Origin of the sequence: Streptomyces sp. MNU89, assembly GCF_020982505.1 — a bacterium.
Lineage (GTDB): Bacteria > Actinomycetota > Actinomycetes > Streptomycetales > Streptomycetaceae > Streptomyces > Streptomyces xinghaiensis.
The window spans coordinates 333676-391346 of record NZ_JAJKLL010000001.1 but is presented as its reverse complement, the minus strand read 5'-3'; the positions used below and the strand labels follow the sequence as shown (position 1 = coordinate 391346).

At 75.2% G+C, this 57671-nt stretch carries 37 protein-coding genes and 5 pseudogenes (2 of these 42 only partly in view); 22 read left to right on the top strand and 20 right to left on the bottom strand.

Annotation, left to right across the window (positions count from 1 at the left end; genetic code table 11):
• Positions 1-1870 carry the 3' portion of a glycoside hydrolase N-terminal domain-containing protein gene (locus tag E4N63_RS01760; RefSeq protein ID WP_230242300.1) on the top strand. 584 nt of this gene lie to the left of the window's left edge, so only the last 1870 of its 2454 coding nucleotides appear in the window; its start codon lies beyond the left edge, outside the window; its stop codon occupies positions 1868-1870.
• A 132-nt stretch (positions 1871-2002) separates the two neighbouring features.
• Here E4N63_RS01760 and E4N63_RS01755 read toward each other — a convergent pair whose 3' ends face one another.
• The gene (locus E4N63_RS01755) at positions 2003-3139 is read right to left on the bottom strand and encodes an aminoglycoside phosphotransferase family protein (protein WP_230239708.1); all 1137 of its coding nucleotides are present in this window, start codon (positions 3137-3139) and stop codon (positions 2003-2005) included.
• Between the two features lie 236 nt (positions 3140-3375).
• Between E4N63_RS01755 and E4N63_RS01750 the strand changes: the two genes are divergently transcribed.
• Positions 3376-4875, top strand: a complete 1500-nt coding sequence (locus E4N63_RS01750) for a hypothetical protein (protein ID WP_125623443.1) — start codon at positions 3376-3378, stop codon at positions 4873-4875.
• Positions 4876-4987: 112 nt separating this feature from the next.
• On the opposite strand, the gene E4N63_RS01745 is transcribed toward E4N63_RS01750, so the two are convergent.
• The gene (locus tag E4N63_RS01745; protein WP_125623442.1) at positions 4988-6502 is read right to left on the bottom strand and encodes a PP2C family protein-serine/threonine phosphatase; all 1515 of its coding nucleotides are present in this window, start codon (positions 6500-6502) and stop codon (positions 4988-4990) included.
• A gap of 317 nt (positions 6503-6819) precedes the next feature.
• Here E4N63_RS01745 and E4N63_RS01740 point away from each other — a divergent pair, with 317 nt between their 5' ends.
• On the top strand, positions 6820-8277 hold the full coding sequence (locus E4N63_RS01740; RefSeq protein WP_125623441.1) for a HEAT repeat domain-containing protein: 1458 nt from the start codon (positions 6820-6822) through the stop codon (positions 8275-8277).
• Between the two features lie 117 nt (positions 8278-8394).
• Here E4N63_RS01740 and E4N63_RS01735 read toward each other — a convergent pair whose 3' ends face one another.
• From E4N63_RS01735 to E4N63_RS01705, 7 genes and pseudogenes are all read right to left on the bottom strand, one after another.
• Positions 8395-9288, bottom strand: coding sequence for a biotin-dependent carboxyltransferase family protein (locus tag E4N63_RS01735; RefSeq protein WP_374112661.1), 894 nt, complete (start codon positions 9286-9288; stop codon positions 8395-8397).
• Positions 9285-9953 carry an allophanate hydrolase subunit 1 gene (locus E4N63_RS01730; protein ID WP_230239707.1) on the bottom strand — a complete coding sequence of 223 codons (669 nt, stop codon included), beginning with the start codon at positions 9951-9953 and terminating at the stop codon, positions 9285-9287. Before E4N63_RS01730 ends, E4N63_RS01735 begins: the two co-directional genes overlap by 4 nt.
• On the bottom strand, positions 9950-10738 hold the full coding sequence (locus tag E4N63_RS01725) for a LamB/YcsF family protein (RefSeq protein ID WP_230239706.1): 789 nt from the start codon (positions 10736-10738) through the stop codon (positions 9950-9952). Before E4N63_RS01725 ends, E4N63_RS01730 begins: the two co-directional genes overlap by 4 nt.
• Entirely contained in the window at positions 10735-11454 is a 720-nt protein-coding gene (locus E4N63_RS01720) for a GntR family transcriptional regulator (RefSeq protein WP_230239705.1), read from the bottom strand. Before E4N63_RS01720 ends, E4N63_RS01725 begins: the two co-directional genes overlap by 4 nt.
• 226 nt (positions 11455-11680) lie before the next feature.
• Positions 11681-12427: pseudogene (locus tag E4N63_RS01715) on the bottom strand (SDR family NAD(P)-dependent oxidoreductase); the annotation flags it as partial.
• Between the two features lie 108 nt (positions 12428-12535).
• Positions 12536-13477, bottom strand: a pseudogene (locus E4N63_RS01710) (alpha/beta hydrolase); the annotation flags it as partial.
• Positions 13478-13610: 133 nt separating this feature from the next.
• Positions 13611-13928 carry a putative quinol monooxygenase gene (locus E4N63_RS01705; protein WP_230239704.1) on the bottom strand — a complete coding sequence of 106 codons (318 nt, stop codon included), beginning with the start codon at positions 13926-13928 and terminating at the stop codon, positions 13611-13613.
• 144 nt (positions 13929-14072) lie between these two features.
• On the opposite strand from E4N63_RS01705, the gene E4N63_RS01700 reads away from it, so the two are divergent.
• The 4 genes and pseudogenes from E4N63_RS01700 to E4N63_RS01685 all read left to right on the top strand — a co-directional run bounded on the left by E4N63_RS01700 (position 14073) and on the right by E4N63_RS01685 (position 22753).
• Positions 14073-14978, top strand: coding sequence for an AraC family transcriptional regulator (locus tag E4N63_RS01700; RefSeq protein ID WP_230239703.1), 906 nt, complete (start codon positions 14073-14075; stop codon positions 14976-14978).
• A gap of 87 nt (positions 14979-15065) precedes the next feature.
• Positions 15066-16586: a hypothetical protein gene (locus tag E4N63_RS01695; RefSeq protein ID WP_230242299.1), complete on the top strand. Its 1521-nt coding sequence runs from the start codon at positions 15066-15068 to the stop codon at positions 16584-16586.
• A gap of 73 nt (positions 16587-16659) precedes the next feature.
• Entirely contained in the window at positions 16660-17547 is an 888-nt protein-coding gene (locus E4N63_RS01690; RefSeq protein ID WP_125623454.1) for a hypothetical protein, read from the top strand.
• A 106-nt stretch (positions 17548-17653) separates the two neighbouring features.
• Positions 17654-22753, top strand: a pseudogene (locus tag E4N63_RS01685) (hypothetical protein).
• A 135-nt stretch (positions 22754-22888) separates the two neighbouring features.
• Here the strand turns inward: E4N63_RS01685 and E4N63_RS01680 are convergent.
• A complete protein-coding gene (locus E4N63_RS01680; RefSeq protein WP_230239702.1) occupies positions 22889-23413 on the bottom strand; it encodes a hypothetical protein in 525 nt (174 codons plus the stop codon).
• A gap of 409 nt (positions 23414-23822) precedes the next feature.
• Between E4N63_RS01680 and E4N63_RS01675 the strand changes: the two genes are divergently transcribed.
• The 3 genes from E4N63_RS01675 to E4N63_RS01665 are packed head-to-tail and all read left to right on the top strand — an operon-like array spanning position 23823 to position 27312.
• Positions 23823-26450: a nitrate- and nitrite sensing domain-containing protein gene (locus E4N63_RS01675; RefSeq protein ID WP_230239701.1), complete on the top strand. Its 2628-nt coding sequence runs from the start codon at positions 23823-23825 to the stop codon at positions 26448-26450.
• Positions 26447-26887, top strand: coding sequence for a roadblock/LC7 domain-containing protein (locus E4N63_RS01670; RefSeq protein ID WP_125623429.1), 441 nt, complete (start codon positions 26447-26449; stop codon positions 26885-26887). The genes E4N63_RS01675 and E4N63_RS01670 overlap by 4 nt, the downstream gene beginning before the upstream one ends.
• Positions 26888-26898: 11 nt before the next feature.
• Complete coding sequence (locus E4N63_RS01665) at positions 26899-27312, top strand: DUF742 domain-containing protein (RefSeq protein WP_125623428.1); 414 nt, start codon at positions 26899-26901, stop codon at positions 27310-27312.
• A 112-nt stretch (positions 27313-27424) separates the two neighbouring features.
• On the opposite strand, the gene E4N63_RS01660 is transcribed toward E4N63_RS01665, so the two are convergent.
• Positions 27425-28321 (bottom strand): universal stress protein, encoded by an 897-nt coding sequence (locus E4N63_RS01660; protein ID WP_125623427.1) that lies wholly within the window; start codon positions 28319-28321, stop codon positions 27425-27427.
• 506 nt (positions 28322-28827) lie between these two features.
• On the opposite strand from E4N63_RS01660, the gene E4N63_RS30890 reads away from it, so the two are divergent.
• The 5 genes from E4N63_RS30890 (at position 28828) to E4N63_RS01640 (ending at position 32798) form a co-directional block, all read left to right on the top strand.
• Entirely contained in the window at positions 28828-29355 is a 528-nt protein-coding gene (locus E4N63_RS30890; protein WP_308188625.1) for a universal stress protein, read from the top strand.
• A complete protein-coding gene (locus tag E4N63_RS30885; RefSeq protein ID WP_308188624.1) occupies positions 29313-29762 on the top strand; it encodes a universal stress protein in 450 nt (149 codons plus the stop codon). The genes E4N63_RS30890 and E4N63_RS30885 overlap by 43 nt, the downstream gene beginning before the upstream one ends.
• 191 nt (positions 29763-29953) lie before the next feature.
• A complete protein-coding gene (locus E4N63_RS01650) occupies positions 29954-30994 on the top strand; it encodes a zinc-dependent alcohol dehydrogenase family protein (protein ID WP_125623425.1) in 1041 nt (346 codons plus the stop codon).
• Positions 30995-31043: 49 nt separating this feature from the next.
• On the top strand, positions 31044-31709 hold the full coding sequence (locus tag E4N63_RS01645; protein ID WP_125623424.1) for a CBS domain-containing protein: 666 nt from the start codon (positions 31044-31046) through the stop codon (positions 31707-31709).
• 231 nt (positions 31710-31940) lie between these two features.
• Complete coding sequence (locus E4N63_RS01640; protein WP_228430368.1) at positions 31941-32798, top strand: universal stress protein; 858 nt, start codon at positions 31941-31943, stop codon at positions 32796-32798.
• Positions 32799-33068: 270 nt separating this feature from the next.
• Here E4N63_RS01640 and E4N63_RS01635 read toward each other — a convergent pair whose 3' ends face one another.
• Together E4N63_RS01635 and E4N63_RS01630 are read right to left on the bottom strand one after the other, a co-directional pair.
• Positions 33069-35444 (bottom strand): phosphoketolase, encoded by a 2376-nt coding sequence (locus E4N63_RS01635; protein WP_230239700.1) that lies wholly within the window; start codon positions 35442-35444, stop codon positions 33069-33071.
• A gap of 204 nt (positions 35445-35648) precedes the next feature.
• Positions 35649-36359, bottom strand: coding sequence for a response regulator transcription factor (locus E4N63_RS01630; protein ID WP_230239699.1), 711 nt, complete (start codon positions 36357-36359; stop codon positions 35649-35651).
• A gap of 448 nt (positions 36360-36807) precedes the next feature.
• Here E4N63_RS01630 and E4N63_RS01625 point away from each other — a divergent pair, with 448 nt between their 5' ends.
• Positions 36808-37284: a pyridoxamine 5'-phosphate oxidase family protein gene (locus E4N63_RS01625; RefSeq protein WP_125624577.1), complete on the top strand. Its 477-nt coding sequence runs from the start codon at positions 36808-36810 to the stop codon at positions 37282-37284.
• A gap of 221 nt (positions 37285-37505) precedes the next feature.
• Positions 37506-38705, top strand: coding sequence for a globin domain-containing protein (locus E4N63_RS01620; protein WP_230239698.1), 1200 nt, complete (start codon positions 37506-37508; stop codon positions 38703-38705).
• A gap of 170 nt (positions 38706-38875) precedes the next feature.
• Here the strand turns inward: E4N63_RS01620 and E4N63_RS01615 are convergent, their stop codons facing one another.
• From E4N63_RS01615 to E4N63_RS01595, 5 genes and pseudogenes are all read right to left on the bottom strand, one after another.
• The gene (locus E4N63_RS01615) at positions 38876-39430 is read right to left on the bottom strand and encodes a vitamin K epoxide reductase family protein (protein WP_230239697.1); all 555 of its coding nucleotides are present in this window, start codon (positions 39428-39430) and stop codon (positions 38876-38878) included.
• A gap of 166 nt (positions 39431-39596) precedes the next feature.
• A pseudogene (narI, locus tag E4N63_RS01610) lies at positions 39597-40331 on the bottom strand (respiratory nitrate reductase subunit gamma); the annotation flags it as partial.
• A complete protein-coding gene (gene narJ / locus E4N63_RS01605) occupies positions 40328-41128 on the bottom strand; it encodes a nitrate reductase molybdenum cofactor assembly chaperone (protein WP_374112660.1) in 801 nt (266 codons plus the stop codon). The gene narJ and the pseudogene narI, both read right to left, overlap by 4 nt.
• Positions 41125-42678 carry a nitrate reductase subunit beta gene (gene narH, locus E4N63_RS01600; protein ID WP_125624575.1) on the bottom strand — a complete coding sequence of 518 codons (1554 nt, stop codon included), beginning with the start codon at positions 42676-42678 and terminating at the stop codon, positions 41125-41127. Before narH ends, narJ begins: the two co-directional genes overlap by 4 nt.
• 73 nt (positions 42679-42751) lie before the next feature.
• Complete coding sequence (locus E4N63_RS01595) at positions 42752-46447, bottom strand: nitrate reductase subunit alpha (protein WP_125624574.1); 3696 nt, start codon at positions 46445-46447, stop codon at positions 42752-42754.
• Positions 46448-46659: 212 nt separating this feature from the next.
• Between E4N63_RS01595 and E4N63_RS01590 the strand changes: the two genes are divergently transcribed.
• Positions 46660-47952: a TIGR04053 family radical SAM/SPASM domain-containing protein gene (locus E4N63_RS01590; protein ID WP_230239696.1), complete on the top strand. Its 1293-nt coding sequence runs from the start codon at positions 46660-46662 to the stop codon at positions 47950-47952.
• A 254-nt stretch (positions 47953-48206) separates the two neighbouring features.
• Here E4N63_RS01590 and E4N63_RS30880 read toward each other — a convergent pair whose 3' ends face one another.
• A complete protein-coding gene (locus E4N63_RS30880) occupies positions 48207-52346 on the bottom strand; it encodes a multicopper oxidase domain-containing protein (RefSeq protein WP_230239695.1) in 4140 nt (1379 codons plus the stop codon).
• A complete protein-coding gene (locus E4N63_RS01580) occupies positions 52343-53098 on the bottom strand; it encodes a metalloregulator ArsR/SmtB family transcription factor (protein ID WP_125624572.1) in 756 nt (251 codons plus the stop codon). The genes E4N63_RS30880 and E4N63_RS01580 overlap by 4 nt, the downstream gene beginning before the upstream one ends.
• Before the next feature lie 68 nt (positions 53099-53166).
• Between E4N63_RS01580 and E4N63_RS01575 the strand changes: the two genes are divergently transcribed.
• The 4 genes and pseudogenes from E4N63_RS01575 to E4N63_RS01560 all read left to right on the top strand — a co-directional run.
• On the top strand, positions 53167-53952 hold the full coding sequence (locus E4N63_RS01575) for a DUF2249 domain-containing protein (RefSeq protein ID WP_125624571.1): 786 nt from the start codon (positions 53167-53169) through the stop codon (positions 53950-53952).
• 621 nt (positions 53953-54573) lie between these two features.
• Entirely contained in the window at positions 54574-55812 is a 1239-nt protein-coding gene (locus E4N63_RS01570) for an MFS transporter (protein ID WP_125625421.1), read from the top strand.
• Between the two features lie 75 nt (positions 55813-55887).
• Positions 55888-56391, top strand: coding sequence for a hemerythrin domain-containing protein (locus tag E4N63_RS01565; protein WP_230239694.1), 504 nt, complete (start codon positions 55888-55890; stop codon positions 56389-56391).
• 185 nt (positions 56392-56576) lie between these two features.
• Positions 56577-57671, top strand: a pseudogene (locus tag E4N63_RS01560) (nitrate reductase subunit alpha); it runs 2648 nt beyond the window's last position.

Here is a 57671-nt window from a genome sequence, read left to right as displayed (position 1 = left end):
CGTCATCGTCACGGCCGTCGGCGGACGGATCACCGTACGCGGCACCCTCCATGACAACGGCCTGCTGTTCGAGGCACAGCTGCAGGTGATCGCGCACGGCGGCACCCGCCGTGACGGCGACGGCGGGCGGGTCTCCCTGGAAGGCGCCGACAGCGCCTGGTTCGTCCTCGCCGCCGGCACCGACTACGCGGACACCCACCCGCACTACCGGGGTGACGATCCGCACCCGCGGGTGACCACCGCCGTCGACCGGGCGGTGCGCCGCGGCCCGCGCGACCTGCTCGCCGAACACACCGCCGACCACCGGCGGTTGTTCGACCGGGTACGGCTCGACCTCGGCGGCCGGCTGCCGGGGGACGTACCGACGGACCGTCTGCTCCGGGACTACGCGGGCGGGACGGCGGCGAACGGGACCGGCCCGGGCCCCGACGCGGACGGGACCGCAGACGCGGAGGGGAGCACCGGCGCGGAGGGGAGCACCGGCGAGGACGGAGCCGTCCGCAGCGACGCCACGGCCGCCGACCGCGCGCTGGAGGCGCTCGCCTTCCAGTACGGCCGCTATCTGCTCATCGCCTCCTCCCGCCCCGGCTCCCTGCCCGCCAACCTCCAGGGGGTCTGGAACGACAGCACGGCACCGCCCTGGGCGGCCGACTACCACACCAACATCAATCTCCAGATGGCCTACTGGCCCGCCCACTCCACCAACCTGTCCGAGACCGCCGAGCCGTACGACCGCTTCGTGACGGCCCTGCTCGCCCCCGGCCGGATCACGGCCCGGGAGATGTTCGGCTCACCGGGCTGGGTGGTGCACAACGAGACCAATCCGTACGGCTTCACGGGCGTCCACGACTGGCCCACCGCCTTCTGGTTCCCCGAGGCCGCCGCCTGGCTCACCCAGCTCCTCCACGACCGGTACCGCTACTCCCTCGACACCGGTTACCTCCGTGACACCGCCTACCCTCCGCTCAAGGAGGCCGCCGTCTTCTGGCTGCACCAGCTCCGCACGGACCCCTCCGACGGCACGCTCGTCGTCTCCCCCGCGTACTCGCCGGAGCACGGCCGGTTCACCGCGGGCACCGCGATGGCCCAGCAGATCGTCCACGATCTGCTGTCCAGCACCCTTGAGGCCGCCCGCGTCCTCGGCGACGACCCGGGCTTCCGGGACGGCGTGCGGCGGGCCCTCGACCGCCTCGACCCCGGCCTGCGCATCGGCTCCTGGGGCCAGCTCCAGGAGTGGAAGGAGGACCTGGACGACCCGGAGGACCGCCACCGGCACGTCTCCCACCTCCTCGCCCTCCACCCCGGGCGGCAGATCAGCCCGGGCGGCCGGTGGGCGGCGGCGGCCGGGACATCGCTCGGGGCGCGCGGCGACGGCGGCACCGGCTGGAGCAGGGCCTGGAAGATCAACTTCTGGGCCCGGCTCCACGACGGCGACCGGGCCCGCACCCTGCTCGCCGGGCAACTCCGGGAATCGACCCTCCCCAACCTCCTCGACACCCACCCGCCGTTCCAGCTCGACGGCAACCTCGGGGCCACCGCCGGAATCGCCGAGATGCTGCTGCAGAGCCACCACGGTGAGATCGAACTCCTGCCCGCGCTCCCCGCCGCCTGGCCGGAGGGCTCGGTCCACGGCCTCCGCGCCCGCGGTGACGTCACGGTGGACCTGGCCTGGTCCGGCGGCCGAGCGCACACGGCCGTCCTCGCCACCGGGCACACCGGGGAGCTCCGGCTCCGCGGCGGCCTGCTCGAAGGGCCGTACGCCGTCGAGGAGTTGACGGAGGGAGGGGCCATGGGAACACACAGGCGGGAGGACGGTGCCACCGTCCTGAGGGCCCGCGCCGGGCACCGCTACGTCATCACCGCGCGGTGACCCACCCGGCGTGGTGACGACACCGCCCCGGACCCGGGCCGGCGGCACCGCCACCGCCCACCGCGTCGCGGCAGGCGCCGGCCCCACCGTACGGGCGCGCCCCACCCCAGGGGCACGCCCGTACGGCGCCCCTCAGCGGGTGCCCACCGCTGCCCGTACCGCCCGCCGGGCTATTCCGCAGTCGTCGTGGAGACGCCGCAGCAGCAGCCGCTGCGCCTCACCGGGGGAGCCCGTGGCCCCGGGCAGGACCGGGGCGGGCTCGCGCATCATGCGCTGCACGGCGGTTTCGCAAGTGCGGATCTCCCGGGTGAGCACCAGCATCAGATTGACGAGGAAGGCGTCCCGCGCGGCCGGGCCGGCCGCCTGCGCCAGCCGGCTGATCCGGCGGCGGGCGGCGGGCGCCTCACCGAGGACCGCCCACAGTGTCGCCAGGTCGTAGCCGGGGAGGTACCAGCCGGCATGGTCCCAGTCGAGCAGCACCGGGCCGGCCGGGGAGAGCAGGATGTTGGAGAGCAGCGCGTCGCCGTGGCAGAACTGCCCCTGCCCCTGGCCTTGCCGGCTGCCCGACTGCGCCAGGCCGTGCAGCAGCTTCTGCAGGTCGCTGGTGTCCCGGTCGGTGAGCAGGCCCAGTTCGTGGTACCGGTTCAGCCGGCCCGCGTAGTCCAGGGGCACGCCGAACAGCCCGGCCGGCGGCCGCCACTGGTTGACCCGGCAGACCGCCTGGAGCACCGTCTTGATGTCGGCGCGGGGCGGGCCCTCCACCGGGTGCCGCTGCAGGGCCGCCGGCCGCCCCGCCATCCGCTCCACGACCAGCGTGCCGTTGTCCGGGTCCGCCGCGACCAGCCGGGGCACCCGCACGGGCGGGCGGTGCCGGACGAACGCCCGGTACGCCGCTATCTCCTGCCGGGCCCGCTCCGACCGGTCGGGCGAGTGGTCCAGCAGGCACTTCGCCACCGCCGTGGCACGGCCCGTGGTGCCGACGATCAGCACCGAGCGCCCGCTGCGGCGGAGCACCTGCACCGGATGGAACTCCGGGCAGACGCGGTGCACCGCCGCGATGGCGGTGCGCAGCTGGGTGCCCTGAGGGCCGGACAAGTCGATCCTTCCGCTGAGGGTCTGGCCGCCCCGGCCCACCGCGCGCTGCGGCCGCCCGACGGTCGGCAGGGCCGGCCCTGCCGGTACGGCACCGGCGGCGTACGGCCTGCCACCACCTGCCTGCGGACGGTACGGCGGAGGCGGGGCGGACACGGAGGACGGCGCTGCGTACATGGGCGGAACGGATCCCTTCGTGGGCCGACGGCATGCCTGCGCCGCCCGCCCGGGGGCCGGGCTCCGCACCCTGGGGAAATGCGGTCCGGTCACCGGGACGGGTGGCGCGGTTCCTACCCGACACCCGGGCGCGGGTGGCACACCACCTGGCGGACCCTGGCGAAGCCTGGCGAATACTCCGCACTCCCCTGACAGGCCGTTAATGTCGAGGCAGCCGAGGAACCTGGGGGCTTGACGTGACCAAGGAACCCAACACCCGACTCGCGGACCTGTTCGGCCTCACCGGCTGGTCCAAGGGCGAGCTCGCGAGGCTGGTCAACCGGCAGGCGGCGGCCATGGGCCACCCCCAGCTGGCGACCGACACCTCGCGGGTGCGGCGCTGGATCGACACCGGCGAGGTGCCGCGCGATCCCGTGCCGAAGGTGCTGGCGACCCTGTTCACCGAGCGTCTCGGCCGTGTCGTGACCATCGAGGACCTCGGACTCGGCCGGCGCGGGCGTGCGGGGAGGACGCGGCAGTCCGACGACGGACTCCCCTGGGCGCCCGAGCGGACCGCCGAGGTTCTCACCGAATTCACGGGAATGGACCTCATGCTCAACCGACGCGGCTTGGTGGGCGCGGGCGCCGCGCTCACCACAGGATCAGCACTCGCCGTCGCCATGCGCGACTGGCTGCACACCGACCCCGCGGGCGCCCTCCCCGGGCCCCGCACCGGCAGCCCGGCGACCGCCGGGATGGCCGACTTCGACCGGTTCGACGCGGCCCCCGTCGGGACACAGGAGGTCGAGGCGCTGGAGCGCTCGGTCGAGGTGTTCCGCGCCTGGGACGCGGCCCGTGGCGGCGGGCTGCAACGCAAGGCCGTGGTCGGCCAGCTCAACGAGGTGGGCGGCATACTCGCCTACCGCCACCCGGAGCACCTCCAGCGCCGGCTGTGGGGCGTCGCGGCCAATCTCGCGGTGCTCGCCGGCTGGATGTCCCACGACGTCGGCCTGGAGCCGACCGCGCAGAAGTACTTCGTCATCGCGGCGCACGCGGCGCGCGAGGGCGGTGACCGGCCGCGGGCCGGGGAGGCGCTGTCCCGCGCCGCCCGGCAGATGGTCCACCTCGGCCGCCCCGACGAGGCACTGGACCTGATGAAACTCGCCGCCTCCGGTTCCGGGGAGGAGACCCTGCCGCGCACCCGCGCCATGCTCTGCACGATCGAGGCGTGGGCCCAGGCCTCACTGGGCCGCGGGCAGGCGATGCGCCGCACCCTCGGCCGGGCAGAGGACCTGTTCGCCTCCGACCGTGGCGACGTACCGCCGCCCAGCTGGATGCAGATGTTCGACGAGGCCGATCTGCACGGCATGCAGGCCCTGGCGTTCCGCACCCTCGCCGAACACGACCCGTCGGCCGCCGTCATCGCCAAACGCCACGCCAAGGAGGCGCTGCGGCTGCGCGGCAAGGGCCACCAGCGCTCGCAGATCTTCGACTACATCTCGCTCGCCTCGGCGTGCTTCATCGCCGACGACCCCGAACAGGCCGACCGCTACGCCCGGTTGGCGCTGGTCAGCATCGGGGAGACCTCTTCGCACCGGACGTGGGACCGGCTCCGGGAGATGTACCGGCTGACGGGGCAGTACGCCGGGCACTCCACGGTCGACGACCTGCGCGCGGAGATCCAGGCGGCCCTGCCCAAGGCGCCGTCGTCCCGCGCCTCCGCGCGGGGGGCCGGGGGCCGGATGACGGGCGTGTAGCCGGCCTCTCCCGTACGGCGTCCGACGCGCGCGGCACCGGCCCGGTGTCACGCCGGTGGCCCGCGTGCCGGCCCGCCGGGGAACCCGCCGCCGGCCGCCCGGAGTTCCGGCGTTACGGCACGTCCCTGGACGGCTCCCGCCGCTCCGCTTCCGCGCCGCCGATCCTGGCGACCAGGACGCAGGCGTCGTCCTCACGCTCCGTGCCGCCGAACTCCTCGACCACGAAGCGTACGCACTCCCGTGCGCTGCGCGCCGCGCAGAACCGGGGCGCCAGCTCCAGCAGGCGCCGGGCGCCGCCCGGTTCGCCGTCGGGCGAGTCGGACAGGCCGGCGGCCCGCCGGGCGAGTCCGTCGGTGTGGAGGACGACCACATCGCCGGGCTCCAGGGGCTCCCGCGCCTGCCCGTAGACGGCTCCGCTCGTGGCACCGAGGAGCACGCCCTCCGGCCGGGGGAGGGCGCGCCCGGTGCCGCCGCGGAAGAGCAGCGGAGCCGGATGGCCGGCCTGCGCCCACTCCAGGGCGCGGCCGGCCGGGTCGTACCGGCAGCACAGAGCGCTGCCGAGGGCCGGCTGGGCGGCGGTGTCCAGCAGCTGGTTGAGCCGCTCCATCAGCGCGCCCGGCTCCGCCCCGGCGAGCGCCATCCCGCGCAGGGCGCCGAGCAGCATGGCCATGCCGGAGGTGGCGGCGACGCCGTGGCCCGTGAGGTCTCCGACGCTCAACAGCACGCCGCCGTCCTGGAGTTGCAGGGCGTCGTACCAGTCGCCGCCGATCAGGGCGCTGGTGGCCGAGGGGAGGTAGTGGGCGGCGAGATCCGGCGCGCCGCCCGCGGCCGGCGGGAACCGCAGGGTCTCGCGCCACGGCGGCAGCACGGCCTCCTGCAGCTCCACCGCGATCCGGTGCTCGGTGCGCGCGATCTGCCGCCGGCGCAGCAGCGCCTCATGGCTGTCGCGGACCGCCCGCTCGCTGCGGCGCAGTTCGGTGACGTCGCGGAGGACGGCCCACATGGAGGCGGTGCGGCCGTCGGTGGCGAGGACGGGCTGTCCCGTCATGTGGACCGTGCGCACGACGCCGTCGGCGCGGACGATGCGGAACTCGCCGTCGATCGGGCGGCCGTCCACCAGGCAGTCCGTGACGATCGCCGTCAGCACCGGCTGGTCCTCCTCGACCAGCCAGGAGGGCAGCTCGTCCAGGGAGAGCGGGCCCTCCTGCGGGGAGCGGGCGAAGAGCTCGTACAGCTCGCCGGACCAGTCGGCCTCGTCGGTGAGGAGGTTCCACTCCGCGCTGCCCGCCCGGCCGGCCGGGCGGCGGGCCGGCGCCTCGGGCGGCGCGGCCGGCAGCGCCACACGGCCGGCCGCCGCCCCGGCGGAGACGGCCGCGCCGGCGGGTTCGGGAGCCGGGCCGTCGCGCAGCTGTCCCAGCCGCCGGCCCAGATCGTCCAGGTGGTGGACGGCGAGTTCGCAGAGCGCGCGCTGCCAGCGCAGCCGCGCGTCCTCCGGTTCGGCGGTCGTGGTGCGCCGTACGGCGTCGACTTCTCCGCGCAGGCGCATGGCCTGAGAGATCAGGGATTCGACCGTGCCCGGCTCGGGCGGCTGGGCGGCCGGGTGCTCCGCGGACACATGGGACGGCATGACGGACTCCGATACAGGCGCGGCACGGACAGGTCGGGGATCTGCCGGGAGGGCCGGTTACGACTGTTGCACAGGGAGCGACGGTCCGTAAGAGATTCGGCGATACCCGACCCGGTGGTGCGGACGGCATATGACGCCGGTTCGCGGCGGTGTTCCCGGCCCGGCTCGGCGGAACGGCCGCGTCCGGGTAGGGTGCGGCGTTCGGGACCCGGAATACCCTCTTCCCGCCGGGCATGGGGGCCGCGGTCACCGGCAAGAATGCCGGTCAGCGGAAATATCCCGTTGCCAGCGACCCTCCCGCACCGGATGCTGACCTCATGTTCGATCCAGACATAGCGCCCAGCGGCACCCTGCTCGGCCTCCTGCAGCGAGGCCGCGGCGACGGGACCCTGCACGCCCTCGCGGCCCCCCGGGGCGAGGCGCTCGCCGCACTGCACCACTGCGTGGTGCGTGACCCCCGTCACGACTGGCAGCTGGAGAACCGCTCCCTCTATTACGCGCGCCTCCACCTCGCGCTCGACGGCGGCCTCGACGAGATCGAACAGCACCTCTTCGACGCCGACGACGTGATGGACACCGCCGAGGAACGCACCGGCCTCGCCCTCTCCTTCCTCGGCCACCTCGCCGGCTACGGCCGCACCGACGCCGTGGACCTCCTGCGCCGCTACACCGCCGCCGGCACCAACTGGCCGTGGGCGCTGGACGAACTCGCCCTGCGCGCCGACGACTCCGTGCTCCGCTCCCTGGGCGCGCCCGTCCTCGCCCGCTTCCCGGCCGGCCCGGAGGGCGACGCCGCCCTCACCGCCGCCGTGCGCGACGCCTGGGAACCCCGGGCCTGGCGGCTGTGGGCGGACGGCGCCGCCGGCCCGGACGTCGCCGCCCGCGTCCGCGCCGCACGGGAACAGGGCTCCTTCGACCGCTGGCAGCGCCAGCTCAGGCCGGCCGGACCCAGCCCCGGCTGGAGCGTCCCGGAGATCCTGGAGTGGGCCCAGCGCTCCTACGAGGAGGAGCCGGAGCAGCCGCGGCACGAGGCCGCCGCCCGCTGTCTCGCCGCCGTGGCCGGCCCCGAGGACCGCCCGCTGCTCCTCGAAGCCGCCCGCAACGGCCCCGAGGCCGCCCGCAGCGCCGCGCTCCGCCATCTCGCCGACCGTCAGGACCCCGGCGTCCTCGATCTGCTGGACCTCGCCGCCTCGGGCACCACCGTCTCCTCCGGCCCGCCCGGCCTCGTCGCCGAGACCGCCCTCGCCTCCTTCGAGCGGATGCGGAGCATCGCCGCCCTCGAACGCGCCCGTACCTGGGCGCACCGCGACGACGCCGTCGGCAACGCCGCGGCCGGGATGCTCGCCTGCCGCGGCGGCGTGCGGGACGCCGGCCTCGTCCTGGCCGCGCTCCGCCGCACGGTGCGGAGCGGGGGAGCCGACGCCCGCGATCTGTGGACCCTCGTGGACGGCACCGGCCGGCTGCGGATCGACAGCGCCGCCCCCGTCCTCCGGCACATCTACCGCGAGACCTCCTCCTCCCAGCTCCGCGGCCGGGCCGCCCGCGCCCTCGCCGCCACCGATCCCTCCTTCGCGGCGGGCTTCGCCGTCGAATGCCTCTGGGACTGCGAGGAGTCCACCCGCGAACTGGCCGCCCGGCACGCCGCCATCGGAGACACCCGGGTCATCGAACAACTGCGCCGGCTGGCCACCGATCCCGCCGAGGAGGCCGAGGTCCAGACGGCCGTCCGCAGCCGCATCGGCCCCGACGCGGGATTCGCCCCCGGCGGGGTGTGAGCGGGGCGGCGCGGCCTGCCGGCGGGGCCGGCCGCTCCGGCCGTGCGCCGGCCGGGCGTGGCGCGCGTGAGCCCCGCACCGCGGCCCCCAACCCCGCACTGGGCTCCGGCCCGGCGGTCAGCGGCTGACCGGGACGAAGCGCAGCGGCGTGCCCGGGGGAGCCTGCGCTGCTGCCCAGAGGCGGTCCTCCGGGACGACACCGATCACCGGGTAGCCGCCGGTCACGGGATGGTCGGCGAGGAAGACGACCGGACGGCCGTCCGGCGGCACCTGCACCGCGCCGAGCACCATGCCCTCACTGGGGAGTTCACCCGCGCGGGAGCGCCGCAGCGGCGGCCCGTCGGTGCGCAGCCCGATCCGGTTGCTCGCGGGCGACACCGCGTACCGGGCGCGCGCCAGGGAGCGGAGCGCGTCCGGCGCGAACCAGTCGTGGCGCGGGCCCGGCAGCACCGGCAGTACCAGCTCGGCGGGCGGACCCGGGCAGGGCACCGCGTCCACCGGGGCCGGCGGCCCGTGCGGCGTTCCGAGCGGGAGTTCGTCACCGGCGGCCAGCGGGGGAGGGCCCAGTCCGGAGAGCAGATCGGCGGAGCGGCTGCCCAGCACGGGTTCGGCCGCGACCCCGCCCGCGAAGGCGATGTACGAGCGGAGGCCGCCGGCCGCCGGACCGACGTCCAGGACCGCGCCCGCCGGCAGCCGCACCGGCGCCCCCCAGGGAGCGGGCCGGCCGTCGACCCTCACCGCGCAGGGCGCGCCCGTGACGGCGGCGGTGACCGGCGTCCGTACGCGCAGCGCGGCGCCGCTCACGGTGGTCTCCAGCGTCGCGGCCTCCGGGGGGTTGCCGACGAGGCGGTTGGCCAGCCGGTGCGCGGGGAGGTCCAGCGCGCCGGACCGGGGCACCCCCAGATGGGCGTGGCCGGTGCGCCCCAGGTCCTGGACGGTCGTCAGCGCGCCCGGCCGCTCGGCCCGGACCACCGGTCCGGGCACGCCCGTTGACGCTTGGGCGGCGCTCACCGGAGGCCGTCCCGCACGGCCGCCGGGGCGCCGTCCCGCACGGCCGCCGGGGCGTCGGCGGCGACGAAACGGACCTCCGTGCCCGGGGCGAGCAGCGCGGCCGGTTCGCGGGCCGGGTCCCACAGCACCTCGCCGGTGCTGCCGATCAGCTGCCAGCCGCCCGGCGAGGAGCGCGGATACACCCCGGCGTACTCCCCGGCGAGAGCCAGCGACCCCGCCGGTACGGACGTCCGGGGCGTCGGCCGGCGCGGCAGCCGGTAGCGCTCCGGCAGCCCGGTCAGATAGCCGAACCCCGGGGCGAAACCGCAGAACGCCACCCGGAAGCGCACCCCGCCGACGATCTCCGGGACCTCCTCGGGGCGGACGCCCCAGCGCTCCGCCACCTCCGCCAGGTCCGGGCCGTCGTACCGGACCGGGAGGCGGACCGTACGCCCCGCCCCGGCGGACTGCGGGGGCAGCTCCCAGCCGGCCAGGTCGGAGGCGAGGGCCCGCGGGTCGTCCAGGCCGTCGATGAGCACGGTGTGCGCGGCCGGCACGATCTCGCGCACCGGGGGCAGCTCTCCCGTCTCGCGGCGCCGCACGAGTTCGGCGTGGAGCGCGCTCGCCGCCTCGGGGCCGCCGGGCTCCACCAGCAGGGCGTGCCGCCCCACCCGCAGGACCCTCATGCGAAGGGCTCCAGGGCCACCCCGTCGGCGACCAGCGCCTCCCGGACCAGCAGGGCGAGCGCGGCGGCTCCGGGGGTGTCGCCGTGCAGGCACAGGGAGCGGGCCCGCACGGTGATCTTCTCGCCCTCGGCGGTCGCCACCCGGTGGTCCACGGCCATCAGCAGGGAGCGCGCCACGACCTCCTCCGGGTCCTCGACGACGGCACCCGGCCGGCCCCGCGGCACCAGCGTGCCGTCCGTGGAGTAGGCGCGGTCGGCGAACGCCTCCGCGACCGCGGGCAGCCCCGCGCCCTCCGCCGCCTCCAGCAGCCGCGAACCGGGCAGCCCGAGGACGGGCAGCGGACGGCCTCCCGCCGCGAGCACGGTTCCCTCGACGACCGCGGCGGCCTGCTCCTCGTCGTTCACCGTCCGGTTGAACAGCGCGCCGTGCGGCTTGACATAGGCGACGCGCGAACCGGCGGCGCGCGCGAAGACGTCCAGCGCCCCGATCTGGTAGGCGACCTCGTCGGCGAGCTCCCGGCGCGGCACGTCCATGGAGCGGCGGCCGAAGCCCGCCAGATCCCGGTACGCGACCTGGGCGCCGATCCGCACCCCCCGCTCGGCGGCGAGCTCGCACACCCGGCGCATCGTGGACGGGTCGCCCGCGTGGAAACCACAGGCCACATTGGCGCTGGTGACGACCGACAGCAGGGCGTCGTCGTCGGTCAGGCTCCAGCGGCCGAACCCCTCGCCGAGGTCGGCGTTGAGGTCGATGACGGGCGCGGACGGAGGCGCGGAAGCGGTCATGTGGCGGTCTTCCCCATCGTGTCCAGAAGCATCTGCCGGGAGTCGGCGAGGGAGCTCTCCAGCTCCGCCTCGGCCACGTGCAGCGCACCGCGTTCCAGGAGATCCGTCAAGCGCCGGTTCCGGACCGGCGGCGGCTCGTTCAGCCAGCGGGCCCGGGGCAGCGCCAGCAGCGCGGGGCGCAGCTCGGCGAGGACGCGGCTCAGGTACTCGTCGATCCGGGGGCTGCCGGCCAGCCCGCCCAGCGCCCGGTGGAACCGCAGATCGGCGGTGCCGACCGCCCGCCAGTCACCGGCCCGCGCGGCGGCCTCGCCCCCGGCCACCGCCTGCGCCAGAGCGCTCAGCTGACTCGGGCGGGCCTCCGGCGCGGCGCGCAGTCCGGCCAGCTCCAGGGCCCGCCGGACGGTGAAGATGTCCAGGACGTCCGCACGGCTCAGCACCCGCACCCGGACGCCCCGGTTCACCTCGTGCACGACCAGGCGGCCGTGCGCCAGCAGCCGGAACGCCTCGCGCAGCGTGTTGCGGGAGACACCGAGCGCGGCACCCAGCGCCTCCTCGGAGAGCCGGGTGCCGGGCGGCAGCGTCCCCTCGGCTATGCGGTCGCGCAGGACGTCGGCGACGCGCTGTGCCGTACTGCCGCGTCCGAGCCGGTCGCGGTCGGCCGCGAGCGGCGCGAAGGGATCGGCGGCGGACGCGGCCTGCGCGTTGGTGCGGTCCATGGGCCCCCCGTGGGCGAGCGGAACACGGCGTGGATTGTTGAACAACAGTATCCGCGGCCGCTCCGGGCCGTCGGTCCCGGCCCCCGGAGCGGAGCCGGTACCGGTCCGGCTCCACGACGGCCGGGGGACCCGGGGCGGTGCGGTGACGTGAGAAGCATCCCACCGCCCTCCGACAGCCGGCCCCGGTGGCTCCGGGTGGTCCCGGGCGGCGCGGGGCCGGCCGGTGCTACAGGTCGTAGCCGCCCGACACCCCGATGTTCTGGGCCGTGATCCAGCGGCTCTCCCCGGAGACCAGGGCGGCGATCACCGCTCCGATGTCGCCGGGTTCGCCGATCCGGCCGAGCGCGGTCCTCGCGGCGAGTGCCGGGACCACCTCGGGGAACCGGGTGAAGGCGTCGCCGGCGATCCGGGTGCGCACCGGTCCCGGGGAGACGGCGTTGACACGGATGCCCCGCGGGGCGAACTCCTTGGCCATGTACCGGGTCAGGACGTCCAGACCGCCCTTCATCGACGCGTAGGCGGCGTAGCCGGGCTCCAGGCCGGTCCGCGCGGCGGCGCTGCTGCTGCTCGTGTTGACGACGGCGCCGCCGTCCGCCATGAGCGGCAGCAGCGACTGCGTCAGGAAGTAGGGGCCCTTGAGCAGGACCCGCATGAGCTGGTCGAACTCCTCCTCGGTGGTGTCCTCGATCAGTGAGGTGCGGGAGAAACCGGCGTTGTTCACCAGGCAGTCGAAGGTGTCGCGCTGCCAGGTGTCGCGCAGTACGCCGGCCACCGTGTCGCGGAATGCGGCGAAGGTGCCGGTGTCGCCGGCGTCCAGCGGCAGCGCGACGGCCGTGCCGCCCGCCTTCTCGATGGCGGCGGCCGTTTCGAGTCCTCCCCGCCGGTTGCGGCCGTAGGTCAGGACGACCCCGGTTCCCCGTCGGGCGATCTCGATCGCGGCGCTCTGCCCGATGCCCGAACTGGCGCCTGTGACGATGGCGACCTGCATGGTGTTCCTCCTGGGTGCGGTGTTACCGGTGTGGACGTGTGGGGGGCGATGTGCGCGGGGAGCGGCGGCGCTACGCGGCGGGTGGTCCGGGGACAGGACCCGCGCGAGCCAGTCGGTGCGGGTCCGGCGGGCGGTGGCCGAGATCCGCGCCCGCGGGAACAGCGCGTCGAAGCCGTGGAAGCCGCCCGCCCAGACGTGGAGTTCGGCCTGGCCGCCGGCCGCCCAGACGCGGGTGGCGTAGTCGGCGTCCTCGTCGCGGAAGACTTCGGCGGAGCCGGTGTCGATGTAGGCCGGCGGCAGACCGGAGAGATCGTCGGCCAGCGCGGGCGAGACGTACGCGGGCACCTCGTCGCCGGTGAGGCCGCCGAGGAGACTGCGCCATCCGAACTCGTTCATCTGGCGCGTCCAGACACCGGGCCCGTCCGCGTACTGGAGGCTGGAGACGCTGGTGTTGCGGTGGTCGAGCATGGGGCAGACGAGCATCTGCGCGGCGATCGCCGGGGTGCCGCGGTCGCGGGCCAGCAGGCTGACGCCGGCGGCGAGGCCGCCGCCCGCGCTGGCGCCGGCGACGACGATCCGGGCGGGGTCGACGCCCAGTTCGGCGGAGTGCTCGGCGACCCAGAGCAGTCCCCGGTAGCAGTCGTCGACCGGAGTGGTGCCGGTGGCCTCCGGTGCGAGCCGGTACTCCACGGAGACCACGACCGCGCCGAACGCGTCGAGCCACTCCAGCGGGATGTCGATCTGTGAGAAGCGGTCGCCCATGACCATCCCGCCGCCGTGCATCCAGTAGACGCAGGGGGCGGCGCCGCCGGTGTCCGCGGGGGTGAAGACCGACAGGGGGATCCCGGCGCCGTCCCCGGCGGGCACGGTGACCTCGCGGTGGCCGGCCCGGCGGTGGGAGAGGAGGGCGTCGACCGGCGCCGGCGGCAGCCGGCGCAGCTGCGCGAGGACGTCCGGATCGAGTGCCGGTATCCGGGGTATTCCGGCCAGCAGCGCGCGCAGTTCGGGGTCCAGGGCGGGGTGTGCCGTGGTCATGCCGGTCGCCTTTCATCGGGTGGTGCGGACGGACGGGGAAGGGAGTCGCTCGCCGGGGCGCCGGGGCTTCGGGGTGCCGGGATGCCGGGGCGCCGAGGGCGGCGGGGAGGGGCCGGTGCGGACGCCGGGCGGCTCAGAACGCGGCCTTGCCGTGCACCGGCACGTAATCGGTGTACTGGGCCTCCTTGGCCAGCAGTCCGCCGATCCGCGCCACGATGGCCCTGGCGGCCTCGCCGGCGAAGATCCGGTGGTGGTCCTCCTCGCTGGTCCAGCCCTCGATGACGTGGACGACGTCGGGCTCGGACGCGGAACGGGAGACGAGATACACCACGCAGTGCTCACTCGAACCCGGGGCGCCCTCGTCCAGGCCGGTCAGCAGGAGATCCACGAGCCGGTCGCCGCTGCCGGGTTCGGCGGTCAGGGTGGCGGTGAAGCCGTAGTGGGCGGTCATGGCTGCCTTCTTTCGCCGTGGTGGAGTGAGGTGACTCCAGTCAACTGCCCTGACCTGCGGAAACGTTAGAACGATGCTCGCTGGTCCTTGCACGATCCTGGCGGCTTGGGGAGCCGGGGCGCGGATGGGTGCTGCAATGGGCACATGGACCTCGATGAGCTCCGCACCCTGCTGGCCCGGCACGCCCGGCCCGACTCGACCACCGCCGTCGACGGCGTCCTCGTCTCGAAGGTCGACCGGCCGGACCCGCCGGCCCCCTCGATGTCCGGCACGGTGCTGGCGGTCATCGCCCAGGGCGCCAAGCGGCTCGCCCTGGGGGACCGGGTGTACGAGTACCGCGCCGGGCAGTACCTGGTCGCGTCGGTCGACCTGCCCGTCACCGGGCAGTTCACCCGGGCCGATCCCGGGCGGCCGGCCCTGGGGTTCGGCCTGAGACTGGAACCGTCCGCCGTCGCCGAACTGCTGCTGCAGGCCGGCCCCGGGGACAGGCGCCGCGCGGGGGCGGGCGCGCCGCCGGGGATCGCCGTCAGCGACGCTCCGGCCGCCCTGCTCGACGCGGTGGTCCGGCTGCTGCGCCTGCTGGACGAGCCGCGGGACCGGGCCGTGCTGGTCCCGCTGGTCAAGCGCGAGATCCTGTGGCGCCTGATCACCGGGGAGCAGGGCGCGACGGTCCGTCAGCTCGGGCTGCCCGACAGCGGCCTCAGCCACATCTCGCGGGCCGTGCGCTGGATCCGCGAGCACTACGCGGAGCCCTTCCGCGTCGAGGACGTGGCGCGGCTGTCCGGCATGAGCGTCTCCGCCTTCCACCGCAACTTCCGCGCGGTGACCGCGATGAGCCCGATCCAGTTCCAGAAGCAGATCCGGCTCCAGGAGGCCCGGCTGATGCTCGCCGCCCGCCCCGGCGACGTCACCGGGGTCGGCCACCGTGTCGGCTACGACAACCCGTCACAGTTCAGCCGGGAGTACCGCCGCCAGTTCGGCGCGCCCCCCAGCCGGGACGCGGCCCGCCTGCGCCGGGCGGTGCGCACCCCCGCGGACGTCCTTCCCTGAGCCGCCGCGGCCGGTCCCATCCGCGCCGTTTGGGAGGATGTCAGCGCGAGGACCTACTCTGTGCGTCGTGAAGTCGCACGCCTCGGAATCCGCTCCGCCGCAGCTCAGTGGGGTCCAGCCCGGTTCGGTGGCCCGGCCCGCCCCGGGCCCGCCGCCGACGAGGGGCTGGCCCGTCGGCTGCGCGCGCTCGCCTGTACCGCGCCGCTCCACGACCTCGACGCGCGCAAGGCCAACCTCGCCGGTGAGTACACGGTCTACGCGATGGCGGAGACGGCGCTGGCCGCCATCGACCTCGTCACGCTGAACATGGACTTCGACACCGGCGCCGACCACGAGCAGGTCGTTGCCCGGCTGCTGCCCCGGGTCGCCGCGCAGGCCCCGGAGCGCCCCGCCGCCGAGCACGAACGGGTCGCCCGCTGGGTCCTGGAGAACCTCATCAACGTCGGCAGCGTGGACCGCGGCTTCCGCGCGGTCTACGGCACCTTCGGTCCCGACGGCCGCTACGTCCGCCGGGACTACGACTTCAAGCTGATCGAGGAGGTCCCCGGGCCCGGTGGCGGTGTCTATCTGCGCACCACCGACGAGGCGGTCAACGTCCTGGTCGGCGCCCTCGACACGGACGTCACGAGCGCGCAGATCGCCGCCGAGGTCAAGCTGGAGGTGCTGATCAGCCGGGGCCGGCTCGCCGACGCCCAGCTCGCGGCCGAACAGGCCCGCTACCGCACCGTGCAGTACGCCGAGACGCTGCGCCGCACCCTGGAGGCCACCCGCCGCAACGTCCGCGCCGTCGACTGGCTGAACCGGGTGCCCGATCTGATCGCGGAGGCGCTCGACCACGTCGCCGACCGCTACCGCCACGAGAACGCCATCCTCACCAACATCCGCCGCGCCCGCGACGAGGCGGAGGACGCCGAGCACAAACGGCGCGCCGCCGAGCTCGTGGACATCGTCAAGGACTGCGTCCGGCGCCACACCCAGCTGCAGTCCCGGCTGCTGGAGGCCGGCCCGCTGTTCCGCGCCGAGCAGGACCGGCAGGCGTTCGCCCCGCCCTCCGCGCGGGCCGGGCTCGACCTGTACGGCCAGCTGCTCGCGCCGCTGCTGCCGCTGCCCGTGGAACGGGCCCTGCCCGTCACCGACGCCTTCTTCGCCCGCGGCACCGGCCTGCGCACACCCCCGGCCGTGCGCCTCGGCGACCTCACCGCCCTGCTCCTCACCCCGCCTGCCGAACGCGAGCACCTCGGCGCGGAGATGCCCGAGCCGGACCTCGTCACCACGCCCGACGACAGCCGGTTCAGCGAGGAGCAGCTGGCCCGCGCCCTGGACCTGCTCGACCTGCCGCCCGACGCCCCGCGCCGGCTCTCCGGGCTGCTGGCCGAGGCCCGCCGCCAGGACCCCGAACTGCCCTATCTCGTCGCGCTGCTGGCGGTGCACGCAGCGAGCCCGCCGGTCGGCACCGCCTACCGCCAGGGCGAGCAGCGCCTGCTGTTCGCCGTGGACGACGGCGTCCAGCTCGACGACCCGGAGTACGGCGGTGCCGACCTGATCGTCGGCACCGCCCTGCTCGACGCGGCGGGCATGGCCGCGGACCGCAGCACGGAGGCGGCGTGACGCCCCCGGCCCCCGCACCCGGCAAGGAGCGACAGCAGTGAACGAGTACGGCACGGACGACGGCTCCCGGGGCCTGCCCGGCGACGGCTCCCCGCCGCCCGGCGACCGGGAGGAGACCGCACCGCGCGTCCCGGCGGCCACCGCCGCGGTCACCCCGGCCGACGCCGCCGACGCCGCGCGGCTCGTCTCCCACGGCCTCCAGCCGAGGCTGCTCCCCGCCCGCGACGCCGACTACGCCGAACTGCTGCGCCGGCACCGCGACGACCCGGCCTTCGCCCGGCTCGCCGACGCGGTCGCCACCGGGCTCGGCCTCGTCGTCCTGGAGGTGTCGTCCCGCGCGGGCATGGTGGTGACGGCCGCCGAGGACTCCGTCTTCGCCGTCCGCATGGGCGACTACGCCCGCCGGGCCGTCTCCGACACCACCGACCGCTTCCTGCACGGCCTGGCCCATCTCGCCGTCGCCGCCCTCGCCTTCCCCCGCCCCGAGGACCTGGCCGACGACGGCTACATCGGCCGGATCACCGTCAACGGCGTGGACGCCTTCGTCCGGCAGGCCTGCCGCCGGCTGGAGGAGCGCGCCGAGGCGGCGGGCGAGAACACCGACCCGGCCACCGGTGCCCCCGGGCTGGAGGCCGCCTGGCGGGTGTGGTCCCGGCGCAGCGCCACCGGCGCCACCAAGGACGCCCGCCGGCTGGCCGGTTCGACCACCGGCATCGTCGGCAAGGCCGTCGCGTTCCTCACCGACTCCGGCTTCCTCCAGCGCACCGGGGACGACGCCGGAGGCTCGTACCGCACCACCGCCCGGTACCAGCTCCAGGTGCGCGACATGGCCGGCTCCGCCGCGCTGGCCGAGCTGCTGGAGCTCGGCATCGTGGCCGTCGGCGACGGCACCCCGACCCTGCTGCCCCCCGACGAGAGCGACGAACTCGTCGCCGACGCCGGACTGCCCTTCCACACCTGACGGGGCCCGGCGCACCGGCGCCCGGGGCGGGATCTCCCGAACCGCCTCCTCCGGGAACGCCGGCCGCCAGACCCGACCGTCCGCATCACACCGAGAGTCCGCCGCCATGTACGAGCTGTCCCGGGTCCGCCTCTACTCCATCGGCCCCGCCGGCGCGCGCTACGCCGACACCGTGCTCGATCTGCGCGGCGTCGGCGACCCCGTGGCCCATCCCGCCCCGCCCAGGCGGACTTCTTCGAGGAGGAGCCCACCGGGCCGCCGCGCCGCCCGGCCCCCGCCGGGGTGCTCTTCCTGGAGAACGGCGGCGGCAAGTCCGTCCTGCTCAAACTGATCTTCTCCGTGATGCTGCCCGGCCACCGCAACACCCTCGGCGGTGCCAGCTCGGGCGTGCTCCGCAAGTTCCTCCTCGCCGACGACTGCGGGCACGTCGCCCTGGAGTGGACGCACACCCTCACCGGTGAGACCGTCGTCGTCGGCAAGGTCAGCGAGTGGCGCGGCCGCCAGGTCTCCTCCGACCCGCGCAAGTTCGCCGAGGCCTGGTACTCCTTCCGCCCCGGCCCCGGGATGAGCCTGGACTCGCTGCCGGTGGCCGAGTCCACCGCAGTCCGGGCCCCCGCCGAGGGCGTGTCCGGCGCGCGGGGCCGCCGCCGCACCATGAAGGGGTTCCGCGACGCCCTCACCGAGGCGGGCCGGGCCTACCCCAACCTCGACGTGGTCTGGGAGGAGATCCACGAGCGCTGGAACGAGCACCTCGGCGAACTCGGCCTCGACCCGGAACTCTTCCGCTACCAGCGGGAGATGAACGCCGACGAGGGCGAGGCCGCCGGCCTCTTCGCCGTCAAGAACGACGCCGACTTCGCCGACCTGCTGCTGCGTGCCGTCACCGACACCCGCGACACCGACGGCCTCGCCGACCTCGTGCACGGCTTCGCCCACAAGCTCGGCCGCCGTGCCGAACTCACGGCCGAACGGGACTTCACCGCCGGCTCCGTCGACCTGCTCGGCCGGATCACGGAGGCCGCGGCGGAACGGGAGCGCGCCCGCGAGGTGCACGCCGGGGCCGAGCGGCGCACCCGCACCCTCGTCCGGCGGCTTGCCGCCCGCGCCCGCGAGGAGCGCGGCCGGGCCGCCGAACTGGCCGGGCAGGTCACCGCCGCGGAGCGGACCGTCGCCGAGGCGGAGCGCGCCCGCGAGCGCAGCTCCCTGATCGCCGCCGAACTCGCCTACCGGCACGCCTCGCTGGCCCTCGCCGCCGCCGAGAAGGCCGCGGCCGCGCAGAAGCGGGAGCTGGGCGAGGCCCGCACCCTCCTCTCCGCCTGGCAGGCGGCGGAGGCCGTCCTGCGCCACCGGGCCGCCGCCGACCGTTCCGCGCGCGTCGCCGCCGCCATCCGCGAGGCCGAGCGCGACGCCGCCCCGGCGCTCGCCGCCCGGGCGACCGCCGCCGCCGAACTGGTCGGCGCCCTGGACGCGGCCGTGGAGAACGGTGAGCGGATCGCGGCCGGGGAAGAGGCCCGTTCCGCCGCCCTCCAGAGCGAGGGGGAGACCGCCCACCGCGGTGCCACCGAGGCCGCGACCGCCGCCCAGCGCGCCCGCAGCGAGGCCGAACATCTGCGTCAGCGGCTCGCCGAGGTCGAACAGGAGACGGCGGAGGCCGTCCGTTCCGGCTGGCTCGACGACACCGCGCCCGACGCGGACCCGGCGCGCGCCGCGCTCGCCGCCGGTGAGGCCGTACGGACCGCGGTCGCCGCCTCGGACGCCGCCCGGGACACCGCCCGGCAGGCCGCCGACCGGGCCCGGGAGGCCGCGGCCGAGGAGACCCGGGCCGATCTGGCCGCCTCCCGCGCCGGGGACGCCGCCCGCGCGGCGGAGTCCGCCCACACCGCCGAGCGCGCCGCCGCCGCCATCGCCGCGGAACCCCGTCTCGCCGAACTGCTGAGCCTTCCGGCACCCGGCGCGGCGGCGGCCGCCGAACCGGGCTCCGCGGACGGCGGCGGGACCGCGGCCCGGGGCGGGCCGGAACGGCCGCCGTACCGGCTCCGCGCGGCGCCGGCTCGGCCCCGTCCGGCCCGGCCGCCGCCGCCCCGCCCGGACCCGCGTCGCGGCGGTCCCGCACCCGGGCGGCCCGGAGGATCCGCGGGCCACCGGGGGCGGGGCACGGGGCCCGGCGATACGGGCCGGTCCGGTGACCCCCGGGGCCCCGAGACCCCGCGGCCGAGGGGAGTTCGAACGGTCGGGCGGACGGCGGGGAAGCGGCCGACGGCGGCGTCCCGTCCGGCCCCGGGAGGGGCACGGCGCCGCCGGGGACGGCGTCCGGGCGCCCGGCGGGTACCGCGGCCGCCGGAACGGGACCGGCCGCCGCGCCGGGGACCGGTCCGGAGACGGCTCACGGGAACGGCACCGGGGACGGTCCGCTGACCGTCGAGGAACTGGACCGCTACGCCGAGGCGCTGCGCGATCTGCTCGACCGCGGAGTCACCTCCGCGGAGCGGCAGTTGTTCGAACTGAGGACGGCCGCCGCCGACGACGCCCGTATCCTCGGCGCCCTCGGCGACGGCGGACTCCTGCCGCCCGGCCCCGACGTCCTGGCCGCCGTCGAGTACCTCGGCGAGCACGGCATCCCCGCCCTGCCCGGCTGGCGCTACCTCGCCCAGGCCGTGGCCCCGGAGGACCACGCCACGGTGCTCGCGGCCCGCCCCGAGCTCGTCGACGGCGTCGTCATCACCGACCCCGCCACCCACGCCCGCGCCCGCGAGGTGCTCGCGGGCGCCGCGCTGCTGCCCCGCTCGGCCGTGGCCGTCGGCACCGCCGCCGCGCTGCTCGCCCCGCCCCCGCCGGCCGGCGCGGGCGGCGGGAGCGGCCCCGGGGCGGAGGTCTTTCTCGTCCCGCCGAACCCGGCCATGCACGACGAGCACGCCGCCGACGACGAGCGGCGGGCCCGCCGGGCCCGCGCCGCCGCCCGCGACGGGAGATCCGCGCCCTGGCGGCCCGGCTGGCGGGGGACAGGGCGCTGGCCGCCCGGATCGCCTCCTGGCGCGAGGACTGCCCGCCCGGCCGGCTCACCGAGCTGGCGGAGGCGGCCCGTTCGGCCCGGGACGCGGCCGCAGATGCCCGGGAACGGCTCGCCGAGGCCCGGACCGCCCGCGCCGAGGCGGAGGAGGCGGCGGCCGGAGCCGCCTCGGTGGCGGACGAGCGGCAGGAGGCCGCGCAGCGCGCCCGCCGCACCGCCGACGCCCTCTCGGGTCTCGCCTTCCGGCTCCGGGAACGGGCCCGCTGGCAGAGCCGGCTGCGGGAGACCGCGGAGGAGATCGCCGAGGCCGAGGCGCGCGCCACGGCCTGCTGGGAGCGGGCCCGGGCCGCGGACGAGGACCGCCGCGCCGCCCAGCGCGCCGCGGACGACGCCCGGCGCACCGCCCGCACCCTGCGCGCCGAGCGGGCCGAGATCGCCGGCGTCGCCGAGGACGCGGCCCGGGAGGGGCGTGATGCCGCCGAGGCCCGCGGCGCCGCCCTCCCCGATCTCCGCGAGGCCTACCGGGCCGCCTCACAGCTCTACGAGAAGGTCGGCGTCGGCGCCGACCTCCGCGCCGAACAGGCCCGCGCGGAGAGCGACGAGAGCGCGGCCCGCGCCGAACTCGACCGGCTCACCAACAAGGTGCGCACCCGCGCCGCCCAGCTCCTGGACAGCGCCGACGGCGCCGACGGCCCGTCCCGCCAAGCGGCCGCCGCCCGCGCGGAGTCCCGGGTGCAGCTGCTGGAGTCGCGCGCCTCGGCCGCCAGCGAACAGCTCGGCCGCTACCGGGGCGAGGCCGAACGGCTCGCCCCGCCGCCCGGGCCCGACGGACACCCCGGGGACGCCTACACGGAGCTGCCCGCGGAGCTGGTCCCCGCCGGTGCCGAGGAGGCCAAGGCCCTGCTGCGCACCGCCACCGCCGAACTCGCCGGGCACGAGGAGGCGTGGGAGACGGCCGGAGCCGCCCATGCGGGGCTGCTGCGGTCCCACCGCTCGGCCGAGGAGGCGGCGAGCGGCTTCGACGACACGGCCGCCTTCCTGCGCGAACTGCTGCGCGAGCCGGACCGGGCCGGCGAGCACGACGGCGAGGAGCCGCCCGCGCCCTACCCGGGGGGACCGGAGGAGGCCCGGCGGGCCGCCGCCGAGGCGCGGCGGTCGCTCCGCGGCTGCGCCGCCGACCTCTCCGCCGCCGAGTCGGCGGTCCGCGAGGCCGGCGACGTCCTCGTACGGCACGCCAACTCCGCCCGCTACGAGCAGGTCCGCACCCCCGCCCGCCAGCAGATCAGGGAACTGCCCGCCGCCGCCCTCGCCGAGCACGCCGGGGCCTGGCGGGAGGCGTTCGCGCCCCGGCTGCGGGTCCTCACCGACGAACTGGAGCAGCTGGAGCGGAACCGGGACAGCATCGTCGACCGGCTGCGCGGACTGGTGGACGCCTCCCTGGCCACGCTGCGGTCGGCGCAGCGGCTGTCGAGGCTGCCCGGCGGGCTGGGGGAGTGGTCGGGACAGGAGTTCCTGCGCATCCGCTTCGAGGAGCCCGACCAGGCGACGCTCACCGAGCGGCTGGGCGAGGTGATCGACGAGGCCACCCGCGGCGCCGTGCGCAAGAACTCCGATCTGCGCCGGGACGGCATGACCCTGCTGCTGCGCGGGGTCGCGGCCGCCCTCCAGCCGCGCGGCATCGCCGTGGAGATCCTCAAACCGGACGCGGTGCTGCGCGCCGAGCGCGTCCCGGTCGGCCAGATGGGGGACGTCTTCTCCGGCGGCCAGCTGCTCACCGCCGCCATCGCGCTGTACTGCACCATGGCCGCGCTCCGCAGCAACGACCGCGGCCGCGACCGGCACCGGCACGCGGGCACGCTCTTCCTCGACAACCCGATCGGCCGGGCCAACGCCACCTATCTGCTGGAGCTGCAGCGGGCGGTGGCGGACGCCCTCGGCGTGCAGCTCCTCTACACGACCGGGCTGTTCGACACCACGGCGCTCGCTGAGTTCCCGCTGGTGATCAGGTTGCGGAACGACGCCGACCTGCGGGCCGGGCTGAAGTACATCCGGGTGGAGGAGCATCTGCGCCCCGGCCTGCCCCGGCAGGACGCGGGGGAGACGGTGCACGGGGAGATCACCGCCACCCGGATGTTCCGCCGCCCGCCGGAGAACGGTGGCGGGGCGGAAGCGCCGGCTGCCCGGGAGCAGACGGAGTAGTCCCAGCAGGGAGGACAGGCCGAGTCGGCGGCCGGGACACCCGGCGGCGCCCCGGGCGGCCGTCAGGAGCCCGGGAGTCCGGGCCGGCCCGGCAGCCGGCCGGGGAGAGCGGGGAGAGCCCGGAGCGGGGAGAGCCTAGACCGAGGACAGGCGGCGCCCCGCGGGCCGCGAGGAGCGGGTGGTCTTCCCGGCCGTCTTCCCGGCCGTCTTCCGTGCGGCCTCCCGCGCGGCGGCCCGCGCCGCGCGCCGGGCCCGCCGCCGCTCGCGCCGCAGGGCCCGCGCGGTACTGCTCGGGACGGAGACGACGCCGTGCCGCTGGTTCCACACCTGCCGGGTGATCCAGACGTCGAGGACGCTCCAGGTGGCGGCGATGGTCATGGCCACGGTGGTGAGGACGGCGGGCAGGGCCGCCCACACGGCGGCCATGGTGCAGAAGAAGGCGACCATGGCCGTGATCAGGGTCACGGCGACGATGATGCCCGCCCGCACGGCGGCCGAGCGGACCGGTTCGGGGAGCGGCGGCCGGACCGCCGGCTCGACCGTCCACAGCGTGCCCGCCTCGGGTGCGTCGAACGACGGGTCCGCCGGGATGACGTGATCCCGCGCCTCATGCGGAGATCCCGCGCCGCCCTCGGTCGGGCGGTGTGTCTGCGTGTCCATCAAACCTTCACTTCCCCCCGCGGGCGGTGGTGCCGGGCCGGGCCCGGGAGTCCGGTTATCCGGTCGGCTGCCCGCCTTGCGTCGTTCCGAAAACCGGAGTGGGGGAGAAATCCGCTTCCGCCCCTCCACCAGGGACCACGACCGGAAAGGGGCAGAGGTTCCCGGGCTCATCGCTTTCCGGCCAACATGGCCGCGTTCACGAGGTGTTGCGCGCTCTTGCCTGCGCGGACCCTCCCGGTGTGATGTCCTGGAATCATCCGACAGCTCCGGGTCGGGGCTTTACCGGCACATGCGCGGATACCCGGACTGGTCTTCGAGTTGCCACCCTCGCAGTAGTAGGCTCACGCCGTTTGCAGACGGAATACGGAACACCACCTCCGGCGAGCCGGGGTTGACAGTGGGGGAGGCCATGCGCTTTCGCGGGAAGTCGATCCGCAGGAAGATCGTGGCGCTGCTGCTGGTGCCGCTGGTGTCGCTCGTGTCCGCATGGGCCTTGGCCACGGCGCTCACCGGCGGCCAGGCCAAGCGGCTGCTCGACATCAGCCCGCTCATCGACAACGTCGGCATACCCGCCGAGCAGCTCGCGCAGACCCTGCAGCGGGAACGCCGCCAGACCCTGGTCTACCTCGCCGACCCGCGCAGCGCCGACACCCTGGCCGAGCTGCACCGCACGGAGAGCGCCACCGACGAAGCGCTGGGCGCCTTCCGCACCGCCCTGGCCGCTGAGGGCGTCCACGAGAAGATCGACGGCGATGGCGGGGCCCGGGACCGTGTGCACGACCTGGAGGACGAGCTGGAGGGCCTCGACAGCGTCCGCCGCAAGGCCCAGGAGGGCACCCTCGCCCCCGCCGACGCCTTCACCACGTACAACGAACTCGTCGACCCCTGCCACGAACTGCTGCTCGCCCTGCACGCCTACGCCCTCGACGAGCTGGAGCTCGACCAGGAGGGGCGCGCCCACATCGGCACCATCCGCGCCCGCGAGGCCCTGGCCCGCGAGGACTCGCTGCTCGCCGCCGCGCTCACCGCGGGCACCCTGTCCGAGGGCGACCTGCGGAAGTTCGCCGACCGTGTGGCCGACCGGAGGCTCCTCTACAGCCTCAACCTGGCGCAGCTCCCCGCCGCCGAGCGGGAGCGCTACGAGAAGTTCTGGACCGGCTCCGAGACCTCCGAACTGCGCGCCACCGAGGAGAAGCTGATCTCCGAGGGCCCGGAGGGGCTGGAGGACGTCAACGCCGAGCGGTGGCAGTCCGCCGCCGAGACCGCCCTGTCCGATCTCGACCGGATGGGCATCGAGGCCATCGGCCGCTACCAGGAGCGCGTCGAGCCGCACGTCACCCGCGTTCTGCTGCAGGCGGCGGCGGTGGCCGTGCTCGGCTTCCTCCTGGTGATCGCCTCCATCGCGATCTCGTTCCGCATCGGCCGCAGCCTCGCCCGCGACCTCAGCCGGCTCCGCAGGGACGCCCACGAGATGTCCGGGGTCCGGCTGCCGGCCGTCATGCGCCGGCTCGCCGCCGGGGAACAGGTCGACGTCGAGGCCGAGGCGCCCCGGCTGGAGTACGGCCAGGACGAGATCGGGCAGGTCGGCCAGGCCCTCAACACCCTGCAGCGGGCCGCCGTCGAGGCGGCCGTCAAACAGTCCGACATGCGCCGCGGCGTCTCCGAGGTCTTCGTCAACCTCGCCCGCCGCAGCCAGGTGCTGCTCCACCGGCAGCTCAGCCTGCTCGACACCATGGAGCGCCGGACCCAGGACGCCGACGAGCTCGCCGACCTGTTCAAGCTCGACCACCTCACCACCCGCATGCGCCGCCACGCGGAGGGCCTGGTCATCCTCTCCGGCGCGGCCTCCGCCCGGCAGTGGCGCAAGCCCATCCAGCTCATGGACGTGGTCCGGGCCGCCGTCGCCGAGGTCGAGGACTACGAGCGCGTCGAGGTGCGCCGGCTGCCGCGGCTGGCGGTCGCCGGGCCGGCCGTCGCCGACCTCACGCACCTGATCGCCGAACTGCTGGAGAACGCCACGGTGTTCTCGCCCCCGCACACCGCCGTGCAGGTGCACGGCGAGCGGGTCGCCAACGGCTTCACCCTGGAGATCCACGACCGCGGTCTGGGAATGACACCGGAGACGCTGCTCGACGCCAACCTCCGGCTGGCCGAGACCCCCGAGTTCGAACTCTCCGACACCGACCGGCTCGGCCTCTTCGTCGTCAGCCGGCTCGCGCAGCGGCAGGGGGTCCGGGTCTCCCTCCAGACCTCCCCGTACGGCGGCACCACGGCGGTCGTGTTCATCCCCGCCGCCCTCCTCACCGAGAAGGCGCCGGAGGGCCGGGACCGCTCCGAGGACACCACCGAGACGGCGGCCCCGGGCGGCAAGCTCGCCGCCCTCGCCCAGGTGCCCGTCCCGCTGGGCGGCCCTTCGCGGCGCGGTATGCCGGCCCTCGACGGCCCCGTCGAACTGGAGGCGCCGGACGCACCCGAGGACGAGGTCGACCACGAGGGGCTGCTCTTCCGGGCCCGCCGGCGCACCGGCTGGCACGGCGACCGGGACGAGCGCACCGAACGCCCCGACCGCTCCGCGCGGCGGGACCGCCCCGGTCCGCCCGCCGCGCCGGCCGCGGAGCAGCACCAGCAGGCACGCGACGGCGACACGGCGGGACCGGAGGTCACCCGTTCCGCGCCGCGGCCCGCCGCGGCACCCCGGTCCTGGTCTCCGACCACGGCCGCCCGTCGACGCCGCCCGCCGCACCCCGCCCCCGACGGCGAGACCGGGCCCGGCGCCGGGCCCGTCGGCCCGGGCGGACTGCCCAAGCGCGTCCGCCAGGCGAGCCTCGCCCCCCAGCTCAAGGCGGAGCACGGACCACGGTCCGAGCCGCCGCCGGAGACAGCGGACCCGGAGCCCGACCGCGACGCCGAGGAGGTGCGGGCCCGTATGGCCTCGCTCCAGCGCGGCTGGCAGCGCGGCCGGGCACACGACGGTGACGACACCGGAACCACCGGGGACACAGCACCAGGAACGACACATGAGGGGAACGGTCGATGACCTCACCGCAGGCCATGGGACGCAACGCCGCACGGGGCGGAGCGGGCGAGCTGAGCTGGCTCCTCGACGAGCTGGTGGAGCGCGTCGGCAGCATCCGGAAGGCCCTGGTGCTGTCCCGTGACGGGCTGCCGACCGGTACCTCCCAGGACCTCAGCCGCGAGGACGGCGAACATCTGGCGGCCGTCGCGTCCGGGTTCCACAGCCTGGCCAGGGGCGTGGGCCGGCACTTCGAGGCGGGCCGGGTCCGGCAGACCGTCGTCGAGCTGGACGAGGCGTTCCTCTTCGTCACCGCCGCGGGCGACGGCAGCTGCCTGGCCGTGCTGGCGGACGCGGACTCCGACGTGGGCCAGATCGCATACGAGATGACTCTGCTGGTCAAGCGGGTGGGCGCGCACCTCGGTACCGCCCCGCGCGAAGACGTGGCCGGCGGAGGGTGACGGGGGGTGGCATGAGCGAAGACGGCCAGGGGGAAGGGCACTGGTTCGACGACGAGGCCGGACCGGTCGTGCGGCCGTACGCGATGACGCGCGGACGCACCCGCAGCGCGGCGGAGGACAAGCTCGACCTGATCGCCGTCGTCGTCGCCCAGGACCGGGGGACGACCGATCTCTACACGGGCCACTCGGCCGTGGACCACACGCTCTCCCCGGAGCACATCGACATCGTCGAGCGGTGCCGGGACGTCCCGCAGTCCGTGGCCGAACTCTCGGCCGACCTCGATCTGCCGGTGGGGGTCGTACGGGTGCTCATCGGTGATCTCATCGACGAGGACCTGGTCCGGGTCTCCCGCCCGGTGCCCCCGGCGGAACTGCCGGACGAGAGCATCCTGCGCGATGTGATCGCCGGGCTCCGGGCCCTCTGACCGCGCCGGCCCCGGGACGGGCCGGCGGACACGGCAGGGCCCGCCGCCGTCTCCCCGCACCGAACGGGGGGACGGCGGCGGGCCCGGTGTTCCGGGGCCGGCCGGTCCGGCGTCAGTCGTGCGGCACCACGGCGACCGGAGCGGACACATGGTGCAGCACCGCGTGCGCCACCGAACCGAGCCGCGGCCCGATGTGCAGGCCGGACGTGCGCCGCCGGCCGACGACCACCAGACTCGCGTCCTCGGCGGCCTCGATCAGCTCCCGTCCGGCGCTTCCGAGCGGCACGCGCGGGATCACCTCGACGCCGGGGTGCGCCTCCCGCCACGGCCGCAGCAGACCCTCTAGCGTCTCGGCCCGTTCCCGGGCCAGCTCCTCGGTGCTGGGCTCCAGGTTCCCCCCGGCCGCCGCCGTCGGCTCGTAGCGGAGGGCGGGGGCCGGGGCCCAGGCGCTCACCACGCGCAGCGGAACACCGCGCCGCTCGGCGGCGTCGAACGCGAACTCCACCAGGGCGTCGTTCGGATGCCGGACGTCCCAGCCCAGCACCACCTCGCGGCCCCCGGCCGCCGGCGTGGTCGCACCCGGGGCACCGGCGCCGGCGGTGGCCGCCCGCACCAGCACCACGGGCTTCGCGGCCCGCGCGACCGTGGCCATGGCGACGGAACCGAGGAGGAAACCGGCCATACCGCTCAGTCCTCGGGACCCCAGGACCAGCAGGTCCGCCTCGTCGCAGGCGTCCAGCAGGGCGTGCACCGGGTCCTGGTCGGTGATGTGGCCGGTCGTCACCGACAGGCCGGGGTGGCGCTGCTCCAGGGCCTCGCGGTTCTCCCGGAGGAGCTTCTCCTCCCAGTGGTGGATGTCCACACCGCCCGGCGGGGTCGGCGGCGCCGGCGGGCGGACGTGAACCAGCCGCAGCGGCAGCTTCCGGCGGAGGGCTTCCCCGGCGGCCCATTCGGCAGAGGCGAGGCTCTCGGGCGAACCGTCGAGTCCGACCGTGACAGGGTGGTTCATGCCGACTCCTCCAGAAAATCGCGTGGACGGCGCCGCGTGCGCCGACGGATCCGGGCGGTCCCGGCTCCGTGTGATCAGTTTCCGGCCGGCGGGAGGGGTCTGAACAGGGACTCTGGTCCCGCTGTACAGCCGGAGGGCCCGGTCGGCGGCCGGTGTCCCGGTATCCGCCCGCCGCCCCGCCGAAACGGCGGAAGCCCGCCGTCCGGGGGAGCGTACCCCGAGGGGCGCCCCGGCTCCCCTGAGTCGTGGCCACCCGCCGCGTCCGCGTCCCGGCTCTCCCGGTCCGCCGTCTCCACCGGCTCCCGGGGCGGCGACCGGCCGGAGGTGTGATCCCCGGCCGGGGCCGGTTACTCCGGCCGGATCGGGGGACTCGCGGGAACGGACACGGCTGCCCCGGGCACGCCGCTCAGCCGTCCGGGCCGGTGGGCAGCCCGGACGGCCGGGCGTGCCGCGGGCGGCCGCCCCGGCTCCGCGGGCCGCACCGCTCACCTTCCGGAGGTTCACCCATGAACGGCACCGTCACCGCGGGTCTCGACGGCTCCCCCGAAAGCGCCGCCGCCGCCGAGTGGGCGGCCCGCGAGGCGCTGCTCCGCGGTGTGCCGCTGCGGCTGGTCCACGCCCGGGAGAAGGAGCCCCACCTCGTCCAGGCGCCCTTCGTCGGCGTCGAGACCCAGCACGAGTGGGCGGGCGGCATCCCGGACGAGGCGGTCGCCGCGCTCCGGGAGCGCCACCCCGAGCTGGAGATCACCGCCGACGAGGTCACCGGGCCGCCCGCGGAGGTGCTGCAGGGCATCGCGCGCACGGGAGAGCTGCTGGTCCTGGGCTCGCGGGGACTCGGCGGCGTCGCCGGTTTCCTGGTCGGCTCCGTCGCCATGGCCACCGTGGCGCACGCGACCCGGCCCACCGTGCTCGTACGGGCCGGGACGGTGGAGGGGACGGCCACCGTGTCGGCGGGGGCGGGGAATCCGCGACCGCGCCCCCGTACCGTGACGTGGTCCTCGGTCTGGACCTCACCCAGCCCAGTGCCGAGGTGATCCGTTTCGCCTTCGAGGCCGCCGGCCGGCGCTCCGCCCGGCTCCGCGTGGTGCACAGCTACCGGCTGCCGCCCGCCGAGACCTGGGGAAGCCGGCCGTCCGCCGGCGCCTACCCGCCGACCACGGCGGACATCGTGCCCAGCGCGGCGGACTTCTCCCGGTACGAGGAGCGGGCGCTGACCGCGGCCCTGGCCCGCTGGCGGGCCGATTTCCCGCAGGTCGAGGTCGCCGAGCAGACGGGTGTCGGCGCCGCCGCCCACCATCTGACGGAAGCGTCGGCCGAGGCCTCGCTGGTCGTCGTGGGCCGGCGGATACGGCGCTCACCGCTGGGCACCCACATCGGGTCCGTGGCGCACGCGGTGCTGCACCACTCCGCGGCCCCCGTCGCCGTCGTCCCGCACGACTGAAAGCACGCGGCCCCGTGTCCCGGCCCTCCCCGGTGCCGAGCGGCTGACGCCCCGTCATCGGACGGGCCGCTCCAAGCCGGTGGGGGCGGGTGCGCGGCCCGGGACCATCGGTCCCGGGCATGCACCGCTCGGCACTGGGCGGCGCCTTCGCGGGCACCGGATGCTGGACTCACGACGACGGAGGAAACATCATGCGAGCACTCGTCTTCCACGGTCCCGGTCAGTCCTCCTGGGACACCGTCCCCGACCCCGCCATCCAGCAGCCCACCGACGCGATCGTGCGGGTCGACACCACGACCATCTGCGGAACCGACCTGCACATCCTGAAGGGTGACGTCCCGGAGGTCCGGCCGGGCACGGTCCTCGGCCACGAGGCCGTCGGCGTGATCACCGAGACCGGGGACGCGGTCGGCGCCTTCCGGGTGGGCGACCGGGTCCTGGTGTCCTGCATCTCCGGCTGCGGCCGCTGCCGCTACTGCCGCGAGGGCGCCTACGGGCAGTGCCTGAGCGGCGGCGGCTGGATCCTCGGCCACCTGGTCGACGGGACCCAGGCCGAGTACGTGCGGGTGCCGTTCGCGGACCTGTCCCTGCACGAACTGCCGGACGAGGTGCCCTCCGAGCAGGCGATCCTGCTCTCCGACATCCTGCCCACCGCCTACGAGGTCGGCGTGCTCAACGGGCGGGTGACCCCCGGCGACACCGTGGTGATCGTCGGCGCCGGACCGATCGGCCTGGCGGCCGTCGCCACGGCGCGGCTGTACTCGCCCGGCCGGATCGTCGCCGTCGACCTCGCCCGGTCCCGGCTGGACGCGGCCAAGCGGCTCGGCGCCGACGACGTCGTCCAGGCCGAGGAGGACGTCGAGGGCTTGGTCCGCGGGATCACCGGCGGACTGGGCGCGGATGTCGTCATGGAGGCGGTCGGCGTGCCGCAGAGCTTCGAGCTCTGCACCCGGATCGTCCGCCCCGGCGGACACGTCGCCAACATCGGTGTGCACGGCAAGCCGGCCGCCCTGCACCTGGAAGACCTGTGGATCAAGAACCTGACCATCACCACGGGTCTGGTCGACACCTCGTCCACCCCGGCGCTGCTGCGGATGCTGGCCGCCGGACGGCTGCCCGCCGCCGAACTGACCACCCACACCTTCGCGCTCGATGCCATGGAGGAGGCGTACGACGTCTTCTCCCGCGCGGCGGAGACCGGAGCCCTGAAGGTCGTCATCAACCGGAGCTGACGGCGCCCCGGCCGCCACCCGCACGCGCTTCCCCGCAGAGGAGAGGACCATGCCCACCGAGACCCCGCACATCGTGAGCGATGTGATGACACAGACGGTCGTCGCCATCGGCCGCGGCGCCTCCTTCAAGGAGATCGTCCGGATGCTGACGGAGTGGAAGGTCAGCGCCATGCCGGTGCTCGCGGGCGAGTCGCGGGTCGTCGGGGTGGTCTCGGAGGCGGACCTGCTGCCCAAGGAGGAGTTCCGGGACAGCGATCCCAGCCGCCGGGAGCAGATGCTGCGCCTGCCCGACCTCGCCAAGGCCGGCGCGACCACGGCCGAGGAGCTGATGAGCGCGCCGCCGGTCACCGTACGGGCCGACGCGACGCTCTCCGAGGCCGCGCGCCTCATGGCGGTCGAGCACGTCAAGCGGCTGCCCGTGGTGGACGCCGACGGGCGGCTGCAGGGCCTGGTGAGCCGGGCCGACCTGCTGAAGGTCTTCCTGCGGAAGGACGAGGAGATCGCGGAGGAGGTGCGGCGCACCGTCACCTCCTACCTCTTCCCGGACCCCGCCGCACCGGTGCGGGTCTCGGTGAAGGACGGCGTGGTCACCCTCAGCGGAAGGATCCGGGACCCCTCGCTGGTGCCGGTGGCCGCGCGGCTCGCCCGCGCGGTGGAGGGCGTCGTCGGGGTCGAGTGCGAGCTCAACCGGGCGGTCACCGGTCCGGAGGGCTGAGCCGCCGCGGCGCGACCTGGCCGGGCGGAGCGGGAGGGCCGAGGCGGGACGGCCGGGGCGCCGCGCGGCGCCCCGGCCGCGTCGCACCCGGCGGGCCCCGTTCAGCCCTGACCCGCCGCGCCGTTCCCGTGGCCGGAATGCCGCCTGCCGCGCCGCGGCCCTCTGGGGTGGCCGGGGCGGGGGTGGCAGGGTGGCCGGAAGGGACAGACGCGCGCGAGGGAGGGGCAGGACATGATGGACCGTCATGTGGTGGCCGGAATCGACGGTTCCCGGCCTGGCCTGGCGGCGGCCGAGTGGGCCGCGGCGGAGGCGGAGGCGCGGGGGACCGCGCTCCGCCTCGTCCATGTGGCACTCCCGGAACCGGCCGAACGGCCGGCGCGGGGGACGGAGACCTGGCGGCTGGGCGCGGAACGCATGGTGCGGGGAGCGGTCACGGAGATCACCCGGCGCCGTCCGGGCCTGGACGTCGTGGGCGAACAGGCCACCGGTGTCCCCGCCGCCGCGCTGGCCGCCGCCTGCGGTTCCGCCGGGCTGCTGGTGCTGGGGACCCGCGGACTGGGCGGCTTCGAGGGGCTGGCCCTCGGATCGGTGGCCCTGGAGCTGGCCGGCCGGGCGCCCTGCCCGGTGGTGCTCGTCCCCGCGGCCCGGACCGGGGAGGAGAAGGAACCCGAGGTCGTCCTCGGTATCGACGCCCGCCGCCCCGCCCGCGCCGCCCTGCGCTTCGCCTTCGAGACGGCACGCCGGCGCGGCGCCCGGCTGCGCGCCGTGCACGCCTGGTGCCTGCCGGCCCCGTACGCCGCGCCATGGGCCCCGTACGAGGTACTGGAGGAGGAACGCGGCGCCTGGGAGGACCAGGAGGTGCAGCTGCTCGACGACGCGCTGCACGGCTGGCGGGAGGAGTACCCCACGGTCTCGGTCCTCCCGGACGTACGGCTGTTCTCGCCGGCCGAGGCCCTGGTGAAGACCTCGGCGGGGGCCGGGCTGGTGGTCGCCGGACGCGGCGGCGGGCCGGGGACGGCCCTGGGCGGTGTCCCGCACGCGGTGGCCCACCACGCCCGCTGCCCGGTCGCCCTGGTGCCGGAGGCCTGACACCGGCGGCCACCGGCCCGGCCCCCGCCCGTACGCCGGAGCCGGGCGTCGCCGGAGGCCGTGGCGGCGGTGGCCGCGCGGCGATGGCCGGTGGCGGTGGCCGTGGTGCGGGCGCACCCCTCGGCCCCTCCCCGCGCGGGCCGGGAAAGGGCCGCCCGCCACCGGGCCCGTCCCGCGAGGCGGTGACCCGGTCCGGGGGCGGAGGCCGCCTCCCCCGGACCGGGTGGTCGAGGCGCCGTCGCGCGCCCGGCGGCCCGTCCGCCCGGCCGGTCAGCCGGTCCAGGTCCAGCCGGCGACCTCCGGGAGGTCGGTGCCGTGTTCGCGGATCCAGCTGTGGTGGCGCAGCCGGACGTCCTCCATCAGCTGCCGCACGGAGGCGGCCCGTACGGCCAGCCCCGGCACCCTGTCGATGACGTCCATCACCAGGCGGTAGCGGTCCAGATCGTTGCCGACGACCATGTCGAACGGCGTGGTCGTGGTCCCGATCTCCTTGTAGCCGCGGACGTGCAGATTCCGGTGGCCGGCCCGCCGGTAGGCGAGACGGTGGATCAGCCAGGGGTAGCCGTGGTAGGCGAAGATCACCGGCTTGTCGCGGGTGAACAGCGCGTCGTACTCCGCGTCGGGCATCCCGTGCGGATGCTCCTCGCCGGGCAGCAGCCGGGCCAGGTCCACCACGTTGACGACCCGCACCGACAGCTCCGGCAGATGGGTGCGGAGCAGCGAGGCGGCGGCCAGCACCTCCTGCGTGGGCACGTCCCCCGCGCAGGCCAGCACCACGTCCGGCTCGCGGCTTCCGTCCTCGGTGCCCGCCCAGTCCCAGATCCCGGCGCCGCGGGCGCAGTGGGCGCGGGCCGCGTCCAGGCTCAGCCAGTCGAAGCAGGGCTGCTTCCCGGCGACGATCACATTGACGTAGTCGCGGCTGCGGAGGGCGTGGTCGGCCACGGTGAGCAGGGTGTTGGCGTCCGGCGGGAGGTACACCCGGACGACCTCGGGCGCCTTGTTGAGGACGTGGTCGACGAAGCCCGGGTCCTGGTGCGAGAAGCCGTTGTGGTCCTGCCGCCAGACGTGCGAGGTGAGCAGGTAGTTGAGGGAGGCGATGGGGCGGCGCCAGGGGAGCCGGCGGGTGACGCGCAGCCACTTGATGTGCTGGTTCACCATCGAGTCGATGATGTGGACGAACGCCTCGTAGCAGGAGAACAGGCCGTGGCGGCCGGTGAGCAGATAGCCCTCGAGCCAGCCCTGGCAGGTGTGTTCGGAGAGGATCTCCATGACCCGGCCGTGCCGCTCCAGATGCTCGTCGGTGGAGAGGACCTCCGCCTGCCAGGCCTTGCCGGTGGCCCGGTAGAGGTCCTGGAGCCGGTTGGAGGCGGTCTCGTCCGGGCCGACGACGCGGAAGTCGCGGCGGCCGGTGGTCGCCTCCATGATCTCTTCGAGCAGGCCGCCGAGGACGCGGGTGGGCTGGTGCAGGGTCGTGCCCGGCTTGTCGACGGGGACGGCGTGCCCCTCCAGGGCCGGGATCGGCAGGTCGCGCAGCAGCAGACCGCCGTTGGCGTGCGGGGTGGCGCCCAGGCGCCGGGCGCCCTCGGGGACGCAGGCGAGCACCTGGGCGGTGGGCCGGCCCCGTTCGTCGAACAGCTCCCTGGGACGGTACGAGCGCAGCCAGGTCTCCAGCTGCCGGAGCTGCTCCGGATCGTCGTGGACCTCCGGCAGCGGGATCTGGTGGGAGCGCCAGGTGCCCTCCACCGGGAGGCCGCCCACCTCGGCGGGACCGGTCCATCCCTTGGGGGTGCGGAGCACGATGACGGGCCAGCGGGGGCGTTCGGTGACGCCCTCCTCCCGGGCCGTCCGCTGGATCAGGGAGATCCGGTCGAGAGCGGTGTCCATCGCCAGGGCCATGGAGCGGTGGACGGTGGTGGGGCACTCGCCGGTGACGTGGATCGGCTCGTGGCCGTAGCCGCGCAGCAGTTCGTCGAGTTCCTGTTCGGGGATACGGGCGAGGACGGCCGGGTTGGCGATCTTGTAGCCGTTGAGGTGGAGGATCGGCAGCACGGCACCGTCGCGGACCGGGTCGAGGAACTTGTTCGAGTGCCAGGAGGCGGCGAGCGGCCCGGTCTCCGCCTCCCCGTCCCCGATGACGCACGCCACCAGCAGATCCGGATTGTCGAACGCCGCCCCGTACGCGTGTGCGAGGGAGTAGCCCAGTTCACCGCCCTCGTGGACGGAGCCCGGGGTCTCCGGCGCCACATGGCTCGGCACCCCGCCGGGGAACGAGAACTGCCGGAAGAGCCGCGCCATGCCCTCCGCGTCCCGGCTCACATCCGGGTACGTCTCGGAGTAGGTGCCCTCCAGCCAGGAGTTGGCCAGCACGGCGGGCCCGCCGTGGCCCGGCCCCCAGATGCAGAGGGCGTCCAGGTCCCGCGCCTTGATCACCCGGTTCAGGTGGGTGTGGACGAGGTTCAGCCCGGGGGTGGTGCCCCAGTGGCCGAGCAGCCGCGGCTTGATGTGCCCGGGGCCGAGGGAGCCGTCCGGCAGCGGGTTGGCGAGCAGATGGATCTGCCCGGCCGCCAGGTAGTTCGCGGCACGCCAATGGGCGTCCAGGGCCTGTAATTCGTCGTCGGACAGGGGCTGGGGAGCGATGTCGCGCATGGCGTCCTCCGGGAACGTCGGCGGTCGGCGGCGTTCCTCCAGCCTCGGTGCGGCGGCGTCCGGCCGGGTAGGGCCGCCCGGGGCCCTCCGCCGGGCCTGTGGTCCCGCGGCTCCGCGCGGGCGACGGGACGGCGCCCGTGACGGACGAAGGGGCGGGACGGGCCCGTCCGGCCCGCCCCGCCCCCGGCGTCCCGCGTTCCCGGGTCAGCCGTGGGTGCGGCCGCGCACCGGCGGGTGCGGTTCCCGGGCCTCCGCCTGGGTGGCGATGATCGCGGCCTGCACGCGCCGCTCCACGCCCAGCTTGGCCAGCAGCCGCGAGATGTGGTTCTTCACCGTCTTCTCCGCCAGGTAGAGCCGCTGGCCGATCTGGCGGTTGGTGAGGCCCTCACCGATCAGGGTCAGGATCTCCCGCTCGCGGGCGGTCAGCCCCGGCAGGGCGTCCGGCTCCGGCTCCTTCTCCTCGTCGGAGCGGAGGCGGGCCATCAGCCGCGTGGTGGCGCTCGCGTCCAGCATGGACTGGCCGGAGGCGACCGTGCGCACGGCCGCGACCAGGTCCGTCCCCGAGATCTGCTTGAGCACGTAGCCGGCGGCCCCAGCCATGATCGCGTCGAGCAGCGCCTCCTCGTCGTCGAAGGAGGTGAGCATCAGGCAGGCCAGATCGGGCATCCGCGAACGCAGCTCCCGACACAGGCTGACCCCGTCGCCGTCGGGCAGCCGGACGTCCAGCACCGCCACATCGGGGCGCAGCGCGGGGACCCGGACGAGTGCCTGCTCGACGGTGCCCGCCTCACCGATCACCGTGAGGTCCGGCTCGGCGTCCAGCAGGTCGTGCACCCCCCGCCGGACGACCTCGTGGTCGTCGAGCAGGAAGACCTTGACCGGACTGTCTCCGGTGGCCAGGTCGTTTTCCGCCATCCATCGCTCCTCTGTCCGCGCCGCCCGCTGGGGTGGGTGGCGCCTTGCGTACCTGCGGCGGCGGTGAGGCCCGCCCGGATACGCGGGGCCGGGCCCGGTCGCGGGCCCGCGCCGCGCACCTCCCACCGTATCCGGTGGGAGGGGGTAGCCGTATCCGGTGTGTGGCGCCCTCTTCCGGCGGATACCCGGTGGAGGACGGAGGGAAGGGCGCGGAGGCCGGTCCGATCCGTCCCTTCCGCCGGAAAGGCCGGGACCAGCCGGCGGGAGATCGGGACCTGTGGCCCCTGCCGTCCGCCGCCCGGCCGGTGGATCCTTGGCCGCTGGGGCGGGCATCGTCCCCGGCCGGGCGGCCGGGGCCCCGGCGCCCGCCCCGGAACCACGCCCCGCCGGCACCCGTGGGGCACAGCTGCCCCGGCGCGGACCGCTGCGCCGTACCAAGGATGGACAGATGCACCCAGACAACGGCTTTCACCAACTCGACCGGCAGGAGTGTCTGCGGCGGCTGGCCACCGTTCCGATCGGACGGATCGTCTACACCAGCGAGGCGCTGCCCGCCGTGCTGCCGGTCAACTTCTCCCTCGACAGCGACTACTCGGTGATCATCCGCACCTCGACCGGCTCCCGGCTGGCGGGATCGGTGAACGGCGCCGTGGTCGCGTTCGAGGCGGACCAGATCGACGCGGCCACGTCGAGCGGCTGGAGCGTGATCGTCACCGGGATCGCCCATGTCGTGACGGATCCCGAGGAGCACCGGAGGCTGGAGGTGGTCGGCCCCGACTCCTGGGGACCGGTCGCCGACGGCGTCTACATCCTCATCGAACCCGAACTGGTCACCGGGCGCGCTCTCGGCAGCCACGCCGACCTGATCGCCCCGCCCGAGCCCCGCGACGCGACGTCCGCGGCCGGGCTCTGGACCATCCCGTAACCGGTGTGCGAGGGCCGGACGGCGACCCCCTTGGGTGCCGTCCGGCCCTGGTGTGCCCGGGGGTGCCCGGGACCTTGGGCCCGGGTGTGCGGGCCCTCCGTCCCCAGATGTCCCGCAGAGGTCCCATCACCCCCCTGACCTCGTATTTCGGCTGCTATACACGGATGAGCCGCCCGAACGGGAGGCCGGAAATCCCTTCCCCTCACCCCCTGGGAGCTGCCGTGCTGTCCGCCGAGTCCGCCGAGCTCGTCCGCACCACCCTGCCCGCCGTCGGCGGGGCGCTGGACCAGATCACCACCCGCTTCTACGGCACGATGTTCTCCGAGCGCCCCGACCTCCTCGACGGGCTGTTCAACCGGGGCAACCAGGCCAGCGGTGTCCAGCGGCAGGCGCTGGCCGGTTCCATCGCGTCCTTCGCGACCTGGCTCCTGGAGAACCCGGACAGCCGGCCGGACGCCCTGCTGGACCGGATCGCCCACAAGCACGTCTCCGTCGGCATCACCGACGACCAGTACGTGATCGTCCACAAGTACCTCTTCGGCGCGATCGCCCACGTCCTCGGGGACGCCGTGACGCCCGAGGTGGCCGCCGCCTGGGACGAGGTCTACTGGCTGATGGCCGGCGCCCTCATCGCCCAGGAGGCGCGGCTCTACCAGGCCGCGGGCGTCCGGCCCGGGCAGAACTGGCGGACGTGGCGGGTCACCGACCGCCGCGAGGAGACCGCCGACACGGTGTCCTTCGTGCTCCGCCCGGCCGACGGGGGCCCCGCTCCCGAGGCCCGCGCCGGGCAGTACGTGAGCGTCAGCAAGGTCATGCCCGACGGCGTGCGGCAGCTCCGGCAGTACACCCTCTCCTCCGCCCCGGGCGAGGACGAGCGGCGCATCACCGTGAAGCGGGTCGACGGCGAGGGCGTCCCCGGCGGCGAGATGTCGAACCTGCTCCACGCCACCGTCCGCGTCGGCGACGAGCTGGAGCTCTCCCCGCCGTTCGGCGACATCGTCCTGGAGGACTCCGACCGGCCGCTGGTCCTGGCCTCCGCGGGCGTCGGCGTGACCCCCATGGCGGCCATGCTGGCGCACGTCGCCTCCACCACGCCCGAGCGGGAGGTGCTCGTCCTGCACGCCGACCGCTCGCCCGCCGACCACGCCCTGCGCGGCGAGACCCTGGAGCTGGCCGCGAAGCTGCCCGCGACCCGCGCCCTCTTCTGGTACGAGAACGGTGCCGAGGAGTCCGGCGACCGCACCGGCCTGATGGACCTCTCCGGGGTGGAGGTCCCCGCCGACGCCCAGGCGTACCTGTGCGGCCCGCTGGAATTCATGCGCGGCACCCGGACGGACCTCCTGCGGGCGGGCGTCCCCGCCCGTGACGTCAAGTACGAGGTCTTCGGCCCGGACCTGTGGCTGGCGGACGCCACCGCCTGACCGGCTCCGCCCGGGGGCGTTCCCCTCCCCGGACGCGCACCGGCGAACACCGGCGCCCCGTCCCCCGCGATCAGGCGGTGGGCGGGGCGCAGCCGTGTGGGCCGCCGGTCCGGGGCACGCGGGCGCCGGCCGCCCACGGGAAGCGCCCGTGGACGGCCGGCCGGCGCGGCTCAGACGAGGCTCGTCCAGTACGACCAGAAGCGGGTCAGGATGAGCACGGCGATCACCGCGTACCAGCCGAAGAGCAGCAGCCAGCGCACGTCAAGCACCGCCTCGGCCGCCTTCCGGCGGCGCTCCGGCACCGGGAGCACCCCGTTGCGCAGGCCGTCCGTCAGCAGTGTCCAGAAGAGGGCGATGGTGACCACCCAGATCAGCATGCAGTACGGGCACAGCTCGCCGAGGACGTAGAGCGACTGGTGGATCAGCCAGTGCGCGAAGACCACCCCGAGCAGGGCCCCGCCGCCGAGGAGCAGCCACAGCCACCGGCGGAACCGCGCCCCGGCCAGCAGGGCCAGGCCGAGCGCGCCCACGACGGCGAAGACGCCCAGGCCCCACAGCATGTTGGGGACGCCGCCGAAGGCCTCCGACTGCCAGGTCCGCGCGATGTCACCGCAGCCGATGACGGGGCTGATGTCGCAGGCCGGCGCGTAGTCCGGGTCCTCCAGCAGCGCCCAGGAGTCCCGGGCCAGGCCGAACGAGGCGAGCCACCCGAGGGCGCCCGCCACGGTGATGACGACGGCCGTGAGACGGCCCGCGCCGATGCCGTCCCCCTCGGGGCGGGCATCGGCGCGGGCGGCCGGTGGCGGGCTCCGGGGCGGAGTCCGCGGTGGGGAGGGCCGGGCGCTCATCGCCGGGCCCCTGCCGCTCCCGGGAGTTCCCCGCCGGGGTCCCGCGCCGGCCGGCCGGCGCCACCGGAGCGCGGTGCCGGTACACCAGGTACGGCCGGGACAGGTACGCGACGGGCGCGCTCCACACGTGCACCAGCCGGGTGAACGGCCAGACGGCGAAGAGCAGCAGCGCCGACAGGGCGTGCAGCTGGAACAGCAGCGGCGCCCCGGTCATCGCCTCCGGCAGCGGCTGCAGAGTGAACAGCCCGCGGAACCAGGGCGAGATGGTGGTGCGGTAGTCGTAGCCGCCGCCGAAGACGTTGTGCGCGCCCGTCGCCGCGATGCCCAGCAGCACCGTCGCGGCGAGCACCGGGAAGAGCACCTTGTCGGACCGGTCGGTGGTGGTGCGGACCCGGTGGGAGAGCAGCCGGCGGGCGCTGAGCATCCCCAGCCCGGCCACCATGGCGATCCCGGCGACCGTGCCCAGCCACACGGCCGTCACGTGGTACATGTGCTCGGTGATCCCGACCGCCTCGGTCCAGGAGGCCGGGATCAGCAGACCGACGGCATGACCGCCGATCACGGCGAAGGCGCCCAGGTGGAACAGCGGGCCGCCCCAGCGCAGCCAGCGGTGCTCCAGCAGTTGCGTGGTGCGGCTGGTCCAGCCGAACTGGTCCCTGCGGTAGCGCCAGACGTGGCCCACCAGGCAGACGGCGAGCGCGGCGTAGGGGAGGGCCACCCACAGCAGGAGGTCACCTGCCGTGGTGGCAGCGGCGAGTTGGCCGCCGGCAACGGTCATCGGAGGTTCTCCCTGGTGGTCGGGTCGGCGGAGGGAACGGCGGCCGGGCCGGGAGCGGGCACCCGGGTGGGCGGCTCCGGCGCCGGGGGAACGAAGGTGCCGGGCGGCGCGAACACGCCGCCGTCGAACGGATCCAGGCCCACGTCCTCCGCGGGCGGACCGGCCGCGGCCAGCTCGGCCACGGCCCGCAGATCCGCGTCGGTCGCCGGCGGCAGCAGCGCCAGCAGCGCGGCCAGGACGTGCTCGTACGGGGAGTCCGCCGCGCCCAGGGAGCGGCGGATCAGCTCCAGGCCGCGCCGGTGCCGCCGCAGCGGCGCCTCACCGGCGGCCGTGCCGGTCAGGGCGGCGTACTCCAGGACCACCGGCAGGTGGTCGGGGAGTTCCCCGCTGCCGCTCTCCCAGCCGGTGGCGCGGTAGCACTGGGCGAGCGTCAGCAGTGCCATGCCGCGCCGCCGGGTGTCGCCGTGCAGGTAGTAGGTGAGGTAGAGGCTGCTCTTGCGCCGCAGGTCGAACACCTCGACGTAGTGGCGCCGCAGGTCGTCCGGGCCGGTGGCCGTGAACCAGCCGGCGAACTCCGCCAGCTCGGCGGCCGCCGGGGAGTCCGGCAGCGCCCGTACGGAGCTGTCGAGCACGGCCCGGGCGGCGGCCAGTTCGTCGTCCGGGTACTGCAGCAGGAGCGAGCAGAGGCGGAGCAGCAGACAGCGGGTCTCCCGCTCCTCCGGGGTGAGATCCGCGGGCCGCCGGGCGGCGGGGCGGATCCGGGTGCGGACCGCTTGCAGCGGGTTCAGGGGACTCACGACACTCCTCCCGCCAGTCCGCCGGTCTCCGGGGCGGCGTCCCGGCGCCGGATCCTGGGCAGGCCCAGCATCACCTTGCCGCTCGCGGCCGGCTCGTCGCCGGAGCTCTCCACCGGGCAGCGGTTCTCCATCGCGCTGAGCGCGGCGGCGTCCTCCTTGTGCGCCGCGGGGATGACGTAGCGGTCCTCGTACTTGGCGATCGCCAGCAGCCGGTGCAGGTCCTCCGCCTCGACGGAGTCGAGCCCCACCGCCGCCAGGGCGGCCTCCTCGCCGTTCTCGCCGAGGTTGACGGCGCGCATGTGGCTGCGGAGCGCGGTCAGCTTCATCAGCACCCCGGCGACCACATCGGTGTCACCCGCGCTGAACAGGTTCGCCAGGTACTCCAGCGGGATCCGCAGCCGGGTCACGGCGGCGAACACGTGATCGGGGTCGTCGGCGTTGCCGCCCGCCTCGCCCACCGCGTCGAGCACGGGGGAGAGCGGCGGCACGTACCAGACCATCGGCAGCGTGCGGTACTCCGGGTGGAGCGGCAGCGCCACCTTGAACCGGGAGATCAGCGCGTACACGGGGGAGCGGCGGGCCGCCTCCAGCCAGTCCTCGGCGATGCCGTCGCGGCGGGCCGCCGCGATCACCTCCGGGTCGGACGGGTCGAGGAAGACGTTGCGCTGCGCGTCCAGCAGGTCGTGCTCGTCCTGGACGGCCGCGGCCTCGCCGACCCGGTCGGCGTCGTAGAGGACCAGGCCGAGGTAGCGCAGCCGGCCCACGCAGGTCTCGGAGCACACGGTCGGCTGGCCCGCCTCGATGCGCGGGAAGCAGAAGGTGCACTTCTCCGCCTTGCCGGTGGCGTGGTTGACGTAGACCTTCTTGTACGGGCAGGCCGTGACGCACATCCGCCAGCCGCGGCAGCGGTCCTGGTCCACCAGGACGATGCCGTCCTCCTCCCGCTTGTACATCGCGCCCGACGGGCAGGCGGAGACACAGGCCGGGTTGAGGCAGTGCTCGCACAGCCGGGGGAGGTGGAACATGAAGGTCTGCTCGAACTCGAACTTCACCTTCTCGGCGAGCGAGCCGCGGAGGTTCGGGTCGGCCCCGGCGGTCTCCCCGGCGCCGCCGAGCCCGTCCTCCCAGTTGGGGCCCCAGGTGATCGCGGTGGGCTCGCCGGTCAGCACGGAGCGCGGGCGGGCCACCGGCACATGGGTGCCCACGGGGGCGTCGACCAGGGTGTCGTACTCGTAGGTGACCGGCTCGTAGTAGTCGTCGATCGACGGCAGGTCGGGGTTGGAGAAGAGCGACAGCAGCCGCTTCACCCGGCCGCCGGACCGCAGCACCAGCCGGCCGCGGCGGTCCAGCATCCAGCCGCCCTTCCAGTGCTCCTGGTCCTCGTAGCCGCGCGGGTAGCCCACACCGGGTTTCGTCTCGACGTTGTTGAACCAGGCGTACTCGACCCCGGGCCGGTTGGACCAGGTCTGCTTGCAGGTCACCGAACAGGTGTGGCAACCAATGCACTTGTCGAGGTTCATCACCATGGCGACCTGTGCCATGACTCTCATCGTGCTGCTCCGCTCTGGGCGCCGGGGGTCCGGGCGTCCGCGATCCGTGGGGCGGGGGTCCGTGCGCCGGCCATCAGTAGTCGACCTGCTGGGCACGGCGGCGGATCACGGTGACCTCGTCGCGCTGGTTGCCGGTCGGGCCGTAGTAGTTGAAGGCGTAGGTGAACTGGGCGTAGCCGCCGATCAGATGGGACGGCTTGAGCAGCAGCCGGGTCAGCGCGTTGTGGGTGCCGCCGCGCTTGCCGCTGACCTCGGTCCTCGGCACGTTCACCGTGCGGTCCTGGGCGTGGTACATGTACACCGTTCCCTCGGGCATCCGGTGGCTGACCACGGCCCGGGCGGCGACGACGCCGTTGCGGTTGTACGCCTCCACCCACTCGTTGTCGCGGACGCCTGTGCGCTCGGCGTCGGCGGAGCTCATCCAGATCACCGGGCCGCCGCGGGAGAGCGCCAGCATGTACGCGTTGTCCTGGTACTCCGAGTGGATCGACCACTTCGAGTGCGGGGTCAGATAGCGGACCGTGACCTCCGCCCGGCCGTCCTCGCCGAGGTGCTCGTCGCCGTAGTGGCGGCGGGCGTCCAGCGGCGGGCGGAACACCGGGAGCTGCTCGCCCAGTTCGGCCATCCAGTCGTGGTCGACGAAGAAGTGCTGCCGGCCGGTGAGGGTGTGCCAGGGCTTGCGCTGCTCGACGTTGATGGTGAACGGCGAGTAGCGCCGCCCCCCGGTCTCGCTGCCGGACCACTCGTACGAGGTCATCACCGCGCGCGGCTGGCTGCGGGTGTCGGCGAAGGTGATCCGCTCGCCCTCCCGCTCCGCCGAGAGATGCGCCAGCTCCGTGCCCGTCCGCTCCTCCAGGGCGCGGAAGCCCTCGGTGGCCAGGCGGCCGTTGGTGGTGCCGGAGAGGGCGAGGATCGCCTCGCACATGTGGGAGGCGGTGGCCAGCGACGGCCGGCCGTCGGCCGCGCCGCCGCGCACGGTGCCGTTGCGCCGCCGCAGTTCACCGATCTCGCGGTTGGGATGGACGGTGACGCCCTTGGTGGTGGTGCCCAGGGTGTCCAGCAGCGGGCCGACGGCCCGCATCCGGTCCGCCACGGCCCCGTAGTCGCGCTCGACCGTCACCAGCTTGGGCATGGTGCGCCCCGGCACCGGCTCGCACGCGCCGGTCTTCCAGTCCCGCACGATGCCGCCGGGCTGCGCCAGCTCGTCCGGGGTGTCGTGGGTGAGCGGCACCGCGAGGACGTCGGTGCGGGTCCCCAGGTGGTCCTTCGCCAGTTCGCTGAACCGGTCGGCGATGGCCAGGAACGTGTCGTAGTCGGTCTTGGCCTGCCAGGGCGGGGAGATGGCCGGGGTGAAGGCGTGGACGAAGGGGTGCATGTCCGTGCTGGACAGGTCGTCCTTCTCGTACCAGGTCGCCGCCGGCAGCACGACGTCCGAGAAGAGGCCGGTGGAGGTCAGCCGGAAGTCCACCGAGACCATCAGGTCGAGCTTGCCCTCCGGGGCCTCCTCGTGCCACGTCACCTCCTTCGGGCGGCCGTCGGGCGGGGTCTCCGCAGAGCGCACCGCGGAGTCCGCGCCCAGCAGGTGGCGGAGGAAGTACTCGTTGCCCTTGCCGGAGGAGCCCAGCAGGTTGGCCCGCCAGACGGTGAGGACGCGCGGGAAGTTGGCCGGGTCGTCCGGGTCCTCCGCCGCGAACTTCAGCTCGCCGGACTTCAGCTGGTCCACCACGTGGGCGGGGACGTCGCGGCCGGCGGCCTTCGCCTCGTCGGCGAGGTCGAGCGGGTTGCGGTCGAACGCCGGATGGCCCGGGGTCCAGCCCATCCGCACCGCCTGGGCGAGGCAGTCGGCGAACGCCCGGCCGGTGAAGCGGCCCTCACCGAGCGGCGAGGAGAGCTCCTCGGGGCCGAACGCCTCGTACCGCCACTGGTCGGTGTTCATGTACCAGTAGGAGGTGCCGGCCATGTGCCGGGTCGGCCGCTGCCAGTCGAAGGCGAACGCCAGGTGCTGCAGCCCGGTGACGGGGCGCACCTTCTCCTGGCCGACGTAGTGCGCCCAGCCGCCGCCGTTGACGCCCTGGCAGCCGGTCATCGTGGTGAGCGCCAGGAACGCCCGGTAGATGGTGTCGGAGTGGAACCAGTGGTTGGTCCCCGCGCCCATGGCGATCATCGAGCGGCCCTCGGTGCGCTCCGCGTTGCGGGCGAACTCCCGCGCGATGCGCGCGGCCTGCACGGCCGGCACCGAGGTGACCGTCTCCTGCCAGGCGGGGGTGTACGGCTCGGAGGCGTCCTCGTAACCGGTGGGCCAGCGGCCGGGCAGGCCCTCGCGGCTCACGCCGTACTGGGCGAGCATCAGGTCGAAGACGGTCGTCACCAGCCGGCCGCCGACCCGGCGCACCGGGACCCCGCGGACCATCGAGGAGCCTCCCTCGGTCGCGCCCTCGTCGAAGCGGGGGAGGGTCACCTCCACCCGGTCCTCGGCGCGCTCCTGCAGGGTGAGCGCGGGCACCGTGTCGCCCAGCTCCAGGTTCCACTTGCCCTTGCCCTGCTCGCCCCAGCGGAAGCCGAGCGAGCCGCCGGGGACCACGGGCTCGCCGGTGGTCTCGTCCAGCAGCACGGTCTTGAACTCGGGGTGCTCCCCGCCCTCGCCCAGGTCGGCGGCGGTCAGGAAGCGGTCCGGCACCAGGGAGCCGCCGTGCTCCCGAAGGGTGATCAGGAACGGGGCGTCGGTGTAACGGCGCAGATAGTCGCGGAAGTACGGCACCTCGCGGTCGACGAGGAACTCCTTGAGGACCACATGCCCCATCGCCATGGCCAGGGCGCCGTCGGTGCCCGGGTGCGGGGCCAGCCACTCGTCGGCGTGCTTGACGTTGTCGGCGTAGTCGGGGGCGACCGCCACCACCTTGGTGCCCCGGTAGCGGACCTCGGTGAGGAAGTGCGCGTCGGGGGTGCGGGTGACGGGGATGTTGGAGCCCCACATCACGAGATAGCCGGCGTTCCACCAGTCGGCCGCCTCCGGTACGTCCGTCTGGTCGCCGAAGGACTGCGGGGACGCGATCGGCAGGTCGGCGTACCAGTCGTAGAAGGAGAGCAGCGTGCCGCCGATCAGCGACAGGAAGCGGGTGCCCGCGGCGAAGGACGCCATGGACATCGCGGGGATCGGGGAGAAGCCGGCGGTGCGGTCCGGACCGTAGGCCTTGACGGTGTGCACATGGGCGGCGGCGATCAGCTCCGCCACCTCGTCCCAGTCGGCGCGGACGAGCCCGCCCTTGCCGCGCGCCCGCTTGTACGCCCGCGCCTTGGCCGGGTCCCCGGTGATCTCCGCCCAGGCGGCCACCGGGTCGCCCAGCCGCTTCCGGGCCTCCCGCCACATCGTCAGCAGCGTGCCGCGCACATACGGGTAGCGGACCCGGCTGGGGGAGTAGGTGTACCAGGAGAACGAGGCGCCGCGCGGGCAGCCCCGCGGCTCGTACTCGGGGCAGTCGGCACCGATCGACGGGTAGTCGGTGGCCTGGTGCTCCCAGGTGATCAGCCCCTCCTTGACGTAGACCATCCAGGAGCAGGAGCCGGTGCAGTTGACCCCGTGGGTGGAGCGGACCACCTTGTCGTGCGCCCAGCGGCCCCGGTAGAAGTCCTCCCACCGGGGGTCGTTCTCGCCGTACACCGCCCGCCCGTCCGCGGACACCTCACCGCGCGTCAGCAGTCGCCGTGCGGACAGGGGCCAGTTGCGGCCGGGGGCATCTCCGCCGGGATCTGCGGTTCTCTCGTTCGCCATGCGCCAGAAACTAGATCGCGGACAAGTGCCCCCAGCAGGGCCCGATGGTCCCCCGGGAACGTCCGGTAGGTCCTCCGGCACGGGCCCGGCCGGGGCTGATGGGACCGCGCGGAGAGGACCAAGGTCCCGGCCGCCGGCCCCCGGACGGCCGCTGCCGCGGGAGGCGGGCGGTGAGCATGCTGGGCCGGATGCCTTCCAGGAGGGACCGAACCATGACCGATCACGGACCGGCCGGCGGCAGCGTGCCCGGCGCCGCAGCGGCCGGCGGGGCGGGTGCGGCCGTCGCGCCCGCACCCGGCCGCGCCCCGTCGCACGGACCCCGCGCGCTCCGCAGACAGCACCAGAACGTCGCCGAGCGGCCGTTCATCGTGATCTGGGAATCCACCCGGGCCTGCCCGCTGGCCTGCCTGCACTGCCGGGCCGAGGCCGTCACCCGGCGCAACCCCGGCGAACTGGACACCGAGGCCGCCGAGGAACTGCTGCGCCAGGTGGCCGCGTTCGGCCGCCCGGCGCCGCTCTTCGTCATCACCGGCGGCGATCCCTTCCAGCGGCCCGACCTGCGGCACCTCGTCGCGTACGGCACCTCGCTCGGCGTGCCGACGGCCGTCTCGCCCTCCGGCACCCCGACCCTGACACCGGAGAACCTGACCGCCCTGCGCGAGGCGGGCTGCGCCGGCCTCTCGCTCAGCCTGGACGGCTCCACCGCCGAACTGCACGACGGCTTCCGCGGCGTGCCCGGAGTCTTCCGCTGGACCCTGGACGCCTGGGACACCGCCCGGAGCCTCGGGATGAAGGTCCAGGTCAACACCACCGTCAACCGCGGCAATCTGCTCGACCTCCCCGACGTCGTGGCCCTTGTGCGGGAGCACGGGGCGATGCTGTGGAGCGCCTTCTTCCTGGTGCCCACCGGGCGCGGCCGGCTGCTGCAGGCCCTGACCCCGGAGGAGGCCGAGGACGTCCTCAACTTCGTGTACGACGTGGGACTGACGGTGCCCGCCAAGACCACGGAGGCGCACCACTTCCGGCGGGTGGTGCTCCAGCGCCGGGTCCTGGAGCGCCGGGAGGCCGACCACGTGGCCGTGCTCGGACTCGGCCCGCTGTACGAGAAGCTGCGGGACCGCTCCCGGGAACTGGGGCTGCACACCGCCGTCCGCAACGCCCGCCGCCCGCCGCTGGACGTCAACGCCGGGCGCGGCTTCGTCTTCGTCTCGCACCTGGGGACCGTGCACCCCAGCGGCTTCCTGCCGCTGGGCGCGGGCAGCGTGCGGGAGCGCGACCTGGCCACGATCTACCGGGAGTCCGATCTCTTCACCGGTCTGCGCGACCCGGACCGGCTGGGCGGCCGCTGCGGCGCCTGTGAGTTCCGCCGGGTCTGCGGCGGCTCGCGCTCGCGCGCCTACGGGGTCACCGGCGACCCGTACGCGGAGGAGCCGTGGTGCGGCTACCGGCCGGGCTCCTTCCCGTACCAGGAGGACCTGGCGGAGCTCCTGGCCCCGGCCGGCTGAGACGCAGCGGCCCACGGGCCGGGCCGGGACGGGACGGGGGCGACGGGGCGGTGCGCGCGGAGACGGCGCGTACCGCCCGTCCGCATGACGCAGCACGAACGAACGAACGCACCACGCACCACGCACCACGCACGACGCATGACGCATGACGCACGACGCCTGAACGCAGTACGCATGAGCGTGACGCGACGAGCCGGGGCGGTACGGACCTCCGCGAGTCCGCACCGCCCCGGCCCGTGTCCCGGCTCTCCGGGTCAGCGCCGGACCTCGAACACCCCCTTCGCGCCCCGCTCCGCGTCGGTCATCCGGTGCGAGACGAACGGATAGGTGCCGGCCTCGGGGAAGGCCAGTTCGACGAAGCCGCCCGAGGCGGGGGCGAGTCCGAGAACCTGGGCGCCGCCCTTCCCCGGGTCGTCGGGCCGCAGGCGGTAACTCCCCTCCTCGTACAGGGTGTCGAACTGGCCGCCGACCACGTGGAAGGCGGTGTCCCGGTTCGGCCCGGCCGCCAGCACCCAGACCCGCACCCGCTCGCCGACGCGCGCGGTCAGCGGGTCGTGCGCGTACTGGTTGGCATAGCCGTTGAAGACGACCGCGTCCGGCTTCTCCGCCGCGATCTTGCCCATGTCGGCGGTTCCTCCCCGCGCCCCGAGGTAGGACTCGGACTGCACGAGCAGGTATTCGCGGTCGACCTCCGGCAGATCCGGCGGATCGACGACCACCGCGCCGAACATGCCGTTGGCGATGTGCGCGGACATCGGCATCGTCGAGCAGTGGTACATCCACACCCCGCTGCGCTCGGCGGTGAACCGGTAGGTCAGCGACTCGCCCGGCTGGATGGTGCGCATCGGCCGGTCCGGGGCCAGCGCCCCGGCGTGAAAGTCGATCGAGTGCCCGATCGAACCGTCGTTGACGAGTGTGATCTCGAAGGTGTCGCCGACCCGTCCGCGCAGGACGGGACCGGGCGCGGTGCCCCCGAAGGTCCACAGCGTCTGCCGCACGCCCGGGGCCACCTCGCGTTCCGTCTCCTGCACGGTGAGGGTGCGCCGGTGGGTGCGGGGTTCCGTTCCGCCGGCGGCGGGCGGGAGCACGGCGTCGCGGGCCTCGAACCCCTCGGCGGGCTCCGCCATCGCGTCGAAGTCCTCCGCCGCACCGCCCGCCGACGTGTCCTCACCGCCCCCGGTGTGCCCGGTGTGGCCGGAGCCCGCCGGGTCCCCGGAATCCTTCCCGCCGGCGGCGGTGCCGTCGCCGTCCGTGCCGCCGCCGGTGACGTTCACGGCGAAGACCATGCCCATCTGCCGGTGCCCCACCACCGAGCACCAGCCCTCCAGATCACGGCCGATGACGCCCGCGTCGAGCGTCTCCCGGTCCCCGGGCGCCAGCCGCCCGGTGCGCTTGCCGGACTCCAGTACCAGGTCGTGCTGGTCGGTGCCGGTGTTGCGGAACTCCACCACCAGCCGGTCCCCGGCGGGGACGTCCACGTCCGCGGGGGTGAACCGCATGTTCCTCACCGTCACCTCGACGGTGGTGGTCTCGCCCGTCGGCGTGACCTCGCCGCCGTCCTCGGTCGCCGCCGCGGAGGTGGCGAGGACCGGCAGCGAACGGGTGTCCAGGGCCGCGCCGCCCGCCACGGCCAGCACCACGACGGCCAGTCCGGCCGCCACCCCGCCGAGCAGCCGGTGCCGGTCCGGGCCGGCGGGGGGTCCGGGGAGCGGCGCGGCAACGGGCGCGGGTCCGTCCGGAGCCGGGGAGCGGCGGGCCTTCCGGCTCCGCAGCACCGTGCGGACGAGCAGCACGAGGAAGTGCACCAGCACCCACAGCAGCACCATCGAACAGACGACCCGGACGGTCGAGGGCACCGGCAGCACGCACAGCAGCAGCGACACATTGCCCGCGGTCAGCCGGGCCGCCCAGGCGCCCTCCAGACCGGCGGTGGCCGCCCGTACGGCGGCGGGCCCGCCGCCGAGGACCACCGGCACGAGGAAGCTGAGCGCGCCCAGCAGCACCTGCGCGATCCACCCGGCGGCGAGCGGGGCGGTCAGCGCGGGCGTGCGCTCCGCGACGGCGGCCCACGACGGAGCGGTGACCAGGACGGCCGCCAGGGCGACCAGCGACCCGGCCAGCCAGACGCACCCGAGCGCCACCGACCAGGGGGCGAAGGCACGCGGCGGTTTCCCCCGGGCCTCGCGCAGCCAGGGCGCGCCCGCGAGCACCAGCCCCGCCGCGTACAGCAGCACCCCGGCCGCGGCGGCCGGCGGCGGTCCGGCCAGCGCCGCGGCCGCCGCCAGGGCCGTTCCGGCCACCAGCGGGGGCAGGGCGCGCCGCGCGGCCCGCTCGGCCCCGTCGGCCACCCGGGTGCGCAGCATGGTCGGCCAGAGGGTGATCAGCGTTCCGGCGATGGTCAGGCCGACCCAGCCGAGCAGATTGACGAACTCGTGGGCCACCAGCATCCGCGCCGCGAGTTCGTCCGGGTGGCCGCCGCGCGCCATGAGAACGCCCAGGACGGCACCCGCGGGCAGCATCGACGAGGCGGCGACGTAGTAGCGCACCGTCATGGAGAACCGCGCGGGCAGCGCCCGCTTGAGCAGCCGCACCAGCCACACCGCGTGCGCCAGCACGGCGCCCCCGACCGCGCCGCCGCCCGCCAGGACCACCGGCCACATCCCGGTCACCATGCCGGTGACCACGGCGGCCGCTCCCGCGTTGAGGACCCCGAGCCGCCACGCCGCCGGGGCGCCCCGGTCGGCCTCGGGCAGCCGCAGCACCGACGCCGCGAAGTGGCCGGACCAGATGACGATCGCGTTGCTGACCGCGCCGAGCAGCAGCAGATGCACCAGCAGCCAGCGGGCCACCGGCACGAACGGGTGCACGAACACCCCGACGACGAACAGGCCGAGCCAGCCCGCCACGAGGGCGTTCACCCCCAGATGCCAGGAGGCGCGGGCGGAGGGCCGCGCCGGGGCGGCGGGCGGCCGTCCGGGCGACGGGGCAGAGGAGAGCAGAGTCACCGCGGGACCTCCGGGTGCTCGGTGCCGGGCCCGCGGCCCGGTGAGCTGGGTGCGGGATCCGGTGCGCCCGGGACGGGATCCGGTGTGCCGGGAGCGGGGCGGGCGCGCCCGGAGCCGGCCGCCGTGCCGCCGGCCCGCTCCGGTGCCGCGCCGGGGAACGGGGCCGCCCCGGAACGGGACCTCTCGGAGCGGGACCCCTCGGAACCGGAGTCCCCGAACCGGGGCCCCGGCGCGGCGGTTGCCCGTCCCGGACTCCGCCCGTCCCGCCCGTCCCGCCCGTGCTCCCGGTCCCGCGCGTCCCGCGCGGACCGAGAGTGTCGCGGCCGAGACGACGAAGAGCAGCACGGCGGCGATGTTCAGCGCCCCGCCGAGCCGCCAGGCCGCCTCGGTCTCCCGCAGGTCCCCGACCAGGACGCGCAGGGCCAGCGAGAGATGGAGCAGCCAGGCCGGCCCCGCCAGCACCCGGTGGTACGGCAGGGGGCGGCGCAGCACGGCGGGAAGGATCACCGGCGCGTGCGCCATGATCATCGACAGGACGAAGCCCAGGAAGACGGCGTGCACCACGGCGTCGTACCGCGGCCCCTCCGCCACCGGACCGCCCAGCAGCCACAGCGCCCCGGCCAGCGCGAGCCAGGCGTAGCCGGCCAGCAGGCAGGCGGCCGAGAAGCGCGGCAGGCCCGTCGAGCGCAGCATCCGGCGGGCCACGTCGTACACGGTGAGCCAGCCGACCAGCGCGAGCAGCGCCGCGCCGAGCAGCGCGGTGCCGGCCGCCGGCCACAGCAGGGTGACGACGGCCCCGGCGAGCACGGCACCCGCCGCGGCCAGGAACGTGTTCTCCGTACGCGGCGCGAGCAGGGCCACCCGGGCCAGTTCCAGCCGCTCACCGGCGATGGTCAGCACGAGGAAGGCGGCGAGCCAGGGCAGCAGCCGGGGAACGTCGAGCCCGCCCAGCCACAGCAGCGCCGCTCCGAGCGCGGCCACCGCGCCCGCCCCCTGCGCCGGCAGCGCGGCGCCGGGCAGGCGCCGCCAGAAGCGGGTGTACAGGACGAGCAGCAGCGCCGTACCGGCCACCAGCAGCAGCCGTCCGGCGCGGATGTCCACGGGCGTGGCGAGCAGCAGACCGCCCGCGCCGAGGCAGGCCGGTGAGAGATACGCCCAGCGTTCGCCCAGGGCGACGGCCCGCTCCAGGGCGACCAGCGTTCCGGCGAATCCGAGGACCAGCAGCATGCCGTGCACCTCGGGCAGCCGTTCGACGGTGAGCGGCGCGGGCAGCTCCAGCAGCATCAGGGCGGCGTTCAGCCCGAGCAGCAGCGCCAGCCCGGCGGGCAGCAGCAGGAAGGCCCGCCGCGCCCCGGCGTTCCGGGCCTCCGCACGCCCCGGGCCGCTCACCGGGTTTCCTCGCCGTCCGCCGGGCCGGGGGCTCCCTCGCGTCCGGCCGGCTCGTCCGCTCCGTCAGCTGCCGCGGGCGGGACGCCCAGCCGCAGCCGGCAGGCGTCGGGTTCCGCGAAGGGCAGCAACTCCACCTGGTCCGGATCGCCGCCCAGCGCCGCCATGCCGCCCCTGGCCAGCCCGGCGTGGACCGAGCAGATCACGCCCGGGTGCTCGCGGACGGCCTCGATGAACGGGCAGCGCGGCAGCCGCGCCCCGTGGCCGTCCTCGTCCGGTTCCGGCGCGAAACCGATCTCGCCCAGCAGGTTCAGCACCCGCCCGCGCGCGTCCTCCGTCGACCGGGCGGGCTCCGCGCCGGAGAGCAGGGCGCGGCCCCACTCCTCACCGGCCGCGAGGGCGTCCGCCCGCGGATCGGCGCTGGAACGGGCGATCTGCCCGGCCAGCACGGTGGCCAGCCCGGCGTACTCGCGTACGGCGGACTGCTGCGGCGGCCGGGCGCGGTACTGCCACGCGGGACGGCCGCGGCCGACGGCCGGGGCGCGCTCGCGCACCACCAGCCCGGCGCCGACCAGCGCGTCGAGGTGCTCACGGACGGTGTTGGTGTGCAGGCCGCAGAGCCGGGACAGCGCCGTGACGGTGACGGAACCGGCCTGGCCGCGCAGCTGCTGGAGCACGGCACCGCGCCGGCGCGACAGGGGCGGCCGGCCGTCCGATCCGCCACCCGGCTGGGGACCCTTATTTTTCACGGACATGTCCGGAGTATATTGCAGGCACCGGACCCGGCCGGAACCGGCCGGCCGCCAACGCTGGAGGAAGCGCCATGAACACCGTCACCCTCGCCTCGGACCCCGAGGACGCCGCCGCCGTGGAGGCCGTCGAGGCACACCACACCCACCTGGCCGGTGAGCTGGCCGGACGGGTCTCCGTCCTCCTCGACACCGCCGCCCGCAACCCGGCCGGCGCGGAGGCCGCCCGGGCGAGCCTGGCCGCCTTCTGCGAACGCGAACTCCTCCCGCACGCCGCAGCGGAGGAGGAGGCCCTCTACCCGGCCGCCCACGGAACCAAGGAGGCCCGGCTGCTCGTCGACGGCATGCTCGCCGAGCACCGCCGGCTCGCCGGGCTCGTCGCCGCCGTCCGCTCCGCGCCCACCGCGGTCCACGCGGCCGCCGAGGGCCGGGCCCTCCAAGTCCTCTTCGAGGAGCACCTGGAGAAGGAGAACAACCTGGTCCTGCCGCTGATCGCGGGGTCCACCGAGGTCTCGCTGGCGGAACTGCTCGCGGGGATGCACGAGCTGCTCGGGGGCCACGAGCACGGCGAGGACGGTGAGGAGGCGGGCGGCGGCTGCGGCGGCCACTGCACCTGCGGCGGGACCGAGGAGGAGGCCGACCCCGAACTCGACGTCCGCGAGGTCCCGCACGCGATCCGTCACGCCACCGTGTTCGGCGCGCTCGGGGCCGTCCCGGCCGGCCGGGCGATGGTGCTGGTCGCCCCGCACGACCCCAAGCCGCTGCTGGCCCAGATCGAGGACCGCAACCCGGGGGTCTTCTCGGTGGAGTACCTGGAGCGCGGACCGGAGGCCTGGCGCCTCCGCCTCAGCCACCACTGACACGCCTGGCCGGTGAAGCCGCCGGGGCCGCCGCCCGATGCCCCGGCGGCCCCGGCTCAACCGGCTCGACCGACCCCGCACAACGGGCCGCCACCGGCGGCCCGTTCGCATGGGGAGCCTGCCCGCACCCCGGCCCCGTTCCCGCTTGCGCGACGCGCCGTCACTTCCCCGGCGCTCCTCGGGGCCCTCACGTTCCCCGGCGCCCCATCCCTCCCCGGCGCCCCTCCGCGCACGCGTAACCGGCGCCGCCCTCCGCGTCGTCCACGGCCGCGGACACCTCGCGCGGCCCGGTCCCCGGACACGGGCCCGTTGCCCGGCCCGCCCGGTGCGATGCCGCCGACACTCGCCCTCCCGGAACATGCCCCGGGCCGCCCGTTCTCCCACAGGACCCCACGTCATCGGGGAAACCGGAGACCACACGGCCCCCGCGACGGTCCCAATGGTCCCTTACCGGTTTTCGGAAGAGTGAAGATCCTGGACCGCACGGGGATGACTCCCGCGGCCGGAGGGCACCCATACGGAACCCACCGCGGCCCCGGAGCTTCCCCGTCCTTCTCCTTTCGAACGACAGCCGGGGACACGATGACCACTGACAGCCACACGAGGGATGCGGACACCCCTATGGACGACGCCTCGCGAGCGGCCACCGCAGCACCCCCGCCGTCCGGCACCGGAGCCTCGCCCGGGCCGCGCGGGCTGATGCTGACCCTGGCCACCCTCGGATTCGCCCTCAACTTCTGGGCGTGGGCCCTGCTCAGCCCGCTGGGGCCGCGCTTCCAGGAGATCCTGGACCTCTCCTCGTTCGAGCAGTCCCTGCTCGTCGCGGTCCCGGTGATCGTCGGCTCGGTCGGCCGTATCCCGGTGGGCGCCCTCACCGACCGCTACGGCGGCCGGGTCATGTTCCCCCTGGTCTCCGCCGCGACCATCGTCCCCGTCCTCTACCTGGGGCTGGCCGGGCACACCACCTTCGCCGGTCTGCTGATCGGCGGCTTCTTCCTCGGCATCGGCGGAACGGCCTTCGCCGTCGGCGTCCCCTTCGTCAACTCCTGGTTTCCGCCCGAGCGCCGCGGTCTGGCCGTCGGCGTCTTCGGCGCCGGCATGGGCGGCACCGCGATCAGCGCGCTGACCACGGTCAACCTGGTCAAGGAGTACGGGACCGCCGCGCCCTTCGTCATCACGGCCGTCGCCCTGGCCGTCTACGCCGCCGTCGCCTTCCTCGTGCTGCGGGACGTCCCGGGCCGTACGGTGTCCGGCGGCTCCATGCTGAGCCGGCTGGCGGTCACCGCGCGGCTGGTCGCGACGTGGCAGGCGTCCGGTCTGTACGCGCTCGCCTTCGGCGGCTACGTCGCCTTCTCGGTCTATCTGCCGGTCTACCTCAGGACCGCCTACGGACTGGAGCCCGCCGACGCCGCCAACCGGATGGCCGGATTCGTGCTGCTGGCCGTGCTGATGCGCCCCGTGGGCGGCTGGCTCTCGGACCGCCTCGGTCCGGTGCGCGTGCTGGCCGGCGCCCTGGGCGTGGTGGCCACGGGAGCCGTAGTCCAGTCCTTCACCCCGGAGCTGATGCCGATCGGCACCCTCGCCTTCCTGGCGATGGCCGCGGCCCTGGGCATCGGCAGCGGCGCGGTGTTCGCCCTGGTGGCCCTGATCACCCCGCCCGAGCGGGTCGGATCGGTCACCGGCGTGGTCGGCGCGGCCGGCGGTCTGGGCGGCTTCGTGCCGCCGCTCGTGATGGGCGCCGTCTACGGGGCCACGGGAAGTTACGCCATCGGTCTGGTGCTGCTCGCAGTGGTGTCCGCGGCGGCTCTGCTCTACACCGTCACCAAGGTCCGGGCCGAGATCTCCGGCCACGGCGCCTGACCGCGCCGGCACGGAAACACCACCCCCGGTACCCCCGCCCCCACGGCACACCGGCACACCGAAGGAGCCGACCCCATGTGCGAGTACTGCGGCTGCCAGTCGCTGACGTCCATCGACGAGCTGACCCGCGAGCACGACCTCGTCGTCACCATGATCGCCGAGGTGCGGGAGGCCCGCCGCGACGGCGACCCGCGCCGCATGGCCGCCACCGCCCGGCGCATCGCCGGTGTCCTCGGCCCGCACACCGAGGTCGAGGAGCACGGCCTGTTCCCCGCGCTCACCGCGGACTTCCCGGACCAGATCGCCGCGCTGGAGGACGAGCACCGCCGCCTCGAGGCCGTCCTCGCCGAGGCCGGCGACCCGGACGCCGCGGAGGGCCCGGACGGCCCCGGCGCCCCGGTCCCCGCCGACCCGTCCTGGCCACAGCGCCTCGAAGAGGCCCTGGCCGTCCTGCGCGACCACATCCTCAAGGAACAGGACGGCGTCTTCCCCGCCGCCCTGGCCCTGCTGGGGACCGAGGAGTGGGAAGCGGTCGAGGCGGTGCGCGGCCGGGTGGGCACCCGGCTCCCGGCCACCTGACCCCACACCCCCGGGCAGCGGCCCATTCCCCTCCGTGTTCACCAGCGCTGATGGCGTCAGGAGGCCGGTGGACACGCGGACGGGGATCTTGCGTCATGGCGTGATGTGTCGTTGGGTGGCGGCGGAGCTCGCAGTTCCGAACCGCCGTACGACGCACGGGTACACGTGCCCGGGAAAAGGACGCCATGGCGAGGACGAGGAGCAAGGGACGGAACCGGGATGGCGCGGCACCGGGCCTGGACGGTGAACTGGCCGACGCCCTGGTCGGAACCCGCAGATTCTTCACCCGCGCCGAGGTCTCAGACGACAAGCGTACGCTCCACCGGATCGGCGGCCGGCAGGCGGACGACTTCTACCGCGACCGCTGGAGCCACGACAAGGTGGTCCGCTCGACCCACGGGGTCAACTGCACCGGCTCCTGCTCCTGGAAGGTGTACGTCAAGGACGGCATCATCACCTGGGAGTCGCAGCAGACCGACTACCCCTCGGTGGGCCCCGACTCCCCGGAGTACGAGCCCCGCGGCTGCCCGCGCGGCGCCGCCTTCTCCTGGTACACGTACTCGCCCACCCGCGTGCGCTACCCGTACATCCGCGGCCTGCTGCTGGAGATGTACCGGGAGGCCAAGCAGCGCCTCGGCGACCCCGTGCTCGCCTGGGCCGACATCGTCTCCGACCCGGAGCGCGCCCGCCGCTACAAGTCCGTACGCGGCAAGGGCGGCCTGGTCCGGGCGAGTTGGGCCGAGGCGGCCGAGCTGATCGCCGCCGCCCATGTGCACACCATCAAGGAGTACGGGCCCGACCGGCTCGCCGGCTTCTCGCCGATCCCCGCGATGTCGATGGTCTCCCACGCCGCCGGCGCCCGCTTCTACTCGCTCGTCGGCGGCGTCATGCTGTCGTTCTACGACTGGTACGCCGACCTGCCCGTCGCCTCCCCGCAGGTCTTCGGCGACCAGACCGACGTGCCCGAGTCGGGCGACTGGTGGGACGCCGGCTACCTCGTCATGTGGGGCTCCAACCTCCCGGTGACCCGCACCCCCGACGCGCACTGGATGGCGGAGGCGCGCTACCGCGGCCAGAAGGTCGTCGCCGTCGCGCCCGACTACGCCGACAACGTCAAGTTCGCCGACGAGTGGGTGCCCGCCCGCCCCGGCACCGACGGCGCGCTGGCCATGGCCATGGGCCACGTGGTCCTCAAGGAGTTCTTCACCGACCGCTCCACCCCCTACTTCACCGACTACGTCAAGCGCTACACCGACCTGCCCTACCTGGTCGCCCTGGAG

Bases quoted from the DNA above. Each gene is read 5' to 3' on its own strand.
- E4N63_RS01755 (WP_230239708.1), bottom strand. From the start codon at position 3,139: ATGTACGCAGCGCCGTCCTCCGTGTCCGCCCCGCCTCCGCCGTACCGT.
- E4N63_RS01745 (WP_125623442.1), bottom strand. From the start codon at position 6,502: ATGCCGTCCCATGTGTCCGCGGAGCACCCGGCCGCCCAGCCGCCCGAG.
- E4N63_RS01740 (WP_125623441.1), top strand. From the start codon at position 6,820: ATGTTCGATCCAGACATAGCGCCCAGCGGCACCCTGCTCGGCCTCCTG.
- E4N63_RS01730 (WP_230239707.1), bottom strand. From the start codon at position 9,953: ATGAGGGTCCTGCGGGTGGGGCGGCACGCCCTGCTGGTGGAGCCCGGC.
- E4N63_RS01725 (WP_230239706.1), bottom strand. From the start codon at position 10,738: ATGACCGCTTCCGCGCCTCCGTCCGCGCCCGTCATCGACCTCAACGCC.
- E4N63_RS01720 (WP_230239705.1), bottom strand. From the start codon at position 11,454: ATGGACCGCACCAACGCGCAGGCCGCGTCCGCCGCCGATCCCTTCGCG.
- E4N63_RS01705 (WP_230239704.1), bottom strand. From the start codon at position 13,928: ATGACCGCCCACTACGGCTTCACCGCCACCCTGACCGCCGAACCCGGC.
- E4N63_RS01700 (WP_230239703.1), top strand. From the start codon at position 14,073: ATGGACCTCGATGAGCTCCGCACCCTGCTGGCCCGGCACGCCCGGCCC.
- E4N63_RS01680 (WP_230239702.1), bottom strand. From the start codon at position 23,413: ATGGACACGCAGACACACCGCCCGACCGAGGGCGGCGCGGGATCTCCG.
- E4N63_RS01675 (WP_230239701.1), top strand. From the start codon at position 23,823: ATGCGCTTTCGCGGGAAGTCGATCCGCAGGAAGATCGTGGCGCTGCTG.
- E4N63_RS01670 (WP_125623429.1), top strand. From the start codon at position 26,447: ATGACCTCACCGCAGGCCATGGGACGCAACGCCGCACGGGGCGGAGCG.
- E4N63_RS01665 (WP_125623428.1), top strand. From the start codon at position 26,899: ATGAGCGAAGACGGCCAGGGGGAAGGGCACTGGTTCGACGACGAGGCC.
- E4N63_RS01660 (WP_125623427.1), bottom strand. From the start codon at position 28,321: ATGAACCACCCTGTCACGGTCGGACTCGACGGTTCGCCCGAGAGCCTC.
- E4N63_RS30890 (WP_308188625.1), top strand. From the start codon at position 28,828: ATGAACGGCACCGTCACCGCGGGTCTCGACGGCTCCCCCGAAAGCGCC.
- E4N63_RS01650 (WP_125623425.1), top strand. From the start codon at position 29,954: ATGCGAGCACTCGTCTTCCACGGTCCCGGTCAGTCCTCCTGGGACACC.
- E4N63_RS01645 (WP_125623424.1), top strand. From the start codon at position 31,044: ATGCCCACCGAGACCCCGCACATCGTGAGCGATGTGATGACACAGACG.
- E4N63_RS01640 (WP_228430368.1), top strand. From the start codon at position 31,941: ATGATGGACCGTCATGTGGTGGCCGGAATCGACGGTTCCCGGCCTGGC.
- E4N63_RS01635 (WP_230239700.1), bottom strand. From the start codon at position 35,444: ATGCGCGACATCGCTCCCCAGCCCCTGTCCGACGACGAATTACAGGCC.
- E4N63_RS01630 (WP_230239699.1), bottom strand. From the start codon at position 36,359: ATGGCGGAAAACGACCTGGCCACCGGAGACAGTCCGGTCAAGGTCTTC.
- E4N63_RS01625 (WP_125624577.1), top strand. From the start codon at position 36,808: ATGCACCCAGACAACGGCTTTCACCAACTCGACCGGCAGGAGTGTCTG.
- narH (WP_125624575.1), bottom strand. From the start codon at position 42,678: ATGAGAGTCATGGCACAGGTCGCCATGGTGATGAACCTCGACAAGTGC.
- E4N63_RS01595 (WP_125624574.1), bottom strand. From the start codon at position 46,447: ATGGCGAACGAGAGAACCGCAGATCCCGGCGGAGATGCCCCCGGCCGC.
- E4N63_RS01590 (WP_230239696.1), top strand. From the start codon at position 46,660: ATGACCGATCACGGACCGGCCGGCGGCAGCGTGCCCGGCGCCGCAGCG.
- E4N63_RS01580 (WP_125624572.1), bottom strand. From the start codon at position 53,098: ATGTCCGTGAAAAATAAGGGTCCCCAGCCGGGTGGCGGATCGGACGGC.
- E4N63_RS01575 (WP_125624571.1), top strand. From the start codon at position 53,167: ATGAACACCGTCACCCTCGCCTCGGACCCCGAGGACGCCGCCGCCGTG.
- E4N63_RS01570 (WP_125625421.1), top strand. From the start codon at position 54,574: ATGGACGACGCCTCGCGAGCGGCCACCGCAGCACCCCCGCCGTCCGGC.
- E4N63_RS01565 (WP_230239694.1), top strand. From the start codon at position 55,888: ATGTGCGAGTACTGCGGCTGCCAGTCGCTGACGTCCATCGACGAGCTG.